Consider the following 42,007-nt stretch of genomic DNA (forward strand, 5'->3'; position numbering starts at 1 on the left):
TCCAGACGCCCGTGGCATTGACCACCTGGCTTGCGGCGATGTCGAACTCGTTGCCGGTTTCCTGTTCGCGGACGCGGGCCCCGACCACGCGTTCGCCCTCGCGCAGGAAGTCGACGACGGCGAGCCGGTTCACCACTGCGGCACCGTAATGTGCTGCTGTGCGGACCATGTTGGCCACGTACCGGGCGTCATCCACCTGGCCGTCGTAGTACCTGATGGCACCCACCATGGCGTCGTCCTTCAGGCTCGGGGCCATCCGCAGTGTCTGGCTCCGGGTCAGGTGCTTCTGCCTGGGCACCCCGCGGGAGTTTCCCGAGGTCATGCCCATGGTGTCGTACAGGAAAATGCCGGCGCCCACGTACGGCCGCTCGATGAACCGCTTCGTCAGCGGATACAGGAACGCCACGGGCTTCACCAGGTGCGGAGCAATCCGCTGCAGCAGCAGCCCGCGTTCCTTCAGTGCCTCCTGGACCAGCGCGAAATCGAGCATCTCCAGGTAGCGCAGGCCGCCGTGGATGAGCTTGGAGGAACGCGACGACGTTCCCGACGCCCAGTCCCGGGCCTCCACCATGCCTACTTTCAAGCCGCGCGTCACCGCGTCCAGCGCCGCGCCCGCCCCGACTACGCCGCCGCCGACAATCAGGATGTCCAGCTCGTTGCCGGGCGCGGTGGTTGCCCGGAGCTTGTCCATGGCATCTGTGCGGTACTCGGGGCTCAGGGCGTCTGCAGTCATGGTCCAGGTTCCTCTCTAGGGTCCTGACGTAGCTGCGTCCACTCTAGGGGCTGGGCGCCGGTATTTACAGGTTGTACTGGTAGGGCGACACCAGCACTTCGATGCGCTGGAACGCCTTCAGGTCCGAGTAACCGGTGGTAGCCATTGCCCGGCGCAGCGCACCCATGAGGTTGGAGGTGCCGTTGGCGTGGTGGGACGGCCCCCAAAGGACCTCCTTCAGCGGTCCCACGGTGTCCAGCCGGACCCTGTCGCCGCGCGGCAGTTCGCTGTGGTGTGCTTCCTGCCCCCAGTGCCAGCCCTGGCCGGGTGCCTCTTCGGCACGGGCCAGCGCGGAACCGAGCATCACGGCGTCGGCGCCCATGGCGAAGGCCTTGATGATGTCGCCGCTGGTACCCATGCCGCCGTCGGCGATTACGTGCACGTACCGTCCGCCGGACTCGTCCATGTAGTCGCGGCGGGCCTCGGCGATGTCGGAGATGGCCGTGGCCATGGGGGCGTGGATGCCAAGCGCGCGCCGGGTGGTGGTGGTCGCGCCGCCGCCGAACCCGACGAGGACGCCGGCCGCGCCGGTGCGCATCAGGTGCAGGGCCGGGGTGTAGCCGGCGGCTCCGCCGACGATCACCGGAACATCGAGTTCGTAGATGAACTGCTTCAGGTTCAGCGGTTCCACGGTCTTGGACACGTGCTCGGCCGAAACGGTCGTGCCGCGGATGACGAAGACGTCGACGCCGGCGGCGAGGACGGTCTTGTAGAACTCCTGGGTGCGCTGCGGAGTGAGCGAACCGGCAACCGTCACGCCGGCGTCGCGCATTTCGGCCAGGCGGGAGCTGATCAGTTCGGCCTGGATCGGTGCGTTGTAGATTTCCTGCAGGCGGCGGGTGGTTGCAGGATTGAAATTGTCGTTGCTGAGGGCGGCGATTTCGTCCAGCAGCGGTTCCGGATTCTCGTACCGGGTCCACAGACCCTCGAGGTTCAACACGCCGAGTCCGCCGAGCCTGCCCAGGGCAATGGCTGATGCCGGAGACATCACCGAGTCCATCGGGGCGCCGATGACCGGCATCTCGAACTGGTAGGCATCGATCTGCCAGTTGATGGACACATCCTGGGGGTCACGGGTGCGCCGCGAGGGCACAATCGCTACGTCATCCAGGGAGTAGGCTCTGCGCCCATGCTTGCCACGGCCAATTTCTATCTCGTTACTCACGTTCCCTAGGTTATCCCAGTGCGCGGCGTCGGCCCGAAAGCTCCCGGTATCCGGGGCAGATCCTGGCACTTAAACCCCGAAGGGCAGCTCCAGCGCGTACGCAGGGGCTGCCCTTCGGCAGGTAAGCCGGGTTAGCGGCGTCCGTAGTTCGGCGCTTCGGCCGTCATCATGATGTCGTGCGGGTGGGATTCCTTCAGCCCGGCCGGGGTGATCCGGACGAACTTGCCCTTGGCCTTCAGCTCTTCAATGGTGCGTGCACCCGTGTAGAACATGGTCTGGCGCAGACCGCCGACCAGCTGGTGCGCCACGGCGGAAAGCGGTCCGCGGTAGGGCACCTGGCCTTCAATGCCTTCCGGAATCAGCTTCTCGTCGCTGGGGACGTCGGCCTGGAAGTACCGGTCCTTGGAGTAGGACGTGTTCTTGCCCCGGGACTGCATGGCCCCGAGCGAACCCATGCCGCGGTAGGACTTGAACTGCTTGCCGTTCACGAAGACCAGGTCACCCGGGCTCTCCGCGGAGCCTGCCAGCAGGCCGCCAAGCATTACGGTGTCGGCCCCGGCCACGATGGCCTTGCCGATGTCGCCCGAGTACTGCAGGCCGCCGTCGGCGATCAGCGGGACGCCCGCCGGGATGGCTGCCTTGGAGGCTTCGTAGATGGCGGTGATCTGCGGGACGCCCACACCTGCGACTACGCGGGTGGTGCAGATAGAACCCGGCCCCACGCCTACCTTGATGGCGTCGGCGCCGGCGTCGATCAGGGCCTGGGCGCCTTCGCGCGTGGCTGCCTGGCCGCCGATGATGTCCACGTGCGCTGCTGCCGGGTCCTTCTTGAGGCGGGCAATCATTTCCAGCACGCCTGCACTGTGCCCGTTGGCGGTGTCCACCACGAGGATGTCGACGCCGGCCTCGACCATGGACATGGCGCGCTCGTAGCCGTCGCCGAAGAAGCCGATGGCAGCACCGACGCGCAGGCGGCCTTCGTCATCCTTGGTGGCCAGCGGGTACTGCTCGGCCTTGTCGAAGTCCTTGACGGTGATGAGGCCCTGCAGCTTGCCGGCGTCGTCCACCAGTGGGAGCTTCTCGATCCGGTTCTTGCCCAGCAGTTCCATGGTTTCCGCGGCGCTGATGCCCACCCGGCCGGTGATGAGCGGCATGCGGGTCATGACCTCTTCGACCTTGCGGCTCGGGTAGTCGGCACGCGGAATGAAGCGGGTGTCGCGGTTGGTGACAATACCCAGCAGGGTGTTTTCGGCATCCACCACCGGCAGGCCCGAAACGCGGAAATGCGCGCAGAGGTCGTCGAGTTCCTGCAGGGTGGCGTCGGGGGAAATCGTCACCGGGTTGGTGATCATGCCCGATTCGCTGCGCTTGACCCGGTCAACGTGCTCGGCCTGGTCCGCGATGGAAAGGTTCCGGTGGATCACGCCCAGGCCGCCCTGCCGGGCCATGGCGATGGCCATGCGGGATTCGGTCACGGTGTCCATCGCGGCCGAGAGCAGCGGCGTCTGCACGATGATTCGCTTGGACAGGCGGGAGCTGGTGTCGGCTTCAGAGGGAATGACATCCGTCGGGCCGGGCAGCAGGAGGACGTCGTCGTAGGTCAGGCCGACGAAGCCGAACGGATCGTGTTCTGGGTACTGCTGACTCAAAGCTGCGCCTCTTTCGGGGATGAGAGGAAGGAAAAGGCCCGATTTAGCCTGTACCTATCGTAAAACGAAAGCGGTCCCGCCCCTATTCCTCCCCGAAGGTATATACCGCCTGTGAGGGATGCCACGGCCAATAGCAAAGGCCCCGCTCCCGGAAACGGGTTCCGGGGGCGGGGCCGAGGCCGATTTCCGCACGCGGGGCGCGGATCAGGGCTGATTAGTGCTGGTGACCGTGGTCGTTGTCCTCTTCGGCCGGCTTCTCCACCACGAGGGCTTCGGTGGTGAGCACCAGCGAAGCGATCGAGGCGGCGTTGCGCAGGGCCGAGCGGGTGACCTTGACCGGGTCGATGATGCCGGCGGCAATGAGGTCTTCGTACTCGCCGGTGGCGGCGTTGAAGCCGTTGTTGACTTCCAGCTCACCGACCTTGGCAACGACGACCATGCCTTCGGAACCGGCGTTCTCGGCGATCCAGCGCAGCGGCTGTGCCAGTGCACGGCGGACCAGGCCGACGGCGGTGGCGGCGTCGCCCTGCAGCTTCGTCACCTCCGGATCAGTGTCCAGTGCGCGTGCAGCGTGGACCAGTGCGGAACCGCCGCCGGCCACAATGCCTTCTTCGAGTGCGGCACGGGTGGAGGAAACAGCATCTTCGATGCGGTGCTTCTTCTCCTTCAGCTCCACCTCGGTGGCTGCGCCGACGCGGATGACGCCGATGCCGCCGGACAGCTTGGCGAGGCGTTCCTGCAGCTTCTCGCGGTCCCAGTCCGAATCGGTGCGCTCGATCTCGGCACGGATCTGTGCCACGCGGTCGGCGACGTCGGCTTCGGAGCCGGTGCCGTCAACAATCGTGGTGTTGTCCTTGGTGACCGTGATGCGGCGGGCGGAGCCCAGCACCTCAAGGCCAACCTGGTCCAGCTTCAGGCCGAGGTCGGGGCTGACCACCTGGGCGCCGGTGAGGGTCGCGATGTCCTGCATCATGGCCTTGCGGCGGTCACCGAAGCCCGGGGCCTTGACGGCGACGACGTTCAGGGTGCCGCGGATCTTGTTGACCACCAGGGTGGACAGGGCTTCCCCGTCTACGTCTTCGGCAATGATGAACAGCGGCTTGGAGGTCTGCAGAGCCTTTTCCAGCAGCGGCAGGAACTCGGCGACGGAGGAGATCTTGCCGGAGTTGATCAGGATCAGCGCGTCTTCGAGGACGGCTTCCTGGCGCTCCGGGTCGGTCACGAAGTACGGCGAAAGGTAGCCCTTGTCGAACTGCATGCCCTCGGTGATAGCCAGTTCGGTCTGCGTCGAGGAGGACTCCTCGATCGTGATCACGCCGTCCTTGCCGACGGTGTCGAAGGCCTGGGCCAGCAGTTCGCCGATCTCGGTGCTCTGCGCGGAGATGGCTGCAACGTGCGCAACCTGGTTGCCTTCAACTTCCTTGGCGTTCTCCAGCAGGCGCTTGGCAACGGCGTCAACGGACACCTCAATGCCGCGCTTGAGCTGCCCGGGGGCAGCACCGGCGGCAACGTTGCGCAGGCCTTCCTTGACCAGGGCCTGTGCCAGCACGGTGGCCGTGGTGGTGCCGTCGCCGGCAACATCGTTGGTCTTGGTGGCTACTTCCTTGGCCAGCTGTGCGCCGAGGTTCTCGTACGGGTCTTCCAGCTCAACTTCACGGGCGATCGTAACGCCGTCGTTGGTGATGGTGGGAGCGCCCCAGGTCTTGGCCAGGACGACGTTGCGGCCGCGCGGGCCGAGGGTCACCTTGACCGTATTGGCGAGCTTATCGACGCCGGCTTCCAGCGAGCGACGGGCGGAGTCATTGAACTCCAACTGCTTTGCCATGTGTGTGTCCTTTCCGACAACTACATCTGCACCTACATCAGAAAACCCCGGCCAGAATCGTGGCCGGGGTTTTCCAGGGGAACTACTTTACGACGACGGCCAGCACGTCGCGGGCGGACAGCACCAGGTATTCCTGGCCGCCGTGCTTGACTTCGGTGCCGCCGTACTTGGAGTAAATGACTACGTCGCCTTCGGCAACGTCAACCGGGATGCGGTTGCCGTTGTCATCAACGCGGCCGGGTCCAACTGCAACTACTTCACCCTCCTGGGGCTTTTCCTTTGCAGTGTCCGGGATAACGAGGCCGGAAGCAGTGGTCTGCTCGGCTTCGAGGGGGCGGACAACAATACGATCCTCAAGGGGCTTAATAGAGACCGACACTCGGGCTCTCCTTTGCGTAGTTTCTAACGGAATGGGGCCGTTGGTCTGGCGCTGGCCGTCGTCGCGGTGCCGGTTCGCGCTTTCCCTTCGGGAGTTAGCACCCTCACGTTCGGAGTGCTAACTCAGACTTTATGCAACGGTTAGCACTCGGTCAAGGCGAGTGCCAGCGCGTACCTCATCTGGGCCCCTCTCCCCCGTATTGGCGGGCAAGCAGATGAAGAAGGGATTTGCTTAGGTTGTCCTAACCGGGATAGTTTTCATCTGCGCGCACCATTAGAAAACATTTCTGTGTCCTAATCCCCCGATAGGCACATCGAGTCTCACCGGAGCCCCCATGATCACGAAATCCCGCCTGCTGGCCGGAACCGCCCTTGTGTCCCTCCTCGCCCTCAGCGCCTGCTCCACTGAAGCAGCAGAAGCCGACGTCGAGTCCGCACAGCCCTCAACCGTGACGGTTGAGCACGCCCAGGGAAGCACCGAAGTTCCGGTGAACCCGGAGACCGTCTACACCTTCGACCTCGGTGCCCTCGACACCATGGATGCCCTCGACATCGATGTCGACGGCGTGCCGGCCGCCAACTTCCCGGACAGCCTCTCCCAGTACGGCGCCGAAGAGATCACCAAGATCGGCAGCATGAAGGAGCCCGACTTCGAAGCGATCAACGCCGGCGCTCCGGACCTGATCATCATTTCCGGCCGGGTTGCCGATTCCTACGAGGAATTGAGCAAGATTGCCCCCACCATCGACCTCAGCGTCGACAACGCCGATTCCTGGAACTCCTTCAAGGAAAACACCCAGACCCTCGGCACGATCTTCGAGAAGGAAGACCTGGTTGAAGAGAAGCTGGGTGCCCTTGAAGGCAAGGTCGAGGACACCAAGGAACTGGCCGCCGACGCCGGCAACGGCCTGATCGTTATGACCAGCGGCGGGGAAATGACCGCCTACGGCGCAGGCTCCCGCTTCGGCATCATCCACGACGTCCTGGGCCTGGCACCGGCCGCCGAAGTTACGGGCGAGGGCAAGCACGGCGAATCCGTTTCCTTCAACTACATCGCGGACACCAATCCGGACCACCTGTTCGTTATTGACCGCGACGTAGCCGTCGGCACCTCCGGCGAAGCCGCCTCCGCCGTGCTCGACAACGAGCTGGTCAAGAGCACCAAGGCTGCACAGAACGGAAACATCACCATGCTGGATTCCGCCAGCTGGTACCTGGTCGGATACGGCCTGAACAACGTGGACACCATGGTTAATACCGTCCACGACGCTCTCTAGCCGCACCTCTGCGCTCCGTGGCCCGGCACCGCCCGTGCCGGGCCACGGCGGAACTGGATACCGATATATGACTGCCCCCGCCGTGCCGGCTGAGAAACCGGCCCCCGCGTCCGCCGCCGCTCCTTCTGAACGGCGGCGCTTTCTGCGTTCACCCGCAGCACTGGTCCTAGGGGTCTGCGTTGTCGTTCTGCTGGCGGCCGTGAGCCTTTTTGTCGGCGTCGGCGACCTTTCACTCGCCTCGCTGCTGTCCGGGGATCCCACCACGCACATGCTGTTCTGGGTCAGCCAGCTCCCCCGCACGCTGAGTATTGTCCTGGCGGGCATGGCGCTGAGCGTGGCCGGCCTGATCATGCAGCTGATGGCACGGAACAAGTTCGTGGAACCCTCCACCGTCGGCACGGTGGAATCGGCCCAGCTGGGGATCCTGGCCGTGACCGTGCTGCTGCCGGGCGCCTCCATGTTCCTGAAGATGTCCACGGCTTCGGTCTTCGCCGCTGCAGGAACTGCACTCTTCCTGCTTATCCTGCGCCGGATCCCGCTGCGCAACACACTGATCGTGCCCCTTGTGGGCATCATGCTCGGCGGCGTGATTTCCGCCGTCACCACTTTCTTCGCCTACCGCACCGACCTCCTCCAGACGCTGAACAGCTGGATGATCGGCGACTTCTCCGGCGTCCTGCGCGGCCGCTACGAACTGCTCTGGATTGTCGGTGCGCTTACCCTGATCGGCTACCTTGCCGCGGACCGTTTCACGGTCGCCGGCATGGGGCAGGACTTCACCACCAACCTCGGCCTGAACTACAACCGGGTCATGGCGCTCGGGCTGGTGATCGTCTCGCTCATCAGCGCCGTGGTGGTGGTCAGCGTCGGCTCCATCCCGTTCCTGGGGCTGATTGTGCCCAACCTGGTGTCCCTGCTGATCGGTGACAACGTCCGCCGGGCCGTGCCCTGGGTCGCCGTCTTCGGAGCGGGCTTCGTCCTGCTCTGCGACATCATCGGACGCACCATCCGCTACCCGTATGAAATCCCGGTGGGAGTAGTGGTCTCCGCCGTGGGCAGCGTCATTTTCCTGTATCTCCTCCTACGCAAGCGCGGTTCCCATGCCTGAGACATCCACCAGCGCACTGCCTGCAGCACTTACGGAGCACCGCCGGCGTCCCGTCCGGACCGTTTCCGCCGGGTTCTGGATCATCACCCTCGGCCTGGTCGCCGCAGCACTGGTTGCGGTGTTCATGACCATCGAGCTGCGCGGAAACCTGGGCTATGCCCTGCCGCGACGGGCTGTGAAGGTGGGCTCCATGATCCTGGTGGCGTACGCCGTCGGGGTCTCCACCGTCCTGTTCCAGACGGTCACCGCCAACCGGATCCTCACGCCGTCGATCATGGGCTTCGATGCCCTCTATGTGCTGATCCAGACGGTCCTGGTGTTTGCCCTGGGCGGCGGTGCCCTGCTGTCGCTTGGCGCCCCGATCCGCTTCTGCCTCGAAGTGCTGCTGATGGTCGGGTTCTCGTTCCTGCTCTACCGCTGGCTGTTCACCGGCGGCGGGAAATCCCTGCATCTGATGCTGCTGGTGGGAATTGTCTTCGGCACCATGTTCCGCGGCTTCTCCTCGCTGCTGCAGCGGCTGATCGACCCGAGCGAGTTCATCATCCTGCAGGACCTGTTCTTCGCCAGCTTCAACAATGTCGACGCCGCCCTGCTGGGCTACTCCGCCGCCGCCGTCGCGCTGGTCAGCGCCGTCGCCTGGCGGATGCGCCACTCCTTCGACGTCCTGGCCCTGGGCCGCGAAACCGCGGTCAACCTGGGGGTGGACCACAAGCGCGCAGTGACCGCCACGCTGATCATCTGCTCGGTGCTCGTTGCGGTGTCCACGGCCCTTGTCGGACCGGTGACCTTCTTCGGGCTCCTCATTGCGTCCCTGGCCTACCAGCTCTGCGCCAAGTTCCGGCATGCCTCGGTGCTGCCGATTGCCGTCCTGCTGGGAATCATTGCCCTGGTGGGCGGCCAGCTGGTGCTGGAGCGGATCTTCGACTTCGACACTGCGCTGAGCATCGTCATCGAGTTCGTGGGCGGCATCGTGTTCCTCATCCTGCTTCTGAGGGGAAACGTGAAATGACCCTCCCCCTGCACCGCGTGAAAGGCTCCTCTTCATGATCTCCGTCAACGGCGTCACCAAGCGCTATTCCTCCGCCGTCGTCGTGGACGGGGTGAGCTGCGAGATCAAGGAGGGCGGCATCACCTCGATCATCGGGCCCAACGGCGCGGGCAAGTCCACGCTGCTCTCCATGATCAGCCGGCTGCTGCCCATGGATTCCGGCACGGTTGCGGTGGACGGGCTCGACGTCGTTTCCACCCCCGGCCGGGACCTGGCCCGGAAGATGGCGATCCTGCGCCAGGACAACCAGCTCACCGTCCGGCTGACCGTTCGGGACCTGGTGGGCTTCGGCCGCTACCCGCACAACGGCGGCCGGCCGGGGCCCGAGGACAAGGTCCACATTGAGCAGGCAATGGCCTACCTGGACCTCACGGCGCTGGCGGACCGGTTTGTGGACGAGCTCTCCGGCGGGCAGCGCCAGCGGGCGTTCATCGCCATGGTGCTGGCACAGGACACGGACTACCTGCTGCTGGATGAGCCGCTGAACAACCTGGACATGAAGCACTCGGTGGAAATGATGCGGCTGCTGCGCCGGCTCACGGACGACTTCGGGAAGACCGTGGTGCTGGTCATCCACGACATCAACTTCGCGTCCTGCTACTCCGACGACATCATTGCCATGTGCGACGGCCGGCTGATCCACCAGGGACCGCCGTCGGCCATCATGCAGCCGGACGTGTTGAAGGATATCTACGAAATCGATATCCGGATCGAGGAGATCGACGGAAACCGGATCGGCGTCTATTTCGCCTAGCCGCTGGTGCTGAAGTCCGGCAGCTCCGGCAGGATCAGGGGAATCCCCTCCACCGAGGCATGGATGAACCGGACCAGCACGTCCCAGACCACGTCCGAAGGCGTAGGCTCCAGTCGGACGTTTTCCCCCGGACCCGGCGTCAGCCGATACTGGCCGGCAGGTCCGGCGTTCACCCAGCCGAACCATGCTCCGGTACGCTCCTCCAGCACCTCCCACTGCGTCCACGGCTGCTGCCACATCCGGGTCCCGGCTTCGTCCAGGTCCTTGGGCGCGATGGTCCGGGCGTCCTCAAGCCGGTCCAGATAATGCTTCTTCGGCAGGATCAGTGCCTGGTGCGGGATGCTCCAGGCCGGAGACAGACCCACCCAATCCGCTATCAGCTTCGGTACGGCATTGGCCTGCGTGAGGCGAACGAACAGTTCGTCGGAACCCAGCTCCGCATCGGACGGAAGGGATGCAGAAAACAGCGACGGCGCCGTGGTGACTTTCGCAAGGCCGCCTCCGATCCACGCCTGCATCACGGATCCCCCGGACGCACCCGAGGCTTCGACCAGGAACGCTGCGTCATTTCCCCGGGTGGGTGTCAGGAACAGCTCACCGGCGGAGGTCAGCGTGCCGTCAGCGGTGAGCAGTCCGGCCGACTGCAGCTGCAGCGCGGCGGCATCCTTCCGCTGGAACCGGCCCAGCCGGGTCCTGTCCGCGAGGGTGTCGAGCAGCTCGAGGGAGGCAATGGAAAATACATCCCCGGTTTCGCGGTACGGCTGCGCACCGGCGATCCCGGCCAGGTCCTCGACGCCGGCTCCCAGCCAACGGGAGGCGAACTCGTCGCGCCGGGGTTCCTGCGGGGCGATGCGGTCCAGTTCAGGCTGTTGTCCGCTGTAGGGGACGGCTTCCGGCACTGAGCCGTCGATTCTGATATCGGCGACCATCTGCTCGAACAGCAGCTTCATTCCGATGTGCTGGTCAACGGTGTAGCTGGCAGTTGCCTCGAGTGCGTATCCGCCGGCCATCCAGATCCAGCGGTCCACGCAGACGGGATGCGGGCCTACCTGATGGACAAACCGCTGGCGGCGGCCCGTGACAGACGTGCCGTCTGCCGTGGACGCCCAGAGATCATGGGAAACGATCCGCACATCCTCAAACTGTTCCAGGGTTGAGGCGAGAGCCGCCGTCGCGTACCGGGCAACCGACGCCCGCCCGGCGGGTGCCCACCTCAGAACCATATTCGGCCGGAAGGTTCCCGCCGGGACAGGTGGATGTGCAACAGCCAGCATGCCTCCCGGAGCCTCGATCCGCTCCCAGCCGTCCGGGCGCGGCAACGCAAAAGAATCGAGCAGCTCATAGCTGAATCCCTCGGTGGCCATACTCATGATTTCCCTTCCCCGTTCAGGAACTCTCTGGTGAACCGGTCCTCGCCGCGGGCCATGAGCCGGTCCACTTCCTTCATCCACTCCGGTTGCAGAAACTTCGGCATCCAGAGCCAGCCGAGCATGCCGATACCCTGGCAGGCAAACATAACGAGGGTATAGGGAACCGAAACCGCTTCGTTGTCCGGCACAAAGTGCAGGGCTGACAGGAGCATCAGCCATGCCCCCAGATAGGTGCATGCGAGGGACGGCTTTCCCGGGAAAAAGCCGTCAAGGACAATCAAGCCCACAAACTTTTTCCGGTAGAGCAGGATTCCGCCGATGAAAAGGAGGAGACCCAATGGAAAAATCATGGCAAGGAGTGCCCAATAATTCGTTTCAGTTTCCATTGCGTTCCCCTGTCTTGCGGCGCGGCACCCTGCCACATGGGTCTGCCGTACGGATTCGCCGGAGTGGCTCCGATCACAAACTACCGGTTATTTGCCGAAAAGCTTATTCCAGCAATCCCCTGCAGCTTCCGCGACATTTTCCGCTGCCTTGCGTGCAGCCTTGCCTGCGTCTGATTTCATGAGGTCCGTCTCCATGAAATCATCCACCCCGGTCATGGCCAGGTCTGCCAGGGCATCCTTAGCTGATTTGCCGCCCAGGAAATCAAACTCCACCGAAGTGACAACCGAGATCCCGATGCCGATAGCGGCGCCCGCCACGGTTCCCACCGGTCCGCCTACTGCTGTCCCGATCATTGCGCCGGCCCCTGCCGCGGCCAGGTCGATTCCGACCTTGGTGCCGCCTTTTACGGCACCCATGGCGTCCGCGCGCTTGTTCAGTTCGTCAGGGTCCATGCCGGGATTTTCCTGCAGGAGTTCGTTATAGGCATCCTGCCGCTCGTCCTTGACGGTCAAACCGGCCGTCACGAGAGTCAGTGCACCGCCGCCTATTTTGAAGCCCTTTGCGGTGTTGGTCAGCTCTGAGAACTTACCCGGGGTGGTAGCCCATTTGGACCCGCCCTTATCCACCCTGTTCTTGTAGTGGTCCCAGGTGTTGTACAGCAGCTTGCTGGGTAGGGGCCTGGGCTCGAACGTATTCACTGAGGTGAGCTTCCATATCCCGTCACTGACCCACCGTCCTCGTGCCATGTGCCGGATCCGCTCGGCGGACGTCCCGTAGCGGACGTAGACAGGCTTGGCTGTGGGAACTTTTACGACGGTCTGGCGTGAGGTCGCGAGCTTGGCGGCGGCACCCACAAATCCGGTCACGGCGGTGCCCCATTTACTAGTGACCTCATTGACGAACGGATCATCCCCGAGGACGACAGTGAGCAGTTTTGCCGCTGTTTTCTCCTCAAGTGCCCGATAATCGTTCGCGAGGGCCGCCACCTGGGCTGGCAGCAGCAGGTCGACCGGCGGCGGCGGGGCGAGAGGGTCAGCGGGCGCCAGGCATTGGGTTGCTTCCTGCTCGGCACGGGAATTGGCCGCTTCCACCCGCAGCATCAACTGATCCCTGCGGATTTGGAGCCAGCGGATGTCCGACGCGAAGGCCAGCAACGTATCGCCTGCTTCTTTGGCGGTCTGCTCCAGCAGCTCCGCGTGCGGTGTGACCGTCCTGAAGACGTCCACGATCTCGGCCGCGCCGTCGCCCTCGTAATGCGCGTTCAGCTGCTGCCAGGTGTCCGCAGCGTCTTCGACGCTCTGCAGGTAGGACGTGCCTCCCTTGCCGAGGGCCGGCGCGGCGCCTTCAATGGCTTCCGGAGACGCCCATCCGAAGAGTCCGGAGGTATCGATCGACATCAGTTCCCGCCCTTCAGCTCAGGGGCCTGGAAAATACCGGACTGTGCTTCGGCAAGGCTTGCCCTGGCGGCGTCCGCCATTGACGCATCTGCTTCCGCGATGATGGACACAGCCTCGCGGACACCCGCCACGGCGTTGCCGATCCGGGTTTCTGCTGCCTCGGCCTGCAGTGCGAGGGTGTTCTGCCACAGCTCCCCCAACGCCTGGACCACGGCGCCCGTGCCTCCGGGTCCGCAGGCCGTCTGGGCGTCCGCCACTGCGTTCTGCAAAGCTGTCAGTGCCGCCGGGCGCCCCGGATCGTTTTCCACCTGCGCAAGAACCCGGGCACACCCCTCCGGATTCACGTCGTAGCCGCTCAACGGCATAATCCCCACTCCCCCGTTATCCCGTAATGCTGAAGACTTCTGCACCCTAAGGTACAAGAAATGAAACATTGCGCCCATGGGGAGAACTACCCATGGACGGCCGGGGTTCCGCCGGAAAAGAAGCGCGGACCAAACTGCGCCCGGGACACAGCCAATATGGTCCGGTCCCGTTGCGCCCTGCCGGAGGGTTCTCCTACGTTGGGAGACCCACATACCGGTCTCTTGGGAAGGACCTGCGATGGAGTCCAAACTGCGCGTAGCTGTCCGGCTTGATCTGGACGCGCGTCAGGCATGCCTTGAGGTGCATGGGCGGGTCACCGAGCAGAACTGCAGGGTCCTCTACGTGCTGGCCCGACGTGCCAACGCTGCCCTTCCCGGCCTGTTCGTGGTTTTGGACCTTCAGAAAGCGTCCGCAACCGACGGGGCGCTGGCGGCACTGTCGCACAGTTCGGAAACCGGGCGCCTGCCCGTGCTGACCGGCGGGCTGGTCCAGGAATCGTTTGCACCCCGCCAGTTAAGCGTCCTCGCCCCGGCTGCCTAGCCTCCGCCGGTTACCTACCGCCTCCGCTGGCCTGCCTCGCCGCTTCTTCCATGCGCCGACGCCGTGCGGCTCTCTTTTCATCTCGGATCCACTGCGGCTGCAGGAACGGCGGCATCCAGAAACTGCCCAGGACCCCCAATATTCCAGCGATGAGCATCAGAAGGATCAGGAACATGGTCACCAGCGCGTTTAGGCCGCCGTCCATGCCGAACCGTGTAAGCGGCATCAGGATAAAAGCCGCGCCAAGGTACGTTGTGGCAAGCGCCGGCTCCCCGGACATCACAATGTTGAGACCGGTCCGATAGTGGCGGAACCTGCCGTTGTAAACGAGGAGACCGCAAAGCATAAGAATGATTCCCATCGGAATCAGGATTAGTGCCACGAGAGTATTGGCGTTCATCTATTCAGCACTCATTCAATTTGTCGTAACTCCAGTGAGGCACACGTGCGCGGGTCAGCCTAATGTATTCCGCCGGCCCGCCTGACCGGCCACTGCGGCGAGCCGCCCCACGGCCTCGGTCAGCACCTCCGGTGAGCAGGCGAAGTTCAGCCGGACAAATCCGGCGCCCTGGTGCCCGAACCGCGGCCCCGGCTCCAGCGCCACCCGTCCCCGTTCCAGGGCCACCGCCGCGGGATCGCCGCCCCATCCAAGGGCGCGGAAATCCAGCCAGGCGAGGTAGCCGGCCGACGGCGGGCGGTACCCCACGCCGGGCAGCCTCTCCGCCAGAAGCTCTGCCAACAGGTGCCGGTTCGCAGCCAGGGACTCCATGACTCCGGCAAGCCAAGGACCGCCGTCGTTATAGGCCGCTGCCGTGGCGTGCAGCCCGAGGATGCTGGTCCGTGCGGACACTTCCTCAGGCATGGACGCCAGCATCAACCGGGTCCGGTCGCTTTGGCCGATCATCACTGCACACTTGGTACCGGCAATATTCCAGGCCTTGCTGGCGGCGGTGACGCAAAGGCCGTATTCCCGCGCATTCTCCGAGACGGTGAGGTACGGGGTGAACTCGCCGGGCGCGTAGGTCAAGGGGGCGTGGATCTCGTCGCTGATCACGGCCACGCCGTACTTCGCTGAGAGGTCGGCGAGCGCCCGCAGGGTCTCGGCCGAGTGGACCAGCCCCAGCGGATTGTGCGGATTGCACAGCAGCAGGGCGTCGGCGCCGCGGGCAAAGGCCCGCTCCAGCCCGGCCAGGTCCAGTTCCCAGCCCTCGCCGTTCAACAGGAGCGGCACCTCCACCACCGAGGAGCCCGCTTCCAGCGGCAGCTCAAAGAACGGCGGATAGACCGGCGGAGTGATGACCACGCTGCCGTCCGCGGGTACTGCCTGCCGCAGGCATTCCACAATCGCCACGCTCACATCCGTGGTGCTCCGCACGTCATCCGGATCCACCGCCCAGGCCCAGGTCCGTGCGGCAAACCCCGCAAAGGCCTGCGCCATCGGCGCAGGCCCGGCGATATACCCGGTGTCCGAGGCCAGCACCCGGTCGATGATGGCCTGCTGCACCGGTTCCGCCAGCGGGTAATCCATTTCCGCTACGAACAGCGGCAGCACGTCCGCCGGATAGGTCTGCCATTTGTAGCTGGTCCGGGCACGCAGTGCAGCCAGCGGCTCGGCGGCGATCTTCGTCATGCCGCCCAACCTACAGCTAACGCGCCTGCAGGCAGAACAACTAGGCTGGAGGGCATGCCTGATACTTCCCTTGCCCATGTTCTGACCCCCGAGGGATGGCAGCTGCTCAACTCGCTTCCCCCCTATCTCGAATCCGAATCCCTGAAGCTGAACACGGATCTGCGCAAGGCCGGGCATTCCCCCGAGCTGGTGGCCGCCGTGCTGACCCAGGCGAAGCTGCGGATGAAGGCCAGAGGCAAGTTCGGCCCGTTTGCCGAGCACATGGTCTTCACCTCCCCCGGCCTGGAGCAGGCCACCCGGCTGAACGTGGCCGCCCTGCACGCCCGCCGTTTTAAGGACGCCGGACTGGAGAAGGTGGCGGACCTCGGCTGCGGAATCGGTGCCGACTCCCTCGCCCTGGCCACCCTGGACCGGCAGGTGACCGCCGTCGAACTGGATGAGATCACCGCTGCGGCAGCCACCATCAACCTCATGCCCTGGCCGGAAGCAACGGTGGTGCAGGGCCGGGCCGAGGAATTCGACCTGACCGGGTTCGACGGCGTGTGGCTGGATCCGGCGCGCAGGACCACGTCGACGTCGGGTACCACCCGCATCTTCGATCCCGAGGCCTTCTCCCCTCCCCTGTCCTTTGTGGAGTCCCTGGCGGATTCCGGCCTCCCCGTCGGCGTGAAGATGGGCCCGGGCATCCCGCACGAAGCAGTGCCTGCCGGCTGCGAGGCGCAGTGGGTGTCCGTGGACGGTGACGTCACCGAGGCGACCCTGTGGTTCAACGCGCTGCGGCGCGAGGGCGTCCGGCGCGCCGCCCTGGTGATCGGTTCCGGCGGCGCAGCCGAGCTGACCTCCCCGGTGGACTACGACGCCGGCGCCCAGGACGTGGGAACCGGCCCCGCCGAGGGCTACCTGTACGAGCCCGACGGCGCGGTGATCCGGGCCGGACTGGTGGCCGACGTCGCAGCCACCCTGGACGGGCATCTCCTGGATCCGCATATTGCCTACATCTGCGCCCCGGAACTGCGCGATACGCCGTTTGCCCGGGCCTACCGCATCCTGGAAGTCCGCCCGTACAACGTGAAGGCGTTGAAGGCGTGGGTCCGGGAAAACCGGATCGGCGTGCTGGACATCAAGAAGCGGGGAATGTCGGTGACGCCGGAGGAGCTGCGCAAGGCCCTGCTCACCGGCTCCGGGAAGGGGGGAAACAGGGGGGAAAAGAAAGCCACGCTGGTCCTCACCCGGATCGGCGAGGACCGCGTGGCCCTGGTGGTGGAACCGGTTCCGGCCGCGTAGGCGGTGCGGGCGCCGTTCTGCGAAGCGGGGTCAGGAGCGGGAGAACTCGCTGGCTTCGCGCACCTGCTCCGGCGTCGGGCGCACCCCCGTGTAGAGCACGAACTGTTCCTCGGCCTGGATGGCGATGACTTCCGCCCCGGTGATCACCGGTTTCCCGGCGGCACGGGCGGCAGCGATCAGCGGGGTTTCCGCGGGCAGCGCGACGACGTCGAACACCACCCGGGCGGCGGCCACGGCGTCGTCGCCGAAGGACTGCACGTCCTCGTCCTGCCCGGACATGCCCAGCGGGGTGACATTGATGAGCAGGTCCGCCGTGGACGTGCCGGGCTCCGGCTGCCAGGCGAAGTCGTAAAGGTCGGCAAGTGCACGGCCGGTGGCCTCGTTGCGGGCAATCACCGTGACGTCGGAGAACCCCGCGTCCCGCAGGGCTGCGGCCACTGCCTTGGCCATGCCGCCGGATCCGCGCAGCAGCACCGAGTGCGCGGCCGGAACCCGGTGGTCCCGCAGCAGCCGGGCGATGGCCAGGTAGTCGGTGTTGTAGGCGGTGAGCACGCCGTCGTCGTTGACTATCGTGTTCACCGATTCGATGGCCTTCGCGGACGGATCCATCCGGTCCACGAGCGCAATCACATCTTCTTTGTACGGCATGGACACGGCGCAGCCGCGGATCGGCAGTCCGCGCACCCCGGCAATGGCCTGCGCCAGGTCCGCGGGGGCGAACGCCTTGTAGACGTAGTTCAGGCCCAGCTGGTCATACAGGTAGTTGTGGAAGCGCGTGCCGATGTTGCTCGGCCGCGCGGCCAGGGAAATGCACAGGGTCATGTCTTTGTTCAGGATCGGCATTCCCCCATTATGTCTGCACCGCCCGCCGGCTTCGATTTCCCGGCGTGTTCGGGGCCGAGGCCCGGAGCAGGCGCTGCGCGGCTATAGGATTGGTACGGTTCTCAACGCAAAGATGCGGGTCCGAGTACTTCAGTGGTAGCGCATAAAGCAGGAGACAGTTTGGAAATCGAGTTCGCCAAGTCGGCCCAGTCAACATTGGGAGTCGAGTGGGAGCTGGCCCTTGTGGACGGCACCACGGGAGACCTGGTCTCCGTGGCGGATGAGGTGCTGCGCGGCGTGAACGTCAATGACCCCGCGCTGCATGAAGACGACGAGCATCCGCACATCAAGCAGGAACTGCTGGAAAACACCGTTGAACTGGTGACCGGGATCTGCGGCACCGTGGCGGAGGCCAAGGCGGATCTTGCCCGTTCACTCGCAGCGGTCCGGCGGGTGACCGACCCGATGGGCGTTGAACTGTTCTGCGCAGGTTCCCACCCGTTCAGCACACCGCGTTCGCAGCCGGTCACGGACAAGGAACGCTACGCCAAACTCATTGACCGGACCCAGTGGTGGGGCCAGCAGATGCTCATTTACGGGGTACACGTCCATGTGGGACTGGACAGCCGGGACAAGGTGCTGCCCGTCCTGGACGGACTGGTGAACTACTTCCCGCATTTCCAGGCCCTGTCCGCTTCCTCCCCGTTCTGGTCCGGGGAAGACACCGGCTATGCCTCCCAGCGCGCCCTGATGTTCCAGCAGCTGCCCACCGCAGGCCTGCCGTTCCAGTTCGGCTCCTGGACCGAGTACGAGTCCTACGTGCAGGACATGTTCACCACCGGCGTCATCGACTCGATCAGTGAAATCCGGTGGGACATCCGGCCCGTTCCGGGCCTGGGCACCATCGAGATGCGGGTCTGCGACGGGTTGGCGGACATCCAGGACGTGGGTGCCATCGCCGCACTCACGCAGTGCCTGGTGCACGAGTTCTCCTCGATAATCGACGCCGGCGGCACCATTCCCACCATGCCGCCCTGGCACGTCCAGGAAAACAAGTGGCGTGCGGCGAGGTACGGGCTGGAAGCCATCGTGATCCTCGATGCCGAAGGCAACGAAAAGCTGGTCACCGACCACCTGCTCGAGGACGTCCTGCCCCGGCTGGCACCGATCGCCGCCGAACTGGGCTGCAGCGCCGAACTGGCCGACGTCCGGACCATCATCGAGCGCGGCGCCGGATACCAGCAGCAGCGCCGGGTAGCGGAAGAGAACGACGGCGACCTGCGCGCCGTCGTCTTCGACGGTATCCGCCGGCTGCGCGGCGCCTAAGCACCCGTTTCCTGCGTACGAAAGGGCCCCGGCGGTATTCCGCCGGGGCCCTTTCCGTCGTCAGGCGCCGGCCGCCGCCACGTGGATGCTGGTCACCGGGAGTGACGGATCCGTGCCGAAACCGATCCCCGAGGGTTCGCCGCCGGCCATGACCACCTGCGCGCCGAGCGCGGCAACCATGGCGCCGTTGTCGGTGCACAGGGAAATCGGCGGGACCCGCAGTTTGATGCCCGCCGCCGAGCAGCGTTCCTCGGTCAGGGCGCGCAGCCGCGAGTTGGCAGCCACTCCCCCGCCCAGGAGCAGGTTGGTAATACCGTGCTCCGTGCAGGCCAGCACCGCCTTGGCGGTAATCACGTCCACCACGGCTTCCTGGAAGGACGCAGCGATGTCGGCCACCGGCAGGTCCTGGCCTGCTGCCTCATACTGCTCCACGCAGCGGGCCACGGCCGTCTTGAGGCCGGAGAAGGACCAGTCGTAGCGGTGCGGCCCCGGGGCTTCGGCAGTGCCCATGTACTTGGGCTGGGTCAGTCCGCGCGGGAAGCGGATGGCCTTCGGGTTGCCTTCCCTCGCCAGCCGGTCAATGGCCGGTCCGCCGGGGTAGCCGAGCCCGAGGATGCGTGCCACCTTGTCGTAGGCCTCGCCCGCGGCGTCGTCGATGGTGGAGCCGAGCAGTTCCACATCGCTCGTGAGGTCGGCTACGCGAAGGATCTCGGTGTGCCCGCCGGAGACCAGCAGAGCCCCGAGGTTTTCCGGCAGGGCGCCGCCGTCGAGCACGCCCACCCCCACATGCGCCACCAGGTGGTTGATGGCGTAGAGCGGCTTGCCGGTTGCCAGGGCCAGTGCCTTCGCGGCGCTGACCCCCACCATCAGTGCCCCGGACAGGCCGGGGCCGGAGGTGACGGCAATCGCGTCGAGGTCGGCGAGCGTCACGCCCGCTTCGGCCAGGGCCGCCTGCAGTGCCGGGACCATTGCGTCCAGGTGCGCGCGGGAGGCAATCTCGGGAATGACGCCGCCGAACCGCACGTGTTCCTCCATGGAGGAGGAAACCGTATTGGTCAGCAGGTCGGTCCCCCGGACAATTCCGATTCCGGTTTCGTCGCAGGAGGATTCGATGCCGAGCACCAGGGGGTCGGTGCGGTTCATTTACTGTCCTTCGTTTCTGTAGTCCCGGCCGCCGTCGGAGCGCCGGACCACTCGGCCAGGGGCAGGCGCATGATCAGCGCGGAGGCGCCGTCTCGGTAATAGCGCGGCCGGACATGGATCTGTTCAAAGCCGAACCAGCGGTACAGGCGCTGGGCACGCGGGTTGTCGTCCCGCACTTCCAGGAGCACGTCCTCGGCGCCGCGCTGCTTCGCTTCGTCCACTAGGGTGGTGAGCAGCCGCGAACCGATACCGGATCCTTCGTTTTCAGGCACGACGGCGATGGTCTGGACGTCCGCAATCGGCAGCACGCACATCAGGCCGGCATAGCCGATGACGGTTCCGGCCGGGTCCAGCGCCACGTAATAGGAGCGGGTGGATGTCTGGGCAAGCTCGTCGTGGAACATCTGCAGCGGCCACGCGTCGACGGGAAACAGCCGTCGTTCCAGGGCATCGACGGCGGGAATGTCGCCGACGTCCATCCGCCGGATGGACACGGTCCCGGGCGCGGTCACAGCGCGCGCTTCCGCGGGCCGGGGACCTTGGCGTCGGATTCGCGCAGGTACAGCGGGGTGCTGGGCAGCAGCGGCAGCCCGCGGACCAGACGGACGACGGCGGTGCGTCCCAGTGCGGCGGCGGTGGGCTGCGCGTCGGCAAAACCTTCCACGGCATGCAGGGTCTCCGGGTACAGGCCGGCTCCTGCTCCGTACACGGGGAGCGCGGGAACCTCGCCGGGGGCGGTCACGTGCGGACCGTCCAGCAGTTCCGGCGTGCCGCCGGTGCTGCGGTAAGCCGCCCAGTAGACCTCTTTGCGCCGGGCATCGGTGGCGACGGCGAACTCGTCAATGCCGAGGCGCCAGGCATCCAGGGCGGCGTCCACGGCGATTGCATCCAGGCTCATCACCCCGTGCAAGGGCTTGTCCCAGGCGAAGGCAAGGGTTCGGGCGGTGGCGATCCCGGCACGCAGGCCCGTGAAGGGGCCGGGACCGACCCCTACGACCACTGCATCCAGGTCCTGGCCGGTTATCCCGGCTTCGGCCAGCAGACCGGCGATTCCGGGGGCAAGGACTTCGGCGTGGGAGCGGGTGTCTTTGGTGGCAAAGGACGCCAGGGTCTCTCCCTCCCCGCTGAGCAGTGCCGCACTGGCGATGGCGGAGGTATCAATGGAGAGAATCAGCACGGTTCCTATTCTACGGCGCTGTCCCCTGGCTGTTTTCCGGGCCGGGGGCTCAGCCCAGGTCCGGTGCCTGCTGCCAGCGCGGACCGAATCCGGCCAGCCGGATGGTGCGTTCCTCATCGGTGTCTTCGAAGTCCGTGGCCGGTCCGGCTTCCGCCCCGCCGTCCGTCACGGGGCCGCCGCCGACGGCGCGGATGAGGGTGATCTCGAGCCGGCTGTCGGAGAGGTGCTCCACGAGTCCCCGGCCCCACTCGACCACGGTGACCGAGCGGTCCATTGAGGCTTCGAGGTCGATGTCGTCCACCTCTCCTTCGGAGCCCAGCCGGTACGCATCCACGTGGATGAGGTCAGGTCCGGTCCCGAGGTTCGGGTGTTCGCGGACCAGGACGAAGGTGGGCGAAATGATGCCCGGCCGCACCCCGAGCCCGGCGCCGAGCCCCTGGGTGAAGGTGGTTTTGCCGGCGCCCAGTTCGCCGGTCAGCAGCAGCAGGTCCCCGCGGCGCAGGACACGGCCGAGGCGTTCGGCGAGCGCCTGGGTCTCTTCGGCACCGTTGGTCCGGAATTCAGCTTCCCATGCAGGTTCCTGCGTCACTTGGCCTGTACCGCCTCTGCCTGTTCGCCTGCTGCAGCCGGCGCTCCGGGCGCGGCTTCCAACGCGATGGGCGGAGCGGGTGCGTCGTCGTCCGCGGCGCTGTCCACGTACACGCGCTGAACCCGGGCGCTGATCCGGGTGATGATCTCGTAATTGATACTCCCGGCCGCAGTCGCCCACTCATCGACGCTCGGCTGGCCCTCGCCGCCGAAGAGAACGACTTCCCGGCCCTCGAAGGAATCAGCAGTGCCGGCAATACCGGTTCGGTGCAGGTCAATCACCATCTGGTCCATGGCGATGCGTCCCACTACCGGGTACGTCTGTCCGTCCACCTGGACGGGTGCGCCGGTGGCAACCCGGGGGATGCCGTCGGCGTAGCCCAACGGGATCAGGGCCAGCGTGGTCGGCTCCTTGGTGCGGTAGTGCAGCCCGTAGGAGACGCCTTGGCCAGCCGGCACCTGCTTGCACGCAGCGATGGTGGTCTTCAGGCTCATGGCCGGGCGCAGTCCCAGCTCCGCGGAGGTCTGTCCGGCGAACGGTGACAGCCCGTACATGCCCAGCCCGATCCGGACCAGGTCAAAGTGGGCATCCGGGCGGGACAGCGCACCCGGGGTATTGGCGATGTGCCGTACTTCGCGGTCCACACCGGCGTCTTCGGCCACGGCGACGGCCTCGCGGAACTTCCGCAGCTGCTCATCGGTTTCCGGACGGTGGGGTTCGTCCGCGACGGCGAAATGGGAGAAGATCCCGACCACCCGCAGCAGGCCCTCCTCCTGGTAGGCCAGGGCCCTGCCCACGAAGGCTTCCCAGAGGTCCTCCGGGCAGCCGTTTCGACCCAGCCCCGTGTCTATCTTCAAGTGCACCCGTGCCGGCATTTCCAGTTCCCGGGCAGCCGTGACCACGGCGTCCAGGTCCCAGCCGGAGACCCCGAGATCCACGTTGGCCCGGATGGCTTCACCGAATTGGGCATCCCGCGTATGCAGCCAGGCAAGGACCGGTTCGGTGATGCCAGCGGCCCTAAGCGCCAGCGCTTCACTGATATGTGCCACGCCCAGCCAGGCCGCGCCGGCCTCGACTGCGGCACGCGCGGTCTCGACTGCGCCGTGCCCGTATGCGTCAGCCTTGACTACTGCCATAACGCGGGCGGGGCTGACCACATGGGCCAGATGGCGGACATTGTGCCGGATGGCAGCCAGGTCGATTACGGCAGCGCGTTCGGCCGGGGGCCGGAATTCAGGGTAGTTCACGTCCCTATTCTTTCACTCCCGTCCATGTCCAGGGTCCGGTGCATGATGTGCAGGCCGGTCAGTCCTTCGACAGGATGCCGGAACGCTTCGGGCACGGTGGCGAGGATCGAGAAGCCGAGGGACTGCCACAGCGCCACCGCCCGGGTGTTGGTTTCCACCACGGCGTTGAACTGCATTGAGCGGTAGCCGCGGCGTGCGGCCTCGGCGAGCACATGCTCGCCGAGTGCCCGCGCAACACCCTGACCGCTGAACTCCGAGGCGGTCATGAAGGAGGCGTTGGCTACGTGGCTGCCGTTGCCGGACTTGTTGGGGTGCAGCTGTCCGGTCCCGGCTACGGTGCCGTCCTTCAGGGCAACGAACACCACCGTGGGAGCAGGCTCCAGCCACAGCCGCCGGGCCTGCTCCTCGGTGGTGCCGGTGTCCCAGCAGTAAGTTTCTCCGGCACGCACGATGGGTTCCATCAGGGACCAGATGGCCGGCCAGTCACCGGGCCGGGCCTCCCGGATGGTCAGTGCACCCATTTACGCGTCGAGGGCTGCTGCCCACAGGTTGATCTGTGAATCGACAGCGTATTCGTCGATCCGGCGCAGCTCGTCCGCGGAGAACTCCAGGTTGTTCACGGCTGCCAGCGAGTCTTCCAGCTGCTTCACGCTTGAGGCGCCGATCAGCGCCGAGGTGATAGACGCACTGTCGGGCCGGCTGCGCAGTACCCAGGCGATGGCCATCTGGGCCAGGCTCTGGCCGCGGGATTCGGCAATGCTGTTGAGCCCCCGCACCCGTTCCAGGTTCTCCTCCGAGAGCTGGGACTGGTCCAGGGACTTTCCGGCAGCGGCGCGGGAGTCCTCCGGCACGCCGTTGAGGTATTTGTTGGTGAGCAGGCCCTGCGCCAGGGGCGAGAAGGCAATGGAACCTGCACCTACTTCATCCAGGGCTGCGAACAGATCCGGCTGGCCGTCTTCCACCCAGCGGTTCAGCATGGAGTAGGAGGGCTGGTGGATCAGCAGCGGGGTGCCCATCTCGCGGAGAATCCGTGCCGCCTCAATGGTCTTTTCCGGCGAGTAGGAGGAGATGCCTGCGTAGAGCGCCCGGCCGGACCGTACTGCCGTGTCCAGGGCCCCCATGGTTTCCTCCAGGGGCGTTTCGGGGTCCGGGCGGTGGCTGTAGAAGATGTCTACGTAGTCCAGGCCCATGCGCTCCAGTGACTGGTCCAGGGAGGAGAGCAGGTACTTGCGGGATCCCCAGTTCCCGTAGGGGCCCGGCCACATGTCATAGCCGGCCTTGCTGGAGATCACCAGCTCGTCGCGGTACGGACGGAAGTCGTCCCGGAAGTGCCTGCCGAAGTTGGTTTCGGCGGAGCCGTAGGGCGGGCCGTAGTTATTCGCCAGGTCAAAGTGGGTGACGCCAAGGTCGAAGGCCCGCCGCAGGATGGCGCGCTGGGTTTCAAAGGGCTTGTCATCGCCAAAGTTGTGCCACAGTCCCAGCGAGACCGCCGGGAGCTGGAGTCCGCTCTGTCCGACGCGTCGGTAGGGCATGGATTCGTATCGGTTGTCCGCAGCAACATAAGTCATGGGCACCATACTGCCACTGTTGCGGGGCTCACGTCTTCGTGCCCTTATCCGGCGGGAACCGGTTAATCGGCTGCAGCCGGCACCCGGCAGGAGTAGTCCCTGCGGATGCCGGCTGCAGCAAAACGCCGGTGTTGCCTAGCCGGCCAGGATGGCCGCACCGTATGCCGGCAGCTGCACGGCATCGTCGTAGAGCTCGACCGGCGCGGTTTCGAGCAGGACGTCTGCCTGCTTGCCGAACGGAAGCGGCACCTCGCGCGGGGTGTCGGCAAAGTTCAGCGCCACCGCCGTGGAACCGCGCTGCATAACCAGCCAGCGGCCCACTTCGTCATAGTCCACCCGGATGTTGCGCAGGTCCGGGTCCATCAGGTCGGGCGTTTCCCGGCGCAGCGTAAGGAGCCTGCGGTACAGGTCCAGCAGCCGGCCGTGATCGCCCTCTTCCACCTCGGACCAGTCCAGCTTCGAGTTGGTGAAGGTGGACGGATCCTGGGGGTTGGGAACCGTAGCCGGATCCCACCCCATCCGCTCGAATTCCTTCAGGCGGCCCTCTGCCGTGGCCTTCCCCAGTTCGGGTTCCGGATGGGATGTGAAGAACTGCCAGGGCGTGGAGGCCCCGAACTCTTCACCCATGAAGAGCATGGGAGTGAACGGCGAGGCCAGGCTCAGCACCGCGCCGAGGGCGAGCTGCTCGTACCCCAGCGCGGCGCTCAGCCGGTCGCCGGCCGCCCGGTTGCCGATCTGGTCGTGGTTCTGGATGGCGGTGACCAGCTGGCGTGCGGTCACCGCCTCCTTGTCCAGCGGACGTCCGTGACGGCGTTCCCGGAAGGAGGAGAACGTTCCGTTGTGGAAGAACCCTTCCTGCAGCACCTTCGCCAGTGCTTCGATCGAATCGAAGTCCTCGTAGTAGCCGCCGTTTTCACCCGTGAGGTTGGTATGGGCGGCATGGTGGAAGTCGTCGGACCACTGGCCGGCAAGGCCGTAGCCGTTGACGTTCCGCGGGGTGATGAGCCGGGGGTTGTTCAAATCCGACTCCGCAATGAGGAACAGCGGCTTCCCCAGGGCTTCGGCGCACTTGTCCGTGGCGGCTGCCATTTCTTCGAGGATGTGCACGGCGCGTTCGTCGTGCAGTGCGTGCACCGCATCCAGGCGCAGCCCGTCCACGTGGTAGTCGCGGAACCACATCAGGACGTTGTCCACAATGTACTCGCGGACGACGTCGGAGAGCGGACCGTCCAGGTTGACGGAGTCCCCCCAGGTGTTCGACTTCCCCTCGGTGAGGTAGGGGCCGAACATCGGCAGGTAATTGCCGCTGGGACCAAGGTGGTTGTAGACGACGTCCTGGATAACGCCGAGTCCGGCCTGGTGGGCCGCGTCCACGAACCGCTGGTAGGCCTCGGGCCCGCCGTAGGTTTCCTGCACGGCGTACCAGAGCACGCCGTCGTAACCCCAGTTGTGGGTTCCGTTGAAGGCATTGACCGGCAGGAGTTCGACAAAGCGCACACCCAGGTCCACCAGGTAGTCCAGCCGGCCGATTGCCGCGTCCAGCGTCCCTTCGGGGGTGAAGGTGCCCACGTGCATTTCGTAGATGGCGCCCCCGTCGAGCCCCGGGGAGACCCAGCCGTCGTCATGCCACTGGTACAGATCCGGGTCAAAGGTGCGCGAAAGGGCGTGCACGCCCTCGGGCTGCCGCCGGGACCGGGGGTCCGGCACGGGCGTCTCGGCGTCGTCTATCAGGTAGCCGTAGTCGATGTCCTCGGTGAGTTCGGCGTGCTGGACGTGCCACCAGCCGTTCTCGCCGCGGGTCATCGACAGGTGCCGGCCGTCGGCCAGCAGCGTAACGGTGCCGGCCTTGGGCGCCCACACGTCGAAGTCGGTCCTCATTTGCCGTCCTCCCGAACAAGCAGCGCCACCGGATAGGTGCCGAACAGATCCGCAGCTGCCAGCCGGCCGCCGCTTTCGTGCGTCTTCCCGGTGATCACGTCACGGTAGGTGCCCGGCGCCAGGACGACGGCGGTGTCCTGCCATCCGCCTCGACGCTGCAGTCCCAGCGGCAGACGGGTCACCAGGGTTACCGCTCCGCCGCGGTCGAACCCGAAGAGGTGTTCTGCCGAAGATCCTTCCACCGCCACGGGGACGTACCCCGTGAACAGCTCGGGCCGGCCGCGCTTAAGCTGCAGCGCACGGGTGGTGACGAGCAGCTTCGCTGCCGCGTCCTCGTCCAGGGCGGGGGCACCGGCGTCGGCGAACGACGCCGCTACCTCGCGCCGCCGGGCGAAGTCCACTTCGCGCCGGTTGTCCGGGTCCACCAGTGACCGGTCCCAGAATTCGGTGCCCTGGTAGACGTCCGGCACGCCGGGCATGGTCAGCTGCAGGAGCTTGGCGGAGAGCGAATTGCTGTACCCCGCCTCGCGGATGCGTTCGACCAGCGCAGTGATCACCGCGGTGACGTCCGGATTATCGAACGCCGCATCAATGGCTGCGTGCATGCGCTCTTCGAAGTCCGCGTTGGGAGCCGTCCAAGTGGTGCTGCTGGCTGCTTCCCGCGAGGCCTTCTCGGCGTAGGCGTGTGCGCGTTCCCGGCTCAGCGGCCAGGCCCCGACGAAGGTCTGCCAGAGCAGGTTCGCCATCGGCCCGTCATTCATCGGGACAAGGGCGTCGAGGCGCGTGAACGCTTCGCTCCACTCCTCCGGGATTTCCGCGAGCACGGAGATCCGGGCGCGGGTGTCCTCGCTGCGCTTGGTGTCGTGCGTGGTCAGGGCCGTCATGGCTGCAGGCTGTTCCAGCTGCCTGCGGAGCAGCCGGGTGTGCATTTCAAACGGCGATACGGCGAAGTGTGCCGGGTCAGCGCCAACCTCGTTGAGCGAGGTCAGGCGGGAGTAACGGTAGAACGCCGTATCCTCGACGCCCTTGGCCATCACCATGCCGGAGGTCTGCTGGAAACGCACCGCCAGCTCACCGAGGCTGGAAAGCGACACCGTCTCAGCGGAGTCTTCATTCAGCAGCGGGTTCAACAGCGGATGCAGGATGTCCAGCGCCGCCGCGAGATCCGGCCGGTGGACCTTGGCCGCGATGACGGCTTCGGTCAGGTGGTCGGCGCCTTCGGGCAGGTAGCTGCGGTAAACCGGGAAGCAGGCCAGCAGTTCCGCAATGGCATCTGCAGCCGTTTCCGGGTCCAGCCCGCTGTCCGCAGGGAGCAGGCGCACGAGGCGCTGCACTTCGGAGTGCAGCAGGCCGTCCGCAATGACCCGCTTGGTGCCGTGGATCATCTCTGCGTACGGTTCCATGGGCACCAGCGCAGTCAGCGTGTTGTTGCCCGCAGGGTCCGCGAACAGCCGGTCGATGTCGGCCAGCGCGTCGTAGCCGGTGGTGCCTTCGGTTTCCCAGTCCGTAGCGAGCTTTTCGCCCGGTTCCAGGATCTTTTCCACCAGGATGTACGCTCCGCCGGTGATCTCGCGCAGCCGGGCCAGGTAGCCCTTGGGATCGGCGAGTCCGTCCGGATGGTCGATGCGCAGGCCGTCCACGAGGCCTGCGTCGAACCAGCGCCGGATTTCGGCGTGTGCCTCGTCAAAGACCCACGGTTCTTCCACGCGGATCCCGGCCAGGGTGTTGACCCCGAAGAACCGGCGGTAGTTCAGCTCGTTGTCGGCCCGGCGCCAGTTCACCAGTTCGTAGGACTGGCGGGCGTACACGTCCTGCGCGCTGTCGCCTTCTGCTGCGGTGCCTTCGGCCACCGGGAAACGGTGGTCGTAGTAGTGCAGTTCATTGCCCGCCAGCTTAAGCTGCTCAAGCTCGTTTTCGCCGTCGCCCAGGACGGGCAGCCGCAGCTTCCCGTTCCCTGCGTCCCAGTCAATGTCGAAGGCTTCGGCGTACCGGGAGCCGCGGCCTTCCGCCAGGACGGACCACCACCACTTGTTCCGGTGCGGCGTGGCGATACCCATGTGGTTGGGCACAATGTCCACGAGCACGCCGAGGCCCGCCGCGTGGGCGGCGTCGGAGAGTGCCTTCAGCCCTTCCGGGCCGCCACGGGCGGGGTCGACCGTGGAGGGGTCGGTGACGTCATACCCATGGTCGGAGCCCACTTCGGCCGTGAGGATGGGAGAGAGGTACACCCAGTCCACACCAAGATCGGCCAGGTACGGAACCAGCTCCGCGGCGTCGAACAGGGTAAAGGACGGGCGGATCTGCAGTCGGTACGTGGAGAGGGGTGTCCTCATACTGCCGCCTCGGTGTTCTGGGCCGCCAGAGCCGCGAGGGACGCCGCCACGGAGTGGTCGTGCTCCTCTTCCGCTGCGTGCGCCCGCAGGACCACCATGGACTTGGCAGCCACGGTCAGCTGGCTGTCCGCGGCAACCGGCTCCGAGCCGGCATATTCGCCGGCAGTATCGATCACCGTGTCCCACATGGGGGCGTATTCCTTGGCCGGAAGGGTGACCTTCACGGCTTCGTCATGTGCGTTGAAGTACAGCAGGAAGTTCAGGTCGGTGATCCGCTGTCCGCGCGCGTCCTTGCCCGAGATCCCCTGTCCGTTGAGGAACACGCCCAGGGAACGGCTGACCGGGGTGTCCCAGTCATCCGGGGACATGGTGGTGCCGTCCTCGTTCAGCCAGACGATGTCCGGCAGCGCCTCGCCCTCGCCGCGCCGCACGGGGCGGCCGTCGAAGAACCGGCGCCGGCGGAACGTGGGGTGCTCGGCGCGCAGGGTATTGACCGCTGCGGTGAATTCCATCAGCGGTGCGTCCATGGTCTCCCAGTTGATCCAGCTCAGCTCGGAGTCCTGCGCGTAGGTGTTGTTGTTGCCCTGCTGGGTCCGGCCCAGCTCGTCGCCGTGGGCGATCATCGGAACGCCCTGGGAAAGCAGCAGGGTGGCGAGGAAGTTGCGCTGCTGGCGGGCACGCAGGGACAGGACCGCGGGATCATCCGTGGGACCCTCAACGCCGCAGTTCCAGGAGCGGTTGTGGGACTCGCCGTCGTTGTTGTCCTCGCCGTTGGCGTCGTTGTGCTTCTCGTTGTAGGACACCAGGTCCTGCAGCGTGAAGCCGTCGTGGGCGGTGACGAAGTTGATGGATGCCACCGGACGGCGGGCAGAGGACTCGTACAGGTCGGCCGAGCCGGTGATGCGGGACGCAAACTCGCCCAGCGTGGAGGGCTCTCCGCGCCAGAAGTCGCGGACGGTGTCGCGGTACTTGCCGTTCCACTCGGTCCACTGCGGCGGGAAGTTGCCCACCTGGTAGCCGCCGGGGCCAACGTCCCACGGCTCGGCGATCAGCTTGACCTGGGACACTACCGGGTCCTGCTGCACCAGTTCGAAGAAGGCGGAGAGGCGGTCCACGTCGTAGAACTCGCGGGCCAGCGTCGAGGCCAGGTCGAAGCGGAAACCGTCCACGTGCATTTCCGTGACCCAGTAGCGCAGTGAGTCCATCAGCAGCTGCAGGGAATGCGGGTTGCCGACATTGAGGGAGTTACCCGTGCCGGTGTAGTCCATGTAGTACTTCTTGTCGTCCTCCACCAGCCGGTAGTAGGACGCATTGTCGATGCCGCGGAAGGACAGAGTCGGGCCCATGTGGTTGCCCTCGGCCGTGTGGTTGTAGACCACGTCCAGGATCACTTCGATCCCGGCGAGGTGCAGCGCGCGCACCATGGCCTTGAATTCCTGTACCTGCTGGCCCTGGTCGCCGGTGGCGCTGTAGGTGTTGTGCGGGGCAAAGAAGCCGATGGTGTTGTAGCCCCAGTAGTTCGACAGCCCCTTTTCCTGCAGGGTCGAGTCGTTGACGAACTGGTGCACCGGCATCAGTTCGATGGCGGTGATCCCGAGCTTCTGCAGGTGCGCGATCACGGAAGGGTGGGCGACGCCGGCGTAGGTGCCGCGCTGGTCCTCGGGTACGTCAGGGTGCAGCTCGGTCAGGCCCTTGACGTGGGCCTCGTAGATCACTGACTGGTGGTACGGGACCTTCGGCTTGCGGTCGCCGTCCCAGTCGAAGAAGGGATTGATGACGACGCCCATCATCATGTGCGGGGCGGAGTCCTCGTCGTTGCGCGAATGCTCGTCGCCGAAGTTGTAACCGAACAGTGCCTGGTCCCAGTCGATCTGCCCGGCAACAGCCTTGGCGTAGGGATCCAGCAGCAGCTTGTTCGGGTTGCACCGGTTGCCGTTCTCCGGATCGTTCGGCCCGTCCACGCGGTAACCGTACTTCTGCCCCGGCATGACCTGCGGCAGGTAGCAGTGCCAGACATACCCGTCGACCTCGGTCAGGCGGACCTGGTGCTCCGTTCCGTCCTCATCGAACAGGCACAGGAATACGGAATCTGCCACCTCGCTGTAGAGAGCGAAGTTGGTGCCGTTTCCGTCGTAGGTTGCGCCCAGCGGATAGGCATCTCCCGGCCAAACTTCCATGTAGTGCTCCTGACTAGTTCCCTGACAACACGTAATTGATATGTCTACTTACTTTTTTACCCCAAACTTGGAGCTTACTTGAATTCGTCAGCTTCCCCGTTGGGTGGATTCCGCCACCAGCGACCGGATCTGTGATTCCAGCAGGGACGGCTGGACCGGCCCGTCGAGGGCTGCAAGTGCGCCGGCACGGCCGTGGAGATGGGCGGCAGCCGCCGCCAGGCGGGCATAGTGTCCCGGTTCCCGTTCATCGGCCGGAGTCCGGTCCGTCGCCAAGAGAGCGCCGAGGATGCCGGCGAGTGTGTCTCCGCTTCCCGCCGTCGCCAGCCACGGCGTTGCTTCGGCCTGGCTGTACAGTTCGCCGGTGGGAGCCGCCGCCAGCGTGGCCCAGCCCTTGAGGAGGACCGTCGCCCCCGTAAGCCGGGCGGCGAGGCGGGCGTAGCGGATGGGATCGGCTTCGATTTCGGCCCGCGATGCCTCCTCGCCCAGGGAACGCAGCAGCGCGGTGAGTTCGCCTGCGTGCGGGGTGAGCACAACGCCGGGGTGCAGCCCGGTGCGGACCGCGGCGATCGCGTCGGCGTCGATCACCGCGGGCAGCCCGGAAGCCATGGCGTCGCCGGCCCGGCGGCGCTGGTCATCGTCGTTGCCTGCACCGGGTCCGGCAACCCAGGCCTGGACATGGGTGTCTCCAACGGTCCCTGAGCCGCAGACCGCCTCGGGGTGCGCCAGATTGATCAGCCGGGCGACGGCGTCGGGCCCCAGGTAACGGACCATGCCGACGCCGGTGGCGAGGGCGGCGCCCGTGGCCATCAGCGCGGCTCCGGGGTAAGTGTCCGAGCCCGCGGCAATGCCGAGCACCCCGCGGCTGTACTTGTGGTCCGCGGACGTGGGAACCGGCAGGAGCCCGGCCAGGTCTTTCGCCTGCAGGCGGTAGGCGGACGGGGCTCCCAGATGCGGGCCCAGCCCGATGTCGATGCAGTGGATTTCCCCGGCCGCCGCGGCACCCGGGCCGGCGAGCAGCCCGGTCTTGACGGCCCCGAAGGTCACGGTGAGGTCCGCCCGCAGGCAGGTTCCCTCCACCTGGCCGGAGTCGGCGTCGACGCCGCTGGGGAGGTCGCAGGCCACGACCAGCGGGCCCTGCCCCTGCAGCCGTGCCGCGTTCAGTGTCTCTGCGACTAGGCGGACGGGGCCGCGGAGTCCGCCGCTGCCGCCGGTGCCCAGGACGCCGTCGATTACGGTATCGGCCGCGGCTGCGGCCTCGGCGAGGGCTGCGGCGTTGGACTCTGTGAGTGCCAGGACCTTTCCGCCCTGTGCCCGGAACGCTGCCAGCGCCTCGGGGTGCGCTGCGTGGGAGGTAAGCACCGCCGTCGTCGCTGCTCCGCGCCGGGCCAGCCGGGCGGCGGCATAAAGCGCGTCTCCCCCGTTGTTGCCGCTGCCGGCGAGGACGGTCACCGCGGCCCCGTAGAAGCGGCCGCGGCGGGCTGCCAGCCGGCCCGCCGTCGCCGCGTACAGCCCGTAGGCTGCGCGCTGCATCAGTTCCCCGCCCCGGCCTTCGGCCAGCAGCGGGGCTTCGGCCCGGCGGACCGCGGTGCCGGTGTACGCACTGATCATGCGCTTTGTCCTAGCCTTCGGCGATGACCATTGCAGTAGCCATGTTGCCGTCATGGCTTAGGGAAAGGTGCCAGGTCTGCACGCCCTTGCCCTCCGCCACGGCAGCCACGGTTCCGTCGATCTGCAGCAGCGGCGCTCCGGCGGGATCCAGCAGGACCTGGCAGTGCTGCCAGTTCATGCCGGCCGGGGCGCCCAGGGCCTTGGCCACGGCTTCCTTCGCCGCGAACCGTGCAGCCAGTGAACGCAGGTTCAGCTCCCGTTCCGCCGGTGCGAACAGCCGGGCCCGGAGCCCGGGCGTGCGCTCCAGCTGGCGGCCGAACCGCGGCACGTCCACTACATCGACGCCGATTCCGATAATCACCGAAGGACGCTCCTTATTCGACCGTGACGGACTTGGCCAGGTTGCGCGGCTGGTCCACGTCGAAGCCCTTAGCCGATGCCAGCTCGCAGGCGAAGATCTGCAGCGGCACGGTGGTCAGCAGCGGTGCCAGCAGCGTCGGGGTTTCCGGCACGTAGAAGATGTGCTCGGCGTAGGCCTTGACGGCGTCGTCGCCTTCTTCGGCGATCACGATCGTCTTGGCGCCGCGGGCCCGGATCTCCTGGATGTTGGAAACCACCTTGGCGTGCAGTGAATCCCGGCCGCGGGGCGACGGGACAACCACGAACACGGGCTGGCCTTCCTCGATCAGGGCAATCGGGCCGTGCTTGAGCTCGCCGGCAGCGAACCCTTCGGCGTGGATGTAGGCCAGCTCCTTGAGCTTCAGGGCGCCTTCCATTGCCACCGGGAAGCCGACGTGGCGGCCGAGGAAGAGCACCGAGCCGGCATCCTTCATCAGCTGTGCCAGTTCCTTGATCTGCCCGGAGTTGTCCAGCACCTGCTGGATCTTGTCCGGCACCTTGCCAAGGTCCGCAAGGATGTCCTTGATCTCGCCCTGGAACTTGTTGCCGCGGATCTGCGCCAGGTACAGGCCGAGCAGGTATGCGGCGGTGATCTGTGCCAGGAACGCCTTCGTGGAGGCAACGGCGATTTCCGGTCCGGCGTGCGTGTAGAGGACTGCGTCCGACTCGCGGGGGATGGTGGAGCCGTTGGTGTTGCAGATGGCCAGGACCTTTGCGCCCTGTTCCTTGGCGTAACGCACTGCCATCAGCGTGTCCATGGTCTCGCCCGACTGGGAAATGGCCACGACCAGCGTGTTCGAGTCGACAATGGGATCGCGGTAGCGGAACTCATGGCTGAGCTCCACCTCGACCGGCAGCCGGCACCAGTGCTCGATGGCGTACTTGGCCACCTGTCCGGCGTACGCGGAGGTTCCGCAGGCCAGGACCATGATCTTGTTGACGTTCTTAAGCTCCTCGGGGCTGACGCGCAGCTCATCGAGGGTGAGTCGTCCGTCGATGTCCGACCGGCCCAGGAGGGTGTCCCCCACAGCCTGCGGCTGGTCGTTGATTTCCTTCTCCATGAAGGAGTCGTAACCGCCCTTTTCGGCGGCGGCTGCATCCCAGTTCACGTAGAACTCAGTGCCTTCGGCGACTTCCCCGAAGAAGTCGGTGATCAGGACCGAGTCAGGAGTGATGGTTACCACCTGGTCCTGGCCCAGTTCGACGGCGCGGCGGGTGAAGTCGATAAAGCCGGAAACGTCCGAGCCCAGGAAGTTCTCGCCTTCGCCCAGTCCGACGACGAGCGGGGAGTTGCGGCGGGCGGCAACCACGGTGCCGGGCGAATCGGTATGGACGGCCAGCAGGGTGAACGCACCCTCGAGCTGCTGGCAGGCGAGCTGCATGGACTTTGCCAGGTCCGCGTTGCCGTCGCCGCGGTAGATGGAGGCCAGCAGCGCTGCGGCCACCTCGGTGTCGGTTTCGGAAACAAACTCCGCACCGGCGTCCAGCAGTTCGGCCTTCAGCTCGGCGAAGTTCTCGATAATGCCGTTGTGGATCACGGCGAGGCGTCCGTTGTCCGCCAGATGGGGATGGGCGTTCTCGTCGGTCGGGCCGCCGTGCGTGGCCCAGCGGGTGTGCCCGATACCGGTGGTGGCCGGGGTCAGCGGAGCTGCCTCCAGCTCGGCCACCAGATTGGCCAGCTTGCCTGACTTCTTGCGGTATTCGATACCCAAGGGCGTGAGTACTGCAACGCCGGCCGAATCATAGCCCCGGTATTCCAGCCGCCGAAGGCCTTCCATTACTACGTCGAGAGCCCCGTGCCCGCCTGCGCTAATACCTGCAATGACGTCCGGGCGGCCTGCATATCCAATAATTCCACACATAGCACTAAGCGTACCGGCCCGCGGACAGGATACCGAAAGCATGGTGTCCTTCAGCCTGTTGCGCCGTCGTTGCGCGGTTCGGGCCGTTTGGGTTTGCCTGCTGTTCAGGGCAGAATTCCTAAGGTGACCGAACGCCATGTTAAGTCCTCCGCGGCCCAGCCGCCCGAGAGCAGTTTCACTCCCTTCGTCGAACTGGACCGCAAAACCTGGTCGCGGCTGTCACATGAGATACGCTCCCCGCTCAACCAGGAGGACATCCTCCGGCTGCGCGGCGTCGGCGACCAGCTGAACCTTGATGAGATCAGGGAGGTCTACCTCCCGCTCTCCCGGCTGCTGAACCTGTATGTGGCTGCCGCAGGCCGCCTGCACAGTGCCACCACCACATTCCTTGGCGAGAAGACCACCCGCACCCCGTTCGTGATCGGTGTGGCCGGCTCCGTGGCTGTGGGCAAATCCACCACCGCCCGGGTCCTGCGTGAAATGCTGCGCCGCTGGCCGGATACCCCGAACGTGGAACTGATCACCACGGACGGTTTCCTGTACCCCAACGCAGAGCTGGAACGCCGCGGGCTGATGCAGCGCAAGGGCTTCCCGGAATCCTATGACCGACGCCGGCTGCTGCGCTTTGTCAGCGAGGTCAAGAGCGGTGCCGAGGAGGTCCGGGCGCCGAAGTATTCGCACCTGACGTACGACATTGTCCCCGGCGAGGAGATAGTGGTCCGCCGGCCGGACGTGCTCATTGTCGAGGGGCTGAATGTCCTGGCTCCGGCCCGGACGCGCGCCGACGGGCGTTCCGGACTCGCCCTGAGCGATTTCTTCGATTTCTCGATTTACGTGGACGCCCGCACCTCCTACATCGAGGAATGGTACGTCCAGCGTTTCCAGTCGCTGCGCACCGGGGCCTTCGCTGACCCGGCATCCTACTTCCACCGCTACGCGGACCTGACGGACGAAGAGGCCCGGGCTACTGCCCTGGACATCTGGCGGCGGATCAACGAGCCGAACCTCACCACCAACGTGCTGCCCACGAGGGGCCGCGCCCAGCTGGTGCTGACGAAGGACGCGGACCACTCCGTGCGGCGGATGCTTCTGCGCAAGACCTAGGCCGGCGCGGGACCCTGCCCCGCGCCGGTGCAGTACTGCTAGACCGCCGCGCCGGCGCCTGCGTTGAGGGCCAGATGGGTTTCAACCGTTTCGGCGAGCCGCCGTGCGGTGTCGGCTGCCGTCTGCATGTCCGCGGCCTCAACCATGACCCGCACCACCGGTTCGGTGCCCGAGGGCCGGAGCAGCACGCGCCCCGTTTCGCCCAGTGCCTGTCCTGCCTGCTGGACCGCGAGCCGTACCGGCTCGTTGGTCTCGACGGCGGACTTGTCCACGCCCTTGACGTTAATGAGCACCTGCGGGAGTTTCTGCATAACGCCGGCCAGCTGCTTCAGGGTCCGGCCGGTGCGCGCCACCTGGGCTGCCAGCTGCAGGCCGGTGAGGACGCCGTCTCCGGTGGTCGCGTATTCGGAGAAGATGACGTGCCCGGACTGTTCCCCGCCGAGGCTGTAGCCGCCGCGGCGCATCCCTTCGAGCACGTACCGGTCCCCCACGCCGGTTTCGATGAGCTCGATGCCGGCCTCGCGAAGGGCGAGCTTCAGGCCGAGGTTGCTCATGACCGTAGCCACCAGCGCATTTTCCTTGAGCTTGCCGGCTTCCTTCATGGCAACGGCCATGATCGCCATGATCTGGTCACCGTCCACCACGGTGCCTTCGTGGTCCACGGCAAGGCAGCGGTCGGCGTCGCCGTCGTGGGCGATGCCCAGGTCGGCGCCGTGCGCCACAACAGCTGCCTGCAGCTGCTCCAGGTGGGTTGAGCCGTAGCCCTCGTTGATGTTGAGGCCGTCCGGCTCGGCACCGATGACCACTACTTCGGCACCGGCGTCGGCGAAGACCTGGGGTGAACAGCCGCTTGCCGCCCCGTGCGCGCAGTCCAGGACCACCTTCAGGCCCTCGATGCGGTTGGGCAGGGTTTGCAGCAGGTGGACCACATACCGGTCCTCGGCATCGGCGAAGCGGTGGATCCGCCCCACCTCGCTTCCGGTGGGACGCATGCTGGGAAGTGCCATTTCGGCCTCAATGGCGTCCTCGACGGCGTCATCCAGCTTCTGCCCGCCGCGGGCCAGGAACTTGATGCCGTTGTCGGGGGCAGCGTTGTGGGAGGCGGAGATGACAACGCCGAAATCTGCGCCAAGGTCGGCAACCAGGTACGCCGCGGCCGGGGTCGGCAGCACTCCGGCGTCGTAGACATCAACGCCGGAGCTGGCGAGTCCGGCCTCCATGGCGGCGGAGATAAAGTCACCGCTGATGCGCGGGTCCCGGGCAACCACAGCGACCGGACGACGGCCCTGTTCCACCCGGCGATGGCCCAGCACCACTGCTGCGGCCTGGGCGAGTCCGAGGGCAACTTCGGCGGTGATCAGCCCGTTCGCCAGCCCACGGACGCCGTCCGTTCCAAACAATCTAGTCATTACGTATCCTCAAGCAGGTTGTAGCCACAGCGGGAGCCGCTCACGGGCAACTTACTGGCCCATTCTGCCACCGGTGCCCCCTTGTCTCCGAAACGGGAAACACGAAAGTGTGCGCCAGTCGGGCAAATACCCCGGGCAGATGTGGTCAATCCGACGTCCGGCGGGCGCATTAACGCCAAAAGGCAGCCGCCGTGGCGACTGCCTTTTGGTAGAACCTCACGCTCTTCAGCGCTTCTGCCCACAAGCCCCGATCCGGCGCTTGTGGAGCCAAGCGCCAATTCAGCGCGAGGGTCCCTTCGTGCAGTCGCTCCAGCGACTGCACGAAGGGAAGCGCTGAATTAGCGCTTGGAGTACTGAGGTGCCTTACGGGCCTTCTTGAGACCGGCCTTCTTACGCTCGATGACGCGGGCGTCACGAGTCAGGAAGCCTGCCTTCTTCAGGGCGGGGCGGTTGTTCTCGCGGTCGATCTCGTTCAGCGAGCGGGCAACGCCCAGACGCAGCGCGCCGGCCTGGCCGGAGGGGCCGCCGCCGTGGATGCGTGCGATGACGTCGTATGCGCCTTCGAGGTCAAGAAGCTTGAACGGCTCGTTGACTTCCTGCTGGTGCAGCTTGTTCGGGAAGTAATCCTCGAGCTCGCGGTCGTTGACGATCCACTTGCCGGTACCCGGGACGAGGCGCACGCGGGCAATAGCCTGCTTGCGGCGTCCGACGGCGGAGCCGGGGACGGTCAGGGCGGGGCGTTCCTTGACATCGGCCTGAACCGAGTCAGAGGATTCCGAGGTGTAGCTCGAAAGCTCCTCGGTGTTTTCATTCAGCTCTTCAGTGTTCTGAGCCACGATTCTCCTTGAATTAATTTCTTAGTTGGCGGGCCAGAACTACTGGGCGACCTGGTTGATTTCGTAGGTCTTGGGCTGCTGAGCGGCGTGCGGGTGCTCGGCACCGCGGTAAACCTTCAGCTTGCTGATCTGATCAGCAGCCAGGGAGTTCTTGGGCAGCATGCCGCGGATGGCCTTCTCAACTGCACGTACCGGGTTCTGCTCCAGCAGTTCGGCGTAGTTGACGGAGGACAGACCGCCCGGGTAACCCGAGTGGCGGTAGGCACGCTTCTGTTCGAGCTTGGCGCCGGTCAGGGCAACCTTCTCGGCGTTGATGATGATGACGAAATCGCCCATGTCCATGTGGGGAGCAAAGGTCGGCTTGTGCTTTCCGCGCAGCAGTGTTGCGGTCTGGCTGGCAAGACGGCCTAGGACAACGTCGGTGGCGTCAATGACGTGCCACTGGCGGTTGATGTCGCCGGGCTTCGGGGTGTACGTACGCACGGTGTTTGCCTTCGTTTCTTCTTCTTAGGTGGCGCGCCGCCCATGGATGCCATGGACAGTGCAGCTTCTCTATGCGTTACCGGATGGTCAGGTGAGGACTGAATTAACCAGTGGTCCTGAGATCTCGGCTATTTCCCCGGGGCCAGGTGGCTCTGCAACTGAGCCGCTCCCGTGGGCATAGGCCTATCGAGGTAGGACACGCACAACGACTATAAACAATAGCCTGCTTGCGTAGTCAGGTCAAAAGCTGTCCCCGCGTTATGGATCCAGCGCCGGATATTGGATTTGTCCCTATTTTAGGACCGGAACCCGCAGATCGGCTATTCGCGCTGCGCGCGGGTCAGCTCGGCCCGCCGGGCCAGCTCCGACTCCGCCGGATAGCGGACTTCCTCCAGCACCAGCGGGTGCGGCGGGGCCAGGAGGGACTTCGAGTCCCGGATCCGCGCGAACATGCGTTCGGCAAGCCATTGGGGGCGCCGCTCCCCCGAGCCGACCAGCAGTGAACCGCCCACCAGGGAGCGGACCATGTTGTGGCAGAAGGCATCGGCCTGGATGTGCGTGGTGATGATTCCGTCCCCGCCGCGGTGGAAGCTGAATTCAAGGAGTTCGCGGGTGGTGGTGGAGCCGGTCCGCGGTTTGCAGAAGGAGAGGAAGTCCCGGATCCCCAGCACGCCGGCTGCGGCTTCATTCATGCGGTCGGTGTCCAGGGGCGCCTTGAACCGCAGAGTGGTATGCCGGGTCAGCGGGTCCCGGTTTTCGGGAAGGTCGCAGATGCGGTAGCTGTACCGCCGCCAGAGGGCCGAGAAACGGGCATCGAACCCGGCCGGAGCCGGGACGGCCGACAGCACTTCCACGGCCCCGCCGAGGGCGTCGATGGCGCGCCGCTGGAGGCCGGCTTCCCGCGCCGCCATAGTCAGTTCCTTGTTCAGCACCCCGTGCAGCCTGCGCCGCAGGGAGACGCCCGGATCCAGGTCCCGCCCCCTGGCCAGCCCGTACCACTCGGCGGCGGTGAGGTCGAAGTGCACCACCTGCCCGCGGGCGTGGACACCGGCGTCGGTCCGCCCCGCCACTGTCATCCGGACCGGACGGCGCAGCAGGACCGCCAACGCATCTTCCACCAGGCCCTGAACGGTCCGCAGACCCGGCTGGGCGGCCCAGCCGGAGAAGGACGCACCGTCATACGCGAGGTCCATCCGGACGCGGAAAGGCCCGCCATCCATTTCGGGGACGGCGGGCCTTTCAATAGTCATAGCACCCATATTAAGGGCACCGGGACCTCAGCGAAGAATTACTTCTTTTCTTCGGTCTCTTCGACAGCCTCATCAGCGGAGTCGGCAGACTCGGCAGAATCAGCGGACTCAGCGGAATCGGCAGATTCAGCCGACTCGGCGGAATCGGCAGATTCAACGGCAGGCGCCGGAGCGGCTGCAGCGGCAGCGGTGCTGGCTTCAGCCACAACCGACTGCTTGGCAGAAAGCGGTTCCAGAACCAGCTCGATGACAGCCATGGGAGCGTTGTCGCCCTTGCGGTTGCCGATCTTGGTGATACGGGTGTAGCCGCCGTCGCGCTTCTCGACTGCCGGAGCAATGTCGGTGAAGAGCTCGTGGACGATGCCCTTGTCGGAGATCAGGGCCAGGACGCGACGGCGGGAGGACAGGTCCCCGCGCTTTGCGAACGTGATCAGGCGCTCTGCGTAGGGACGCAGACGCTTGGCCTTGGTCACCGTGGTGGTGATCTGCTTGTGCTCGAACAGCTGCGCGGCAAGGTTGGCCAGCATCAGTCGCTGGTGTGCCGGGCTGCCTCCGAGGCGCTTACCCTTGGTGGGTGTAGGCATTACATTTTCTCCTCAAACGGTGCCGTGCGGTGCTCAGTAGCCCGAACGGCAAGAATTTGCTTCAGTTAGAGCTCGTCGTCCGAGTACTCGGACTCGTCCTCTTCAATAGCTGCGGCACGGGCGGCCAGGTCGAACCCGGGAGGGGAATCCTTCAGGGACAGACCCAGTTCAACCAGCTTTGCCTTCACCTCGTCGATGGACTTCGCGCCGAAGTTGCGGATGTCCATCAGGTCAGCCTCGGAGCGGGCTACGAGTTCACCCACGGTGTGGATGCCTTCGCGCTTGAGGCAGTTGTACGAACGCACGGTCAGCTCGAGGTCTTCGATCGGCAGTGCCATGTCGGCTGCCAGCGCGGCATCCGTGGGGCTCGGACCGATTTCGATACCTTCAGCGGCGGTGTTGAGTTCACGTGCCAGGCCGAACAGCTCAACCAGGGTGGTACCGGCAGAGGCGACAGCGTCGCGCGGTGCAATGGCATCCTTGGTTTCAACGTCAACGATCAGGCGATCGAAGTCGGTGCGCTGCTCAACACGGGTGGCCTCCACGCGGAAGGTCACCTTCAGGACCGGCGAGTAGATGGAGTCGACCGGGATACGGCCGATTTCCTGGTCACCGGACTTGTTCTGGCTGGCCGACACGTAGCCGCGGCCGCGCTCGATGGTCAGTTCGAGTTCGAACTTGCCCTTCGAGTTCAGCGTGGCGATGTGCAGGTCGGGGTTGTGGAACTCCACGCCGGCCGGCGGAGCGATGTCCGCAGCCGTAACCACGCCGGGGCCCTGCTTGCGCAGGTAAGCCACAACGGGTTCGTCGTGCTCGGAGGAAACCGAGAGGTTCTTGACGTTCAGGATGATCTCAGTGACATCTTCCTTGACGCCGGGAACCGTCGTGAACTCGTGCAGCACGCCCTCGATGCGGATGCTGGTTACAGCGGCACCGGGAATGGAGGACAGCAGGGTACGACGGAGGGAGTTACCAAGGGTGTAACCGAAACCCGGCTCCAGGGGTTCAATGATGAACCGTGAGCGGTTGTCGGCTACGACTTCTTCGGTGAGGGTGGGGCGCTGTGCAATGAGCACTTGCATTTCCTTTCAGCGAGCATCCGCTATATGACGCAACACAAATGGTGGAAACGACGACGACGGGTCTTCCGCGGGCGTCTTGGACGGCTAACAGCCAGCCCGGGACCGGCGCCCTCCGGCGGGGGGGCCCCCCGTGGTATTTGGGTGGCCCCCCGGGGGACACCCCCCCCCCCGGCGGGGATA

At 65.8% G+C, this 42,007-nt stretch carries 39 protein-coding genes (1 of these 39 cut by a window edge); 8 read left to right on the top strand and 31 right to left on the bottom strand.

The features are described from left to right. The 5 genes from LOC56_RS01670 to groES all read right to left on the bottom strand — a co-directional run. Positions 1-733: the 5' end (the start) of a glycerol-3-phosphate dehydrogenase/oxidase gene (locus LOC56_RS01670; RefSeq protein WP_229949896.1), read on the bottom strand. Its footprint begins 992 nt before the window's first position; only the first 733 of its 1,725 coding nucleotides appear in the window; it begins with the start codon at positions 731-733; its stop codon lies off the left edge, out of view. Between the two features lie 64 nt (positions 734-797). Further along, on the bottom strand, positions 798-1,937 hold the full coding sequence (locus tag LOC56_RS01675) for a GuaB3 family IMP dehydrogenase-related protein (protein WP_229949897.1): 1,140 nt from the start codon (positions 1,935-1,937) through the stop codon (positions 798-800). A 131-nt stretch (positions 1,938-2,068) separates the two neighbouring features. Beyond that, positions 2,069-3,586, bottom strand: coding sequence for an IMP dehydrogenase (gene guaB, locus LOC56_RS01680; RefSeq protein WP_229949898.1), 1,518 nt, complete (start codon positions 3,584-3,586; stop codon positions 2,069-2,071). Between the two features lie 214 nt (positions 3,587-3,800). Next, on the bottom strand, positions 3,801-5,411 hold the full coding sequence (groL, locus tag LOC56_RS01685) for a chaperonin GroEL (protein WP_229949900.1): 1,611 nt from the start codon (positions 5,409-5,411) through the stop codon (positions 3,801-3,803). Positions 5,412-5,493: 82 nt separating this feature from the next. Next, positions 5,494-5,790 carry a co-chaperone GroES gene (gene groES, locus LOC56_RS01690; RefSeq protein ID WP_146361179.1) on the bottom strand — a complete coding sequence of 99 codons (297 nt, stop codon included), beginning with the start codon at positions 5,788-5,790 and terminating at the stop codon, positions 5,494-5,496. Positions 5,791-6,124: 334 nt separating this feature from the next. Between groES and LOC56_RS01695 the strand changes: the two genes are divergently transcribed. The 4 genes from LOC56_RS01695 to LOC56_RS01710 all read left to right on the top strand — a co-directional run bounded on the left by LOC56_RS01695 (position 6,125) and on the right by LOC56_RS01710 (position 9,976). Further along, entirely contained in the window at positions 6,125-7,066 is a 942-nt protein-coding gene (locus LOC56_RS01695; protein WP_229949902.1) for a siderophore ABC transporter substrate-binding protein, read from the top strand. 199 nt (positions 7,067-7,265) lie between these two features. Further along, the gene (locus tag LOC56_RS01700) at positions 7,266-8,174 is read left to right on the top strand and encodes an iron chelate uptake ABC transporter family permease subunit (protein WP_229949904.1); all 909 of its coding nucleotides are present in this window, start codon (positions 7,266-7,268) and stop codon (positions 8,172-8,174) included. Further along, positions 8,167-9,183 (top strand): iron chelate uptake ABC transporter family permease subunit, encoded by a 1,017-nt coding sequence (locus tag LOC56_RS01705; RefSeq protein WP_229949905.1) that lies wholly within the window; start codon positions 8,167-8,169, stop codon positions 9,181-9,183. Before LOC56_RS01700 ends, LOC56_RS01705 begins: the two co-directional genes overlap by 8 nt. A 34-nt stretch (positions 9,184-9,217) precedes the next feature. Beyond that, the gene (locus LOC56_RS01710; RefSeq protein WP_229949906.1) at positions 9,218-9,976 is read left to right on the top strand and encodes an iron ABC transporter ATP-binding protein; all 759 of its coding nucleotides are present in this window, start codon (positions 9,218-9,220) and stop codon (positions 9,974-9,976) included. On the opposite strand, the gene LOC56_RS01715 is transcribed toward LOC56_RS01710, so the two are convergent. The 4 genes from LOC56_RS01715 to LOC56_RS01730 all read right to left on the bottom strand — a co-directional run bounded on the left by LOC56_RS01715 (position 9,973) and on the right by LOC56_RS01730 (position 13,495). Next, the gene (locus tag LOC56_RS01715; protein ID WP_229949907.1) at positions 9,973-11,346 is read right to left on the bottom strand and encodes a hypothetical protein; all 1,374 of its coding nucleotides are present in this window, start codon (positions 11,344-11,346) and stop codon (positions 9,973-9,975) included. The two genes, LOC56_RS01710 and LOC56_RS01715, sit on opposite strands and share 4 nt — an antisense overlap. Beyond that, positions 11,343-11,684: a hypothetical protein gene (locus LOC56_RS01720; RefSeq protein WP_229949909.1), complete on the bottom strand. Its 342-nt coding sequence runs from the start codon at positions 11,682-11,684 to the stop codon at positions 11,343-11,345. Before LOC56_RS01720 ends, LOC56_RS01715 begins: the two co-directional genes overlap by 4 nt. A 135-nt stretch (positions 11,685-11,819) precedes the next feature. After that, positions 11,820-13,130 carry a hypothetical protein gene (locus LOC56_RS01725; protein ID WP_229949911.1) on the bottom strand — a complete coding sequence of 437 codons (1,311 nt, stop codon included), beginning with the start codon at positions 13,128-13,130 and terminating at the stop codon, positions 11,820-11,822. Continuing rightward, entirely contained in the window at positions 13,130-13,495 is a 366-nt protein-coding gene (locus LOC56_RS01730; RefSeq protein ID WP_229949979.1) for a DUF6507 family protein, read from the bottom strand. Before LOC56_RS01730 ends, LOC56_RS01725 begins: the two co-directional genes overlap by 1 nt. A 238-nt stretch (positions 13,496-13,733) precedes the next feature. Here LOC56_RS01730 and LOC56_RS01735 point away from each other — a divergent pair, with 238 nt between their 5' ends. Beyond that, complete coding sequence (locus LOC56_RS01735; RefSeq protein ID WP_229949912.1) at positions 13,734-14,036, top strand: hypothetical protein; 303 nt, start codon at positions 13,734-13,736, stop codon at positions 14,034-14,036. A 10-nt stretch (positions 14,037-14,046) separates the two neighbouring features. Here LOC56_RS01735 and LOC56_RS01740 read toward each other — a convergent pair whose 3' ends face one another. Beyond that, the gene (locus LOC56_RS01740) at positions 14,047-14,436 is read right to left on the bottom strand and encodes a hypothetical protein (RefSeq protein WP_229949913.1); all 390 of its coding nucleotides are present in this window, start codon (positions 14,434-14,436) and stop codon (positions 14,047-14,049) included. Between the two features lie 54 nt (positions 14,437-14,490). Then, a complete protein-coding gene (locus LOC56_RS01745) occupies positions 14,491-15,666 on the bottom strand; it encodes a MalY/PatB family protein (protein WP_229949915.1) in 1,176 nt (391 codons plus the stop codon). A 54-nt stretch (positions 15,667-15,720) separates the two neighbouring features. Here LOC56_RS01745 and LOC56_RS01750 point away from each other — a divergent pair, with 54 nt between their 5' ends. Then, positions 15,721-16,950 (top strand): class I SAM-dependent methyltransferase, encoded by a 1,230-nt coding sequence (locus tag LOC56_RS01750; RefSeq protein ID WP_229949918.1) that lies wholly within the window; start codon positions 15,721-15,723, stop codon positions 16,948-16,950. 30 nt (positions 16,951-16,980) lie between these two features. Here LOC56_RS01750 and LOC56_RS01755 read toward each other — a convergent pair whose 3' ends face one another. Then, the gene (locus LOC56_RS01755) at positions 16,981-17,793 is read right to left on the bottom strand and encodes a shikimate 5-dehydrogenase (RefSeq protein WP_229949920.1); all 813 of its coding nucleotides are present in this window, start codon (positions 17,791-17,793) and stop codon (positions 16,981-16,983) included. A 159-nt stretch (positions 17,794-17,952) separates the two neighbouring features. Between LOC56_RS01755 and LOC56_RS01760 the strand changes: the two genes are divergently transcribed. After that, on the top strand, positions 17,953-19,098 hold the full coding sequence (locus tag LOC56_RS01760) for a glutamate--cysteine ligase (protein ID WP_229949922.1): 1,146 nt from the start codon (positions 17,953-17,955) through the stop codon (positions 19,096-19,098). 60 nt (positions 19,099-19,158) lie between these two features. Here LOC56_RS01760 and tsaD read toward each other — a convergent pair whose 3' ends face one another. The 13 genes from tsaD to glmS all read right to left on the bottom strand — a co-directional run bounded on the left by tsaD (position 19,159) and on the right by glmS (position 35,079). Next, entirely contained in the window at positions 19,159-20,241 is a 1,083-nt protein-coding gene (gene tsaD, locus LOC56_RS01765) for a tRNA (adenosine(37)-N6)-threonylcarbamoyltransferase complex transferase subunit TsaD (protein WP_229949924.1), read from the bottom strand. Next, entirely contained in the window at positions 20,238-20,720 is a 483-nt protein-coding gene (rimI, locus tag LOC56_RS01770) for a ribosomal protein S18-alanine N-acetyltransferase (RefSeq protein ID WP_229949981.1), read from the bottom strand. Before rimI ends, tsaD begins: the two co-directional genes overlap by 4 nt. 29 nt (positions 20,721-20,749) lie before the next feature. Further along, entirely contained in the window at positions 20,750-21,418 is a 669-nt protein-coding gene (gene tsaB / locus LOC56_RS01775) for a tRNA (adenosine(37)-N6)-threonylcarbamoyltransferase complex dimerization subunit type 1 TsaB (RefSeq protein ID WP_229949925.1), read from the bottom strand. 49 nt (positions 21,419-21,467) lie between these two features. Next, the gene (gene tsaE, locus LOC56_RS01780; protein WP_229949927.1) at positions 21,468-22,007 is read right to left on the bottom strand and encodes a tRNA (adenosine(37)-N6)-threonylcarbamoyltransferase complex ATPase subunit type 1 TsaE; all 540 of its coding nucleotides are present in this window, start codon (positions 22,005-22,007) and stop codon (positions 21,468-21,470) included. Next, positions 22,004-23,254: an alanine racemase gene (gene alr, locus LOC56_RS01785; RefSeq protein WP_229949930.1), complete on the bottom strand. Its 1,251-nt coding sequence runs from the start codon at positions 23,252-23,254 to the stop codon at positions 22,004-22,006. Before alr ends, tsaE begins: the two co-directional genes overlap by 4 nt. After that, positions 23,251-23,775, bottom strand: a complete 525-nt coding sequence (locus LOC56_RS01790) for a GNAT family N-acetyltransferase (RefSeq protein ID WP_229949932.1) — start codon at positions 23,773-23,775, stop codon at positions 23,251-23,253. Before LOC56_RS01790 ends, alr begins: the two co-directional genes overlap by 4 nt. Then, the gene (gene mgrA / locus LOC56_RS01795; RefSeq protein WP_229949933.1) at positions 23,776-24,822 is read right to left on the bottom strand and encodes an L-glyceraldehyde 3-phosphate reductase; all 1,047 of its coding nucleotides are present in this window, start codon (positions 24,820-24,822) and stop codon (positions 23,776-23,778) included. A gap of 135 nt (positions 24,823-24,957) precedes the next feature. After that, positions 24,958-26,700 (bottom strand): malto-oligosyltrehalose trehalohydrolase, encoded by a 1,743-nt coding sequence (treZ, locus tag LOC56_RS01800; RefSeq protein WP_229949935.1) that lies wholly within the window; start codon positions 26,698-26,700, stop codon positions 24,958-24,960. Further along, positions 26,697-29,033, bottom strand: a complete 2,337-nt coding sequence (treY, locus tag LOC56_RS01805) for a malto-oligosyltrehalose synthase (RefSeq protein WP_229949937.1) — start codon at positions 29,031-29,033, stop codon at positions 26,697-26,699. The genes treZ and treY overlap by 4 nt, the downstream gene beginning before the upstream one ends. Next, the gene (gene glgX / locus LOC56_RS01810; RefSeq protein ID WP_229949939.1) at positions 29,030-31,210 is read right to left on the bottom strand and encodes a glycogen debranching protein GlgX; all 2,181 of its coding nucleotides are present in this window, start codon (positions 31,208-31,210) and stop codon (positions 29,030-29,032) included. Before glgX ends, treY begins: the two co-directional genes overlap by 4 nt. An 87-nt stretch (positions 31,211-31,297) precedes the next feature. After that, positions 31,298-32,818 (bottom strand): NAD(P)H-hydrate epimerase, encoded by a 1,521-nt coding sequence (locus LOC56_RS01815; RefSeq protein WP_229949941.1) that lies wholly within the window; start codon positions 32,816-32,818, stop codon positions 31,298-31,300. A gap of 10 nt (positions 32,819-32,828) precedes the next feature. Further along, positions 32,829-33,179, bottom strand: coding sequence for a holo-ACP synthase (locus LOC56_RS01820; protein ID WP_229949943.1), 351 nt, complete (start codon positions 33,177-33,179; stop codon positions 32,829-32,831). A gap of 13 nt (positions 33,180-33,192) precedes the next feature. Then, positions 33,193-35,079, bottom strand: coding sequence for a glutamine--fructose-6-phosphate transaminase (isomerizing) (gene glmS, locus LOC56_RS01825; RefSeq protein ID WP_229949945.1), 1,887 nt, complete (start codon positions 35,077-35,079; stop codon positions 33,193-33,195). A 123-nt stretch (positions 35,080-35,202) separates the two neighbouring features. Here glmS and coaA point away from each other — a divergent pair, with 123 nt between their 5' ends. Then, positions 35,203-36,183, top strand: coding sequence for a type I pantothenate kinase (gene coaA / locus LOC56_RS01830; protein ID WP_229949947.1), 981 nt, complete (start codon positions 35,203-35,205; stop codon positions 36,181-36,183). A gap of 38 nt (positions 36,184-36,221) precedes the next feature. Here the strand turns inward: coaA and glmM are convergent, their stop codons facing one another. The 6 genes from glmM to LOC56_RS01860 form a co-directional block, all read right to left on the bottom strand. Continuing rightward, complete coding sequence (gene glmM / locus LOC56_RS01835; RefSeq protein ID WP_229949949.1) at positions 36,222-37,592, bottom strand: phosphoglucosamine mutase; 1,371 nt, start codon at positions 37,590-37,592, stop codon at positions 36,222-36,224. Between the two features lie 338 nt (positions 37,593-37,930). Further along, positions 37,931-38,428, bottom strand: coding sequence for a 30S ribosomal protein S9 (gene rpsI, locus LOC56_RS01840; RefSeq protein WP_227918696.1), 498 nt, complete (start codon positions 38,426-38,428; stop codon positions 37,931-37,933). A 39-nt stretch (positions 38,429-38,467) separates the two neighbouring features. Beyond that, positions 38,468-38,911, bottom strand: a complete 444-nt coding sequence (gene rplM, locus LOC56_RS01845; RefSeq protein ID WP_227918698.1) for a 50S ribosomal protein L13 — start codon at positions 38,909-38,911, stop codon at positions 38,468-38,470. 320 nt (positions 38,912-39,231) lie between these two features. Then, a complete protein-coding gene (locus LOC56_RS01850; protein ID WP_229949950.1) occupies positions 39,232-40,161 on the bottom strand; it encodes a tRNA pseudouridine synthase A in 930 nt (309 codons plus the stop codon). Positions 40,162-40,199: 38 nt separating this feature from the next. Beyond that, positions 40,200-40,745: a 50S ribosomal protein L17 gene (gene rplQ, locus LOC56_RS01855; protein ID WP_229949952.1), complete on the bottom strand. Its 546-nt coding sequence runs from the start codon at positions 40,743-40,745 to the stop codon at positions 40,200-40,202. 65 nt (positions 40,746-40,810) lie between these two features. After that, complete coding sequence (locus LOC56_RS01860) at positions 40,811-41,821, bottom strand: DNA-directed RNA polymerase subunit alpha (RefSeq protein ID WP_146361126.1); 1,011 nt, start codon at positions 41,819-41,821, stop codon at positions 40,811-40,813. Between the last annotated feature and the right edge of the window lie 186 nt (positions 41,822-42,007).

The organism is Arthrobacter sp. zg-Y179 (assembly GCF_020907345.1).
Classification (GTDB): Bacteria; Actinomycetota; Actinomycetes; order Actinomycetales; family Micrococcaceae; genus Arthrobacter_B; species Arthrobacter_B jinronghuae.

What these genes read in the sequence shown, in the direction of transcription:
- groL (WP_229949900.1), bottom strand. Translation starts at nt 5,411, where the DNA reads ATGGCAAAGCAGTTGGAGTTCAATGACTCCGCCCGTCGCTCGCTGGAA.
- LOC56_RS01695 (WP_229949902.1), top strand. Translation starts at nt 6,125, where the DNA reads ATGATCACGAAATCCCGCCTGCTGGCCGGAACCGCCCTTGTGTCCCTC.
- LOC56_RS01705 (WP_229949905.1), top strand. Translation starts at nt 8,167, where the DNA reads ATGCCTGAGACATCCACCAGCGCACTGCCTGCAGCACTTACGGAGCAC.
- LOC56_RS01710 (WP_229949906.1), top strand. Translation starts at nt 9,218, where the DNA reads ATGATCTCCGTCAACGGCGTCACCAAGCGCTATTCCTCCGCCGTCGTC.
- LOC56_RS01715 (WP_229949907.1), bottom strand. Translation starts at nt 11,346, where the DNA reads ATGAGTATGGCCACCGAGGGATTCAGCTATGAGCTGCTCGATTCTTTT.
- LOC56_RS01725 (WP_229949911.1), bottom strand. Translation starts at nt 13,130, where the DNA reads ATGTCGATCGATACCTCCGGACTCTTCGGATGGGCGTCTCCGGAAGCC.
- LOC56_RS01730 (WP_229949979.1), bottom strand. Translation starts at nt 13,495, where the DNA reads ATGCCGTTGAGCGGCTACGACGTGAATCCGGAGGGGTGTGCCCGGGTT.
- LOC56_RS01735 (WP_229949912.1), top strand. Translation starts at nt 13,734, where the DNA reads ATGGAGTCCAAACTGCGCGTAGCTGTCCGGCTTGATCTGGACGCGCGT.
- LOC56_RS01740 (WP_229949913.1), bottom strand. Translation starts at nt 14,436, where the DNA reads ATGAACGCCAATACTCTCGTGGCACTAATCCTGATTCCGATGGGAATC.
- LOC56_RS01745 (WP_229949915.1), bottom strand. Translation starts at nt 15,666, where the DNA reads ATGACGAAGATCGCCGCCGAGCCGCTGGCTGCACTGCGTGCCCGGACC.
- LOC56_RS01750 (WP_229949918.1), top strand. Translation starts at nt 15,721, where the DNA reads ATGCCTGATACTTCCCTTGCCCATGTTCTGACCCCCGAGGGATGGCAG.
- LOC56_RS01755 (WP_229949920.1), bottom strand. Translation starts at nt 17,793, where the DNA reads ATGCCGATCCTGAACAAAGACATGACCCTGTGCATTTCCCTGGCCGCG.
- tsaD (WP_229949924.1), bottom strand. Translation starts at nt 20,241, where the DNA reads ATGAACCGCACCGACCCCCTGGTGCTCGGCATCGAATCCTCCTGCGAC.
- rimI (WP_229949981.1), bottom strand. Translation starts at nt 20,720, where the DNA reads ATGGACGTCGGCGACATTCCCGCCGTCGATGCCCTGGAACGACGGCTG.
- LOC56_RS01790 (WP_229949932.1), bottom strand. Translation starts at nt 23,775, where the DNA reads ATGGGTGCACTGACCATCCGGGAGGCCCGGCCCGGTGACTGGCCGGCC.
- mgrA (WP_229949933.1), bottom strand. Translation starts at nt 24,822, where the DNA reads ATGACTTATGTTGCTGCGGACAACCGATACGAATCCATGCCCTACCGA.
- treZ (WP_229949935.1), bottom strand. Translation starts at nt 26,700, where the DNA reads ATGAGGACCGACTTCGACGTGTGGGCGCCCAAGGCCGGCACCGTTACG.
- treY (WP_229949937.1), bottom strand. Translation starts at nt 29,033, where the DNA reads ATGAGGACACCCCTCTCCACGTACCGACTGCAGATCCGCCCGTCCTTT.
- glgX (WP_229949939.1), bottom strand. Translation starts at nt 31,210, where the DNA reads ATGGAAGTTTGGCCGGGAGATGCCTATCCGCTGGGCGCAACCTACGAC.
- LOC56_RS01815 (WP_229949941.1), bottom strand. Translation starts at nt 32,818, where the DNA reads ATGATCAGTGCGTACACCGGCACCGCGGTCCGCCGGGCCGAAGCCCCG.
- glmS (WP_229949945.1), bottom strand. Translation starts at nt 35,079, where the DNA reads ATGTGTGGAATTATTGGATATGCAGGCCGCCCGGACGTCATTGCAGGT.
- glmM (WP_229949949.1), bottom strand. Translation starts at nt 37,592, where the DNA reads ATGACTAGATTGTTTGGAACGGACGGCGTCCGTGGGCTGGCGAACGGG.
- LOC56_RS01850 (WP_229949950.1), bottom strand. Translation starts at nt 40,161, where the DNA reads ATGACTATTGAAAGGCCCGCCGTCCCCGAAATGGATGGCGGGCCTTTC.
- rplQ (WP_229949952.1), bottom strand. Translation starts at nt 40,745, where the DNA reads ATGCCTACACCCACCAAGGGTAAGCGCCTCGGAGGCAGCCCGGCACAC.